Annotated in this window: 55 protein-coding genes (2 of these 55 only partly in view); 24 read left to right on the top strand and 31 right to left on the bottom strand. The window is 72.9% G+C overall.

Translation table 11 applies throughout. The features are described 5' to 3' along the window. Positions 1 to 674 carry the 5' portion of a PTS mannitol transporter subunit IICB gene (gene mtlA / locus G011_RS0107070; protein ID WP_013155223.1) on the bottom strand. It extends 433 nt beyond the left edge of the window, so 674 of the gene's 1,107 nt are visible here — the first part of the coding sequence; its start codon is at positions 672 to 674; its stop codon lies off the left edge, out of view. 152 nt (positions 675 to 826) lie between these two features. Beyond that, on the bottom strand, positions 827 to 1,588 hold the full coding sequence (locus G011_RS0107065) for a DeoR/GlpR family DNA-binding transcription regulator (protein ID WP_017563623.1): 762 nt from the start codon (positions 1,586 to 1,588) through the stop codon (positions 827 to 829). A 331-nt stretch (positions 1,589 to 1,919) separates the two neighbouring features. Here G011_RS0107065 and pfkB point away from each other — a divergent pair, with 331 nt between their 5' ends. From pfkB to G011_RS0107050, 3 genes are all read left to right on the top strand, one after another. Next, positions 1,920 to 2,861, top strand: coding sequence for a 1-phosphofructokinase (gene pfkB / locus G011_RS0107060; RefSeq protein WP_019607865.1), 942 nt, complete (start codon positions 1,920 to 1,922; stop codon positions 2,859 to 2,861). A gap of 54 nt (positions 2,862 to 2,915) precedes the next feature. Next, on the top strand, positions 2,916 to 3,185 hold the full coding sequence (locus G011_RS0107055) for an HPr family phosphocarrier protein (RefSeq protein ID WP_013155226.1): 270 nt from the start codon (positions 2,916 to 2,918) through the stop codon (positions 3,183 to 3,185). Between the two features lie 120 nt (positions 3,186 to 3,305). Beyond that, a complete protein-coding gene (locus G011_RS0107050; protein WP_019607864.1) occupies positions 3,306 to 3,485 on the top strand; it encodes a hypothetical protein in 180 nt (59 codons plus the stop codon). A 312-nt stretch (positions 3,486 to 3,797) separates the two neighbouring features. On the opposite strand, the gene G011_RS0107045 is transcribed toward G011_RS0107050, so the two are convergent. After that, positions 3,798 to 4,562 (bottom strand): SDR family NAD(P)-dependent oxidoreductase, encoded by a 765-nt coding sequence (locus G011_RS0107045; protein WP_019607863.1) that lies wholly within the window; start codon positions 4,560 to 4,562, stop codon positions 3,798 to 3,800. A 303-nt stretch (positions 4,563 to 4,865) separates the two neighbouring features. Between G011_RS0107045 and G011_RS0107040 the strand changes: the two genes are divergently transcribed. Continuing rightward, positions 4,866 to 5,783, top strand: a complete 918-nt coding sequence (locus G011_RS0107040) for a LysR family transcriptional regulator (RefSeq protein ID WP_026338100.1) — start codon at positions 4,866 to 4,868, stop codon at positions 5,781 to 5,783. A 63-nt stretch (positions 5,784 to 5,846) separates the two neighbouring features. Here the strand turns inward: G011_RS0107040 and G011_RS0107035 are convergent, their stop codons facing one another. The 4 genes from G011_RS0107035 to G011_RS0107020 form a co-directional block, all read right to left on the bottom strand. Next, positions 5,847 to 6,839 (bottom strand): YihY/virulence factor BrkB family protein, encoded by a 993-nt coding sequence (locus tag G011_RS0107035; RefSeq protein WP_019607861.1) that lies wholly within the window; start codon positions 6,837 to 6,839, stop codon positions 5,847 to 5,849. 146 nt (positions 6,840 to 6,985) lie between these two features. After that, on the bottom strand, positions 6,986 to 7,558 hold the full coding sequence (locus tag G011_RS0107030; RefSeq protein ID WP_019607860.1) for a DUF3618 domain-containing protein: 573 nt from the start codon (positions 7,556 to 7,558) through the stop codon (positions 6,986 to 6,988). Then, positions 7,534 to 7,971, bottom strand: coding sequence for a phage holin family protein (locus G011_RS0107025; protein ID WP_019607859.1), 438 nt, complete (start codon positions 7,969 to 7,971; stop codon positions 7,534 to 7,536). Before G011_RS0107025 ends, G011_RS0107030 begins: the two co-directional genes overlap by 25 nt. A gap of 10 nt (positions 7,972 to 7,981) precedes the next feature. After that, a complete protein-coding gene (locus G011_RS0107020; RefSeq protein WP_019607858.1) occupies positions 7,982 to 8,644 on the bottom strand; it encodes a hypothetical protein in 663 nt (220 codons plus the stop codon). A 523-nt stretch (positions 8,645 to 9,167) separates the two neighbouring features. On the opposite strand from G011_RS0107020, the gene G011_RS0107015 reads away from it, so the two are divergent. Beyond that, the gene (locus G011_RS0107015) at positions 9,168 to 10,421 is read left to right on the top strand and encodes an MFS transporter (protein WP_026338099.1); all 1,254 of its coding nucleotides are present in this window, start codon (positions 9,168 to 9,170) and stop codon (positions 10,419 to 10,421) included. 388 nt (positions 10,422 to 10,809) lie between these two features. Beyond that, entirely contained in the window at positions 10,810 to 11,844 is a 1,035-nt protein-coding gene (locus G011_RS0107010) for a nitronate monooxygenase (protein ID WP_019607856.1), read from the top strand. A 282-nt stretch (positions 11,845 to 12,126) separates the two neighbouring features. On the opposite strand, the gene G011_RS0107005 is transcribed toward G011_RS0107010, so the two are convergent. The 3 genes from G011_RS0107005 to G011_RS0106990 form a co-directional block, all read right to left on the bottom strand. Next, entirely contained in the window at positions 12,127 to 12,411 is a 285-nt protein-coding gene (locus tag G011_RS0107005) for a DUF1540 domain-containing protein (protein ID WP_013155235.1), read from the bottom strand. Between the two features lie 479 nt (positions 12,412 to 12,890). Continuing rightward, positions 12,891 to 14,228 carry an enterochelin esterase gene (gene fes / locus G011_RS0107000; RefSeq protein ID WP_231391401.1) on the bottom strand — a complete coding sequence of 446 codons (1,338 nt, stop codon included), beginning with the start codon at positions 14,226 to 14,228 and terminating at the stop codon, positions 12,891 to 12,893. A gap of 190 nt (positions 14,229 to 14,418) precedes the next feature. Continuing rightward, positions 14,419 to 14,892 (bottom strand): MarR family winged helix-turn-helix transcriptional regulator, encoded by a 474-nt coding sequence (locus G011_RS0106990; protein ID WP_019607854.1) that lies wholly within the window; start codon positions 14,890 to 14,892, stop codon positions 14,419 to 14,421. A gap of 56 nt (positions 14,893 to 14,948) precedes the next feature. Here G011_RS0106990 and fepB point away from each other — a divergent pair, with 56 nt between their 5' ends. Both fepB and G011_RS31005 read left to right on the top strand, forming a co-directional pair. Next, entirely contained in the window at positions 14,949 to 15,944 is a 996-nt protein-coding gene (gene fepB / locus G011_RS0106985; RefSeq protein ID WP_026338097.1) for a Fe2+-enterobactin ABC transporter substrate-binding protein, read from the top strand. Positions 15,945 to 16,171: 227 nt separating this feature from the next. After that, complete coding sequence (locus G011_RS31005) at positions 16,172 to 16,924, top strand: NgoMIV family type II restriction endonuclease (protein WP_081642934.1); 753 nt, start codon at positions 16,172 to 16,174, stop codon at positions 16,922 to 16,924. A 293-nt stretch (positions 16,925 to 17,217) separates the two neighbouring features. Here G011_RS31005 and G011_RS0106975 read toward each other — a convergent pair whose 3' ends face one another. The 3 genes from G011_RS0106975 to G011_RS0106965 all read right to left on the bottom strand — a co-directional run bounded on the left by G011_RS0106975 (position 17,218) and on the right by G011_RS0106965 (position 19,798). Continuing rightward, the gene (locus G011_RS0106975; RefSeq protein ID WP_019607852.1) at positions 17,218 to 18,324 is read right to left on the bottom strand and encodes a DNA cytosine methyltransferase; all 1,107 of its coding nucleotides are present in this window, start codon (positions 18,322 to 18,324) and stop codon (positions 17,218 to 17,220) included. Between the two features lie 413 nt (positions 18,325 to 18,737). After that, on the bottom strand, positions 18,738 to 18,959 hold the full coding sequence (locus G011_RS0106970; protein WP_019607851.1) for a DUF397 domain-containing protein: 222 nt from the start codon (positions 18,957 to 18,959) through the stop codon (positions 18,738 to 18,740). Next, a complete protein-coding gene (locus G011_RS0106965) occupies positions 18,956 to 19,798 on the bottom strand; it encodes a Scr1 family TA system antitoxin-like transcriptional regulator (protein WP_019607850.1) in 843 nt (280 codons plus the stop codon). Before G011_RS0106965 ends, G011_RS0106970 begins: the two co-directional genes overlap by 4 nt. Before the next feature lie 346 nt (positions 19,799 to 20,144). On the opposite strand from G011_RS0106965, the gene G011_RS0106960 reads away from it, so the two are divergent. The 3 genes from G011_RS0106960 to G011_RS0106950 all read left to right on the top strand — a co-directional run bounded on the left by G011_RS0106960 (position 20,145) and on the right by G011_RS0106950 (position 24,026). Continuing rightward, entirely contained in the window at positions 20,145 to 20,582 is a 438-nt protein-coding gene (locus G011_RS0106960) for an ATP-binding protein (RefSeq protein WP_019607849.1), read from the top strand. Between the two features lie 147 nt (positions 20,583 to 20,729). Then, positions 20,730 to 21,194 (top strand): hypothetical protein, encoded by a 465-nt coding sequence (locus G011_RS0106955; protein WP_051104331.1) that lies wholly within the window; start codon positions 20,730 to 20,732, stop codon positions 21,192 to 21,194. A 264-nt stretch (positions 21,195 to 21,458) separates the two neighbouring features. Then, positions 21,459 to 24,026: a penicillin acylase family protein gene (locus G011_RS0106950; RefSeq protein WP_196808497.1), complete on the top strand. Its 2,568-nt coding sequence runs from the start codon at positions 21,459 to 21,461 to the stop codon at positions 24,024 to 24,026. A 434-nt stretch (positions 24,027 to 24,460) separates the two neighbouring features. Here G011_RS0106950 and G011_RS0106945 read toward each other — a convergent pair whose 3' ends face one another. Beyond that, complete coding sequence (locus G011_RS0106945) at positions 24,461 to 25,354, bottom strand: oxidoreductase (protein ID WP_019607846.1); 894 nt, start codon at positions 25,352 to 25,354, stop codon at positions 24,461 to 24,463. Positions 25,355 to 25,622: 268 nt separating this feature from the next. On the opposite strand from G011_RS0106945, the gene G011_RS0106940 reads away from it, so the two are divergent. Both G011_RS0106940 and G011_RS0106935 read left to right on the top strand, forming a co-directional pair. Beyond that, the gene (locus tag G011_RS0106940; protein ID WP_019607845.1) at positions 25,623 to 26,207 is read left to right on the top strand and encodes a TetR/AcrR family transcriptional regulator; all 585 of its coding nucleotides are present in this window, start codon (positions 25,623 to 25,625) and stop codon (positions 26,205 to 26,207) included. Positions 26,208 to 26,299: 92 nt separating this feature from the next. Continuing rightward, entirely contained in the window at positions 26,300 to 27,913 is a 1,614-nt protein-coding gene (locus G011_RS0106935) for a nucleotidyl transferase AbiEii/AbiGii toxin family protein (RefSeq protein WP_019607844.1), read from the top strand. Positions 27,914 to 28,285: 372 nt separating this feature from the next. On the opposite strand, the gene G011_RS0106930 is transcribed toward G011_RS0106935, so the two are convergent. Beyond that, a complete protein-coding gene (locus G011_RS0106930) occupies positions 28,286 to 29,542 on the bottom strand; it encodes a hypothetical protein (protein WP_019607843.1) in 1,257 nt (418 codons plus the stop codon). 151 nt (positions 29,543 to 29,693) lie between these two features. Here G011_RS0106930 and G011_RS0106925 point away from each other — a divergent pair, with 151 nt between their 5' ends. The 3 genes from G011_RS0106925 to G011_RS0106915 all read left to right on the top strand — a co-directional run bounded on the left by G011_RS0106925 (position 29,694) and on the right by G011_RS0106915 (position 33,887). Beyond that, the gene (locus G011_RS0106925; RefSeq protein ID WP_026338092.1) at positions 29,694 to 31,436 is read left to right on the top strand and encodes a sensor histidine kinase; all 1,743 of its coding nucleotides are present in this window, start codon (positions 29,694 to 29,696) and stop codon (positions 31,434 to 31,436) included. A 65-nt stretch (positions 31,437 to 31,501) separates the two neighbouring features. Then, positions 31,502 to 32,155, top strand: coding sequence for a response regulator transcription factor (locus G011_RS0106920; RefSeq protein WP_019607841.1), 654 nt, complete (start codon positions 31,502 to 31,504; stop codon positions 32,153 to 32,155). A gap of 400 nt (positions 32,156 to 32,555) precedes the next feature. Further along, a complete protein-coding gene (locus G011_RS0106915; RefSeq protein WP_036552344.1) occupies positions 32,556 to 33,887 on the top strand; it encodes an acetylhydrolase in 1,332 nt (443 codons plus the stop codon). Between the two features lie 127 nt (positions 33,888 to 34,014). Here the strand turns inward: G011_RS0106915 and G011_RS0106910 are convergent, their stop codons facing one another. Both G011_RS0106910 and G011_RS29615 read right to left on the bottom strand, forming a co-directional pair. Continuing rightward, complete coding sequence (locus tag G011_RS0106910) at positions 34,015 to 34,932, bottom strand: ABC transporter permease (RefSeq protein ID WP_019607839.1); 918 nt, start codon at positions 34,930 to 34,932, stop codon at positions 34,015 to 34,017. Positions 34,933 to 35,006: 74 nt separating this feature from the next. After that, positions 35,007 to 36,374, bottom strand: coding sequence for an ABC transporter ATP-binding protein (locus G011_RS29615; protein WP_019607838.1), 1,368 nt, complete (start codon positions 36,372 to 36,374; stop codon positions 35,007 to 35,009). Positions 36,375 to 36,579: 205 nt separating this feature from the next. Between G011_RS29615 and G011_RS0106900 the strand changes: the two genes are divergently transcribed. After that, entirely contained in the window at positions 36,580 to 36,774 is a 195-nt protein-coding gene (locus tag G011_RS0106900; RefSeq protein WP_013155254.1) for a DUF1918 domain-containing protein, read from the top strand. A 321-nt stretch (positions 36,775 to 37,095) separates the two neighbouring features. Here G011_RS0106900 and G011_RS0106895 read toward each other — a convergent pair whose 3' ends face one another. From G011_RS0106895 to G011_RS0106880, 4 genes are all read right to left on the bottom strand, one after another. Further along, entirely contained in the window at positions 37,096 to 37,587 is a 492-nt protein-coding gene (locus G011_RS0106895; protein ID WP_013155255.1) for an FBP domain-containing protein, read from the bottom strand. A gap of 225 nt (positions 37,588 to 37,812) precedes the next feature. Further along, a complete protein-coding gene (locus tag G011_RS0106890) occupies positions 37,813 to 38,292 on the bottom strand; it encodes a GNAT family N-acetyltransferase (protein ID WP_174546308.1) in 480 nt (159 codons plus the stop codon). A gap of 408 nt (positions 38,293 to 38,700) precedes the next feature. Continuing rightward, a complete protein-coding gene (locus tag G011_RS0106885; RefSeq protein WP_019607835.1) occupies positions 38,701 to 38,904 on the bottom strand; it encodes a hypothetical protein in 204 nt (67 codons plus the stop codon). 62 nt (positions 38,905 to 38,966) lie between these two features. Then, positions 38,967 to 39,362 carry a multidrug efflux SMR transporter gene (locus G011_RS0106880; RefSeq protein WP_231391399.1) on the bottom strand — a complete coding sequence of 132 codons (396 nt, stop codon included), beginning with the start codon at positions 39,360 to 39,362 and terminating at the stop codon, positions 38,967 to 38,969. Positions 39,363 to 39,506: 144 nt separating this feature from the next. Here G011_RS0106880 and G011_RS0106875 point away from each other — a divergent pair, with 144 nt between their 5' ends. The 4 genes from G011_RS0106875 (at position 39,507) to G011_RS0106860 (ending at position 42,045) form a co-directional block, all read left to right on the top strand. Next, positions 39,507 to 39,833 (top strand): multidrug efflux SMR transporter, encoded by a 327-nt coding sequence (locus G011_RS0106875; RefSeq protein WP_019607833.1) that lies wholly within the window; start codon positions 39,507 to 39,509, stop codon positions 39,831 to 39,833. Between the two features lie 81 nt (positions 39,834 to 39,914). Further along, the gene (locus G011_RS0106870; RefSeq protein WP_019607832.1) at positions 39,915 to 40,484 is read left to right on the top strand and encodes a TetR/AcrR family transcriptional regulator; all 570 of its coding nucleotides are present in this window, start codon (positions 39,915 to 39,917) and stop codon (positions 40,482 to 40,484) included. Positions 40,485 to 40,738: 254 nt separating this feature from the next. Further along, positions 40,739 to 41,605: an LLM class F420-dependent oxidoreductase gene (locus G011_RS0106865; RefSeq protein WP_019607831.1), complete on the top strand. Its 867-nt coding sequence runs from the start codon at positions 40,739 to 40,741 to the stop codon at positions 41,603 to 41,605. 92 nt (positions 41,606 to 41,697) lie between these two features. Next, entirely contained in the window at positions 41,698 to 42,045 is a 348-nt protein-coding gene (locus tag G011_RS0106860) for a hypothetical protein (RefSeq protein WP_026338091.1), read from the top strand. A 94-nt stretch (positions 42,046 to 42,139) separates the two neighbouring features. Here G011_RS0106860 and G011_RS0106855 read toward each other — a convergent pair whose 3' ends face one another. The 8 genes from G011_RS0106855 to G011_RS0106815 all read right to left on the bottom strand — a co-directional run bounded on the left by G011_RS0106855 (position 42,140) and on the right by G011_RS0106815 (position 48,535). After that, complete coding sequence (locus G011_RS0106855; RefSeq protein WP_019607830.1) at positions 42,140 to 42,544, bottom strand: four-helix bundle copper-binding protein; 405 nt, start codon at positions 42,542 to 42,544, stop codon at positions 42,140 to 42,142. Positions 42,545 to 42,695: 151 nt separating this feature from the next. Next, positions 42,696 to 43,334, bottom strand: a complete 639-nt coding sequence (locus G011_RS0106850) for a DUF305 domain-containing protein (RefSeq protein WP_019607829.1) — start codon at positions 43,332 to 43,334, stop codon at positions 42,696 to 42,698. A gap of 117 nt (positions 43,335 to 43,451) precedes the next feature. Continuing rightward, entirely contained in the window at positions 43,452 to 43,949 is a 498-nt protein-coding gene (locus G011_RS0106845) for a DUF6153 family protein (protein WP_019607828.1), read from the bottom strand. A 289-nt stretch (positions 43,950 to 44,238) separates the two neighbouring features. Then, on the bottom strand, positions 44,239 to 44,712 hold the full coding sequence (locus G011_RS0106840; RefSeq protein WP_013155266.1) for an SRPBCC family protein: 474 nt from the start codon (positions 44,710 to 44,712) through the stop codon (positions 44,239 to 44,241). 4 nt (positions 44,713 to 44,716) lie between these two features. Then, on the bottom strand, positions 44,717 to 44,977 hold the full coding sequence (locus G011_RS0106835; RefSeq protein WP_019607827.1) for an acyl carrier protein: 261 nt from the start codon (positions 44,975 to 44,977) through the stop codon (positions 44,717 to 44,719). A 105-nt stretch (positions 44,978 to 45,082) separates the two neighbouring features. After that, on the bottom strand, positions 45,083 to 46,294 hold the full coding sequence (locus G011_RS0106830; protein WP_019607826.1) for a beta-ketoacyl synthase N-terminal-like domain-containing protein: 1,212 nt from the start codon (positions 46,292 to 46,294) through the stop codon (positions 45,083 to 45,085). After that, on the bottom strand, positions 46,291 to 47,559 hold the full coding sequence (locus G011_RS0106825) for a beta-ketoacyl synthase (RefSeq protein ID WP_013155269.1): 1,269 nt from the start codon (positions 47,557 to 47,559) through the stop codon (positions 46,291 to 46,293). Before G011_RS0106825 ends, G011_RS0106830 begins: the two co-directional genes overlap by 4 nt. A gap of 316 nt (positions 47,560 to 47,875) precedes the next feature. Continuing rightward, a complete protein-coding gene (locus tag G011_RS0106815; protein ID WP_019607825.1) occupies positions 47,876 to 48,535 on the bottom strand; it encodes an HNH endonuclease family protein in 660 nt (219 codons plus the stop codon). A 496-nt stretch (positions 48,536 to 49,031) separates the two neighbouring features. On the opposite strand from G011_RS0106815, the gene G011_RS0106810 reads away from it, so the two are divergent. Genes G011_RS0106810 through G011_RS0106800 form a run of 3 tightly spaced genes read left to right on the top strand, consistent with a single transcriptional unit; the run spans position 49,032 to position 51,942 of the window. Continuing rightward, entirely contained in the window at positions 49,032 to 50,138 is a 1,107-nt protein-coding gene (locus G011_RS0106810; RefSeq protein WP_019607824.1) for an iron ABC transporter permease, read from the top strand. Continuing rightward, complete coding sequence (locus G011_RS0106805) at positions 50,138 to 50,926, top strand: ABC transporter ATP-binding protein (protein ID WP_019607823.1); 789 nt, start codon at positions 50,138 to 50,140, stop codon at positions 50,924 to 50,926. Before G011_RS0106810 ends, G011_RS0106805 begins: the two co-directional genes overlap by 1 nt. Beyond that, positions 50,923 to 51,942, top strand: a complete 1,020-nt coding sequence (locus G011_RS0106800; RefSeq protein ID WP_019607822.1) for an ABC transporter substrate-binding protein — start codon at positions 50,923 to 50,925, stop codon at positions 51,940 to 51,942. Before G011_RS0106805 ends, G011_RS0106800 begins: the two co-directional genes overlap by 4 nt. Positions 51,943 to 52,062: 120 nt before the next feature. On the opposite strand, the gene G011_RS0106795 is transcribed toward G011_RS0106800, so the two are convergent. Further along, on the bottom strand, positions 52,063 to 54,273 hold the full coding sequence (locus G011_RS0106795; RefSeq protein WP_019607821.1) for a discoidin domain-containing protein: 2,211 nt from the start codon (positions 54,271 to 54,273) through the stop codon (positions 52,063 to 52,065). A 299-nt stretch (positions 54,274 to 54,572) separates the two neighbouring features. Then, positions 54,573 to 55,279, bottom strand: the end of a protein-coding gene (gene betT / locus G011_RS0106790; protein WP_019607820.1) for a choline BCCT transporter BetT. 1,456 nt of this gene lie beyond the right edge of the window; the window shows 707 of its 2,163 coding nt (coding positions 1,457-2,163); the start codon falls outside the window, past its right edge — the gene reads right to left on this strand; it ends in the stop codon at positions 54,573 to 54,575.

Here is a 55,279-nt window from a genome sequence, read left to right as displayed (position 1 = left end):
ATGAGGAACTCGATGGCCCTGCCGTCGGCGACCGCGCGGGCCGTGCCCAGCGGGGTGAAGACGCCGTGGTTGATGGCGTTGTTGAGGAACAGCACCTTGGCGGGCTCGACGATGACCGAGACCAGCGGCAGCAGGCTCAGGTCGATGAGGAACTGCACGCCCTTGCCCAGGCCGGTGGCGATGCCCTCCACCACCGGTCCGACCGCGTAGACGCCCAGGGCGGCCAGGATCGCGGCGAGGATGCCGGCGCTGAAGTTGTTGACCAGCATCTCGAAGCCGGCCTTGATGCGCGGCTGGACGACCCGGTCGAAGTGCTTCATGAGGTAGGCCGCGAACGGACCCATGAACATCGCGCCCAGGAACATGGGGATGTCCGCGGAGACGATCACGCCCATGGTCGCGGCCGCGCCGACCACGCCGCCGCGCCTGTCGTGCACCAGCGCGCCGCCGGTGTAGGCGATCAGCAGCGGCAGCAGGTACTTGATCATCGGGTCGACGAGCCCGGCCATCTGCTCGTTGGGCCACCACCCGTCGGGGATGAACAGGGCGGTGATCAGTCCCCAGGCGATGAACGCGCCGATGTTGGGCATCACCATGCTCGACAGGAACCCTCCGAAGCGCTGTACTCCGGAGCGCACCGAGGCGAGTCTGTCCGTGCTCTGCTGTGTGGTCATGGGGGCCCTCCTGGGGGGTGGGGGGGGCGGATCGCCCGCCGATGAGGTGGGGAGGGGCAGTGGGTGTCGGTGTTGGTGTGGGTGGGCGCGGGGCGTTCCGGCGCGGGGCGGTCCCGGACGGTGGAACCGCCCCGCTCGGTGTCCCGCCGTGGTCAGACCACCTGGACTCGGGGTCCGGCGGCCTCCAGTTCGTCGGCGAGACCGCTGGCGAGACCGGTGTCGGTGATGACCAGATCGAGGTCCTCGACCGCCGCGAAGCGGGCGAAGTGGTCGTTGCCGACCTTGGTGTGGTCGGCGAGCAGGACGCAGCGGCGGGCCGAGGCGATCATGGTCCGCTTGACCTCCGCCTCCGCGGGATCGGGTGTGGTGAGCCCGCGTTCGGTGGAGATCCCGTTCGCCGCCATGAAGGCGACGTCGACGTAGGACTCGGCGAGGGAGCGCAGCGCCCAGGCGTCGACGGTGGCCTGGGTGCGGGTGCGCAGGCGCCCGCCGAGCAGCATGAGGTTGATGTGGGTACGCGGAGCGAGCGTGAGGGCGATGGACAGGGAGTTGGTGACGACGGTGAGTTCGCGGTCGGCGGGCAGCTGCTCGGCGAGGCGTCCGGTGGTGGACCCGGCGTCGAGCAGGATGGCGCCCTCCTCCGGGAGTTCGGCGAGAGCCGCCTTGGCGATGCGCTCCTTCTCCTGCGTCATGACGGAGTCGCGCACATTGAGGGCGGGCTCGAAGCCCAGCCGCTCGACGGGGATCGCGCCACCGTGGACCCTGCGCAGGACCCCGTGGCGTTCGAGTGCCGTGAGGTCGCGTCGGATGGTCTCGTACGTGACGTCGAACTCCGCGGCGAGCCCCGTCACGTCGACCCGGCCGTCCCGCCGGGCGCGTTCGAGGATCGCCTTCTGGCGCTCTTCCGCGTACATGTTGGATCACCTGTGTTTCGGTGTGGTTTTCTGTGAGTTTAATGGTGTTGCCTGGGACACACAAGAGGTACCTTGAACCAATATCCCAGCAACACTGCTCGTCGCGAAGCCCCTACGGTCCGCCCGAACCCACCAGGAGCGTTTCCCCTCGCTCCGACTGCGCCCGCACACCGGGACCCCGGTGACACGAGCCCCACGCGCCCGTGACCGACAGTGGCCAAAACCGGAAACCAGGGCACAACAGCATTGACACACGCAGGCAAACACACATAATCAAAGGTAGTCCCACATCCGGACCGGGCCGGGCGCAGCCACCTCGAAAAGAGCACCCATGATCCTGACCCTCACCCCCAACCCGAGCGTGGACCACACCCTGGAGGTCAGTCACCTGACCCGCGGTGAGGTCCTGCGCGTGGGCTCCACCCGCGCGCAGGCGGGCGGCAAGGGCGTCAACGTCTCCCGCGCGCTGCGCCGTGCCGACGTGCCCACACGGGCGGTACTGCCCGTGGGCGGCGGCGGAGGCGCCGAGCTGACCACCCTGCTCGGAGACCTGCCCTGCGTCGCCGTCCCCATCGAGGGCGAGACCAGGGGCAACATCGCCGTCACCGAGGACGACGGCACCACCACCAAGCTCAACGCACCCGGCCCCGTGCTCTCCCCCGAGGAGACCGACGCCCTGCTCTCCGCCCTGGAGAGCGAGCTGGGCCGGGGGCCCGCGTGGGTGGTGGCCAGCGGCAGCCTTCCCTCCGGCACCCCCGACGACCTGTACGTGCGCGTGGCCGAGCTGGCCGCCTCCTACGGTGTCCCGCTGGCCCTGGACACCTCCGGCAAGCCCCTGGAGGCCGCGGCCCGCGCGGGGTCGGTGGCCCTGCTCAAGCCCAACCAGGAGGAGCTGGCCGAGCTGATCGGCCGGGAACTGACCACCGTGGGCGCGGTCACCGAGGCCGCCCGCGAGGTCCTGGGGTGGGGCAACGGCTCCGCCCTGGTGACACTGGGGGGCCACGGTGCGATACTCGTGGACCCCGAGCACACCTGGTGGGCGCGCGGGCCCCGGGTCCGCACGCGCAGCACGGTGGGCGCGGGCGACTGCGCCCTGGCCGGGTTCCTGGGCGCGGACGGCTCCCCCGAGGACCGGCTGCGGCACGCCGTGGCGTGGGGGACCGCCGCGGTCTCCCTGCCCGGAACCACCGTCCCCTCCCCCGACGACGTGGCCGCCGACGCGATCACCGCGGTGGCCGACCCCGACCCGCAGTGGCCGGTCGACACGCTCTGACCCGGGCCTCCCCGCCCAACCGACGATCTCCCGACGACTTCTCCTAGGACTGACATGCCCCAGCGCACCGTGGCCATCGCCTCCCAGCTCGGCCTGCACGCCCGCCCCGCCAGCCTGTTCGTCCAGGCCGTCAACGGCACCGGCCTGCCCGTCAAGATCGCCCGCGAGGGCCAGGACCCCGTGGACGCCCGCAGCGTGCTCGCGGTGATGGCGCTGGGCGTCAAGCACGGCGAGACGGTCACCCTGTCCTGCGAGGAGCAGGAGAACGCGGACAAGGTCCTGGACGAGCTCGTGGAGATGCTGTCCCGGGAACTGGACGCCTGACCCACGGGCTCCGCGCGACCCCCGCCCGGACACGGGCCGTCCCCCCGCAGGGGCGGCCCCTCCGGGGCGCGGCCCCGCCCGGCCCTGGTCTTCGGGGTCGGCCGGGACTACCTTGCTGCCATGGACACCTCACCTGACGACACCGTCATCGGCCCCTCGGGGATCTGCAGGCGGGGGCAGCACGACTGGAAGCACGATCCCCCCGGAGCGAAGCGGCAGATCTGCACCCGCTGCCGGTCCATGTCCACGACGAACTACTGCGACTGCGCCGAGTGCGCGTCCGGCGGCGCGCAGGCCTGAGCCCCTCGGGGCCGGACGGCGACCGCGGCCCGCACCCGCCTCCCGGGCCGGTGCCGTGACCCCGGGAGAGGGTCCGCCGGGCCCCTCCCCCCGGGACGCCCCTCGTACCCGTGACGCGTCTCGGCCGCGTGGAACCGGGCGGTCGCCGCGGCACGGAGCCGGTCGGGGCCCCGGCCGGGGCGGCCCGCCCGGGCACTGACGGAGCGGCCGTCGAACCCGGCGGCCACCCCGCCCGCCCCCGCTGGGACGCGGGTCGGAAAACCCCCGTGCCACACCGGTGACGGTTCCGGCCAGCCCGCTGGGCGGCGTTTCTTAGGACTCCCCCCGCCGCACGCGGTGGACCTTGTGCTGGGCGGCCTGCGCGCGCGGGCGCACCACGAGCAGGTCGATGTTCACGTGCGGGGGCCGCGTGACCGCCCACACGATGGTGTCGGCGACGTCCTCGGCGCTCAGCGGGTCGGGCACACCGGCGTAGACGGCGTCGGCGGCCCCGGAGTCACCGCGCATCCGGTTGAGGGCGAACTCCTCGGTCCTGACCATGCCCGGCGCGATCTCCAGCACGCGCACCGGTTCGCCGCACAGCTCCAGGCGCAGCGTGGCGGCGAGGCTGTGCGCGCCGTGCTTGGCGGCCACGTACCCGCCGCCGCCCTCGTAGGCCACGTGCCCCGCCGTGGAGGAGACGACCAGCACGGTGCCGTCCCCGCTGGCGATCAGCTTGGGCAGCAGGGCCTGGGTCATGTTGAGCACACCGATGACGTTGACCTCGTACATGGCGCGCCAGTCGGCGGGGTCGCCCTCGGCGACGGTCTCGGTCCCGATCGCGCCGCCCGCGTTGTTGACCAGGACCTCGCACGAGGCCAGGGAGTCGGCGAAGGCTTCGACGGCGGCCCTGTCGGTGACGTCGAGGGCGTGGGCGCGGGCGCTGCGGCCCTCCTCGGCCAGTTCCTTCGCCAGCGCCTCGATCCGGTCGGCGCGGCGGGCGACCAGGACCACGTCGTAGCCCTCCTCGGCGAGGCCGCGCGCGGTGGCGGTCCCGATCCCGCTGCTGGCTCCGGTGACGACGGCGGTCGCTGACATGGTGGTTCCTCCCGGAAGTCGCTGTCGCGCCGAGCGTATCCGGTGACCGTGCCCGGCCCGCCGGGAGGAGGGGCCCGTCCGGTCTCCCGGGTTCCGGCGGCGACCGCGACGCCCCGGGCCGAGGGGGCGCCGTCGTCCACGCGCGGACCTGGGGGGTGCCGCCCGCGCGCGGACCGGACCCGGCGGGGCCCTCCCTCCGCCGCGCCTTCCGCCATACGAGAGCCGGTCAACCGCGCGGTACGCGTCCCGTGCTTCCATGAGGGGTGCTCGCCGACCCGACGCGTTTCGGGGGCGGCACGGGCCATGTCGGCGAAGGCGAGGGGGACCGTCCAGTTGCGGGGTATCGAGATCCGGGAGCTGGAGTGCTTCCTCGTCCTGGCCGAGGAGCCGCACCCCGGACACGCCGCGGTGAGGCTGGGCGTACCCGCGGAGACCGTGGACCTGATGCTGCGCGCCCTGGAGGACCGGATCGGCGCCCCTCTCCTGGACCGCACGGGCCCGCGCCCGTGCCTCACCCCGTTCGGCGAGGAGTTCCTCGACGCCCTGCGGCCCGCCTACCAGAACCTGGCCGCGGTGGTGGACGGCGCGCGCGACCGCGCCCACGGCGGGCCGTCCACGGTCCGCCTCGGGTTCCGGGGGAAGGTGCACGGCCCGGTGGCCGAGGCGGTGCGCGCCTTCGAGGAGCGCGAGCCCGGCACGCGGGTGCGGATCGTGGAGACGGCGCACTCGGACCCGTTCGGTCCGCTGCGCGAGGGCGAGGTCGACGCCGCCGTCGTCCTGCTGCCGGTGCGCGAACTCGACCTGGTCGTGGGCGCGGTCTTCTCCCGGCAGCCGCAGCGGCTCGCGCTGCCCGCCGACCACCCCCTCGCCGCGCGGACGGGCGTCGGGATCGAGGACATGGCCCGGGTCTCGCTCATCCCGGTCCGGCGGACCCCCGACCACTGGCTGCGCGTCCACGCCCCCACCGTCACCCCCCTGGGCAGGACCATCCGCCACGAGAGCGGTGTGGACACCCTGCGGGAGGGGTTCTCCCAGGTCGCGGCCGGGAGGGGGGCCATGCTGCTGAGCGGGGACGTCACGGACCACGCCGACCGGGACGGACTCGTCCTCGTCCCGGTCCACGGCCTGCCGGAGTCGTCCCTCGGCCTGGTGTGGCCGCGCGGGGACCGGCATCCGAGCGTGCCGGTCCTGGCCGCCGCCCTCGCCGACGCCCTGGGCTGAGGAGCGGGCCGAATCCGTTGCGGGTGCGACGCACGGGACGCCCGTGGTCCGCGGCCCTGCCCCTCACCCCTGCTGGTGGTGGGCCCGGTGTTTCTTCTTGGGCACGTCGCGCATGTCCACGTAGGGCTCCTCGTCCACCGGCTGGCCGCCGGAGATGGCGCGTCCGCGTTCGATCTCGGCGTTGAACTCCTCGCCGAGCAGGATCGCGATGTTGGTGATCCACAGCCACACCAGGAAGACGACCACCGTCGCCATGGTCCCGTAGGTCCTACCGTAGGACGCGAAGTTGGCCACGTAGAAGGCGAAGGCGGCCGAGGCGAGCAGCCAGAGCACGACCGCCAGCACGCTCCCCGGACTGACCCAGCGGAACCCGCGTCTGGCGTTGGGCGAGGCCCAGTACAGGAGCGCGATCATGAACACCACGATCAGCAGCAGCACCGGCCACTTCGCGATGTTCCACACCGTCACCACGGTCGAGCCCAGGCCCAGCAGCTGTCCGACCCAGGCCGCGGCGCTGCCGGTGAGGGCGACGCCGACCACCGTCAGGGACAGCAGGACGACCATCAGCAGGGTGACGCCGACGCGGATCGGCAGCGTCTTCCAGATGGGGCGCCCCTCGGGCACGTCGTAGACGACGTTGGAGGCGCGCATGAAGGCCGCGATGTAGCCGGAGGCCGACCACAGGGCGATCGCCAGGCTGACCAGGCCGAACACGCCCGCGGCCGTCTGGTTGCCCTGGAGGTTCTCGATGGCCGTCGTCACCAGCCGCGCGGCGTCGGCGGGCATGGTGGCGGAGATGTTGTCGGTCAGGGTCTGTGTCGCGGAGGGCCCGGCGAGGCCGAGCAGTGACACCAGCACGAGCAGCGCCGGGAAGAGCGACAGGATCGCGTAGTAGGTGAGCCCGGCGGCGAGGTCGGCCAGCGCGTCCTCCTTGAACTCGCCGACGGTCCGGCGCAGCGACGCCCACCACGACGACGCCGACATGTCGGTCGGTTTCTCGGCCTCCTCCGGGGAGGAACGGCCGTCGTAGGCGTCCGAGGAGTCGCCTCCCACCATCTTCCCGCTCCTTCCCTCACCGGTTCCCGGGGGCCGGGCCCCGCAGGAGACGGGGCGAGGGGCCTTCCGGCCCCTCGCCCGCGCCGTCGCGGACACCCGCCCACGGGTGCCCGGCCCGGAGGCGTTCCCCCGGGCCGGGGTGGGACTCAGGAACCGCGCATCTCGTCCTTGGCGGTCCTCGCCTCCTGGCGGGCCTGCTCGCCCGTGGCCTGCGCGGCCTCCGAGGCGCTGCCCTTGAGGTGCTCCCCGGCGGTCCGCGCGGACTCCACCGCCTGCTCCTTCACGTGGGCGGCCGACTCCGCGACCGCCTGGCGTGCCGGTTCGATCGCGTCGGCGTGCTCGCCCACCCGCCGGGCCGCGCGCTGTTCCGCACGGCTCTCGGAGAGGACGGAGGCGGCCAGGAGACCGGCCCCGAAGGCGATCAGCCCCGCGGCGATGGGGTTGCCCTGGGTCTGGTGCACGGCCCGCTCCGGCAGCGACCTCGCCATGCCGACCGCCTGGCCGGTGGTGTGCCGGATCCCCTCGGCCGCCTCACCGGTCGAGGGGGCGGAACCCATGATCCGGTCCTTCAGGTCCCGTGTCCCGTGCCGGACCCTGCGGGTACGCCGGTGCACGACGTTGCGCGGGTTGGCGTGGTCCACCAGACGGTCGGTGTCATGGGTCAGCTCCGAGCGGGTCCGCTCGATGTCCTGTCTTATCTGGTCGGGTGTTTCGCCCATTGCGCGTCCTCCTTGAGGGTCTCGATGGTGCGTTCCGGTTTCGGAGAGACCTCGCGCATGCGGTCGCGGCCCATGACGGCCAGGACCGCGCCGACGATCGCCCACACCACCGCGACGACCAGCGCGGCCCAGCCCAGGCCGATCAGTTCCGCCAGTCCGAACATGGCCGCGAGGCTGAGCAGCAGCAGGGCCAGGTACCCGGCCACCGCGGCCCCGCTCAGCAGGCCGGCGGCCTTGCCGGTCTTGACCGCCTCCTCGCGCATCTCGGCCTTGGCCAGCGCGAGTTCCTGACGGAACAGCTTCTGCAGGTCTCCGGTCACCGCGCCGAGGAGTTCGGAGAAGGACTGCTCCTCCTCGCCCGGCTCCCGCCGTTCCCCGCCGGTCTCCCGCCGTGCTCCGGGAATGGTCGCCATGTCAGCCCCCTCAGAACGTGCGTCCACGCGGCCCCGGATCGGGCGGTGGCGGACCGATGTCCTCCGGCCGGGGCGTGACGGGCGGGCGGGGGGACGCGGCCCCCTCGTCCTGGTCGGTCTCGCTCAGACGCGGTGCGGGCGGACGGACCCGCTCACCGGCGGGGAGCGCCTCGGGGCGGCTGTCGCCGACCCCTTCCCGGCCCGCGGAGATGTCGGACGAGGCCTTGAGGACGCGTCCGAGCGCGAATCCGGCGATGGCCGCACCGGCCAGGAAGGCGACCGGCCTGCGTCGCGCGAAGCTCCTGGCCTCCTCCACCAGGCCCTCCATGCCGCGTTCGTCCAGGAAGTCGGCGGCTCCGCGGCCGCTGTGGGCGATCTGGCGCACGGCACCGCTCACCGGGGAGCCCTGCTCCCCGCTGTCCGCCATGGACGACAGCTCCTCGGACCACTGGCGCAGGTTCTGCGACGTGCGCCGGGTCTGTTCGTGGACTTCCTCACGCAGACGGGTCTGGACGTCGTCGGCGACGTGCCGGGCCTCGGTCCGGGCCTCGTCGGCCAGGGAGCGCACCTGGTCCCCCGCGGTGGAGGCGACCTCGCCCGCCGCCCCGCGGGCGGTGTCGGTCAGGCGGCCGCCCGTGCCCCCGGGCCCGTCTCTTCCCTCGTGTGAGTGCATCGCCAAGCCTCCTTGGAGTCGGCCTGTTGCTCGGTTGGCACCGCGACTACCCCGGCTCCACCCGGTCATGCACACCGGAACGCCGCACTTCACACGGGTCGTCGCGCCCGGGCCCGGGTGCGCGGAGGGCACCCGGACGACCGTGTCGTCGTCTTCCGGTCCGCGCCCCCGGCCGCGGGGGCGCGGACCGGCCTTCGCGGAACACCTCGCGCGGAGACCGGTCGCCGTGTCCCCGTGGACCACGGGAGAACCGGGCGATCACCGTGTCCTCGCGGGGCCAGGGGGAGCCGGTCGGGCACGGCGTCGCGCGCCGTCACCGGGCTCGGGGAAGCCGGTCGGCCGCGGCGCTGTCGCGGGGTGGGGGTGAACCGGTCCGCCGCCGCGTCACGCGGGGCCCGGGAAAAGCCGTGGCCGCACCGGAACCCGCGTGCTAGCTTGGGCGGAATTTCCCTCCGGAACCGCTAATGCCACCACCATCAGGGGCTGGTCGGAGCCGCGACGTCCCTCGACCAGGAAAACGCCCATGCCCGTGGAGAGAACCGCCGAATCGTCATTGTTCCTGCGCTACACCTCGTTCGCTCTCCTCTGCGCTTCGGCCGATTTCCTTTTCGGCGCGGTTTTCGTCACCATCCTCCTGGAACGCGGGGCGGACCCGTGGCTGCTGGGACTGATGCTCGGTTCCACGAACCTGGTGGCCCTGGTGGTGGAGGCGCCCAGCGGTGCGCTCGGCGACCGCTACGGCCACCGCAGGCTGCTGACGGTGGGGTTCGCCGTGTGGGGCACGGGCTTCGTGCTGACGGGGTACGCGGACGGGCTCGCGCTGACGCTCGCGTCCATGTACCTGTGGGCGGTCGGCTTCCACCTCCAGTCCGGGACTCTGGTCGCGCTCGTGGTCAACCGGATCGGCGACCGCGACCGCCCCGCGCGGATCGCGCGGACGGTGCGGTTCGTCCAGGTGGCGGGCAACAGCGGCGCGGTGCTGGGTGCCGCCTCGGTGATGGTGGCGGGCACCTGGCTGTCCGCGGACGCCCTGGTGCTGGTGAGTGGCGTGGTGCTGGTGGCACTGGCGGCGCTGGCTCCGGTGTGCTTCCCCCACTCCCCCGGCCAGCCGGGGCGCCCGCTCACCGCGATCGTCCGGGAGTCGGGCGTACTGGTGGCGAGCAGGCGTTTCGCGCCGCTGGTGGCCCTGTCGGCGGCGTCGGTGTCGGGGCTGACCGCCCTCGTGCTCTCCTGGCAGCCGATGCTCGCGGCCGAGCACGGCGCGGACGTGCGGCTCAACGGCCTGGTGCTGCTGCTGATGATGGCGGCCATGGCGGCGGGTTCGGCGTGCTCGCGGTTCGTGGGGCGCGGTCGGCCGCACGTGTGGGGACCCGTCTTCGCGGCCTCCTCGGGCCTGCCCCTGGGACTGGCGGCGCACGGGGCCGTGCCGCTGGTGGCGGGGCTGATGGCGGCGGAGTTCCTGCTGGGACTGGCCGTGGTGCTGTCGCACGTGTGGCAGCAGACGATGTTCTCCGACGCCAACCGCAACACCATGTCCGCGATGCTGGGGATGGTGGGCAACGCGGCGAGGATGCTGACCGTGTTGGCGTTCGGGTGGCTGTGGGAGCTGTTCGGGCTGGACTGGACGGTGACGGCGGTGGTCGGGTTCGGGGTGGCCGCGGCGCTGGCGACCGTTCTGCTGTCCCGGCGGTTCCCGGAGTCGACGCGGTTGGTCGAGGGCCCGGACGAGGGCGAAGGGTCCCCGGACGAACCGGAACTGGACGGGACGGGCGGATAGCAAGAGGGAAAGGCGGGTGGTGGACGGGAGGGGCGGACAGCGGGCGGAAAGGGCAGGCGGCGGACGCGCTTTCCGGGTGGAGGCGCCGTTCTCCCGCCTTTCCCAGTGGAAGGGGACCGGGAAAGTCCCTCTTCCTTCGGCGCACCCCAGGGAATTCTCGTGCCCCACGTCACAGAAAGAGTCGGGTGAACCGCGCTATCGCATTTCGGGGCGGGTGCGGTCGAACCCCGGAAAACGTGCGTCGGTAGCATTCCCTGGACATGGGAGGCGTGGTCCGCGCAGCGCTCCGCTCGCGGGTTCCACGGGGGAGCCGGACCCCGCACGGAGCCGTCGGGGCGGGGACGCCGCCGCGCCTTCGCCGTACCGGCCGAGGACGAGGAGAGGGACCATGAGCCTGGCGGAACTGCTGCGGGAGCGCCCGATCGTACAGGCGCCCATGGCGGGCGGGGCCGCCACGCCCGCGCTGGTGGCGGCCGTGGCGGGAGCGGGCGGAACGGGTTTCCTCGCCGCCGGGTACCTGGCCCCCGAGGTCCTCGCCGACCAGCTCGGGGCGGTGCGCGACGCCGGGGTCGGCGCGTTCGGGGTGAACGTGTTCGTGCCGGGCCCGCCCTCCGACCCCGACGTGGCGGCGTCCTACCGTTGCGACCTGGAGTCCGAGGCCGAGCGGTACGGAACGCCGGTCGGCGCCCCGGTGCACGACGACGACGCGTGGGCGGCCAAGATCGACCTGCTCGCGGAGGCGTCCGTGCCGGTGGTGAGCTTCACCTTCGGCTGCCCGGAGGCCGCCGTGTTGGAGCGGCTGCGCGCGGCGGGCAGTGCCACGGTGGTCACCGTGACCACGGTCGGGGAGGCGCGCGAGGCCGTGGCCCGCGGAGCCGACGGGGTGTGCGCGCAGGGTACGGAGGCCGGGGGCCACCGCGGCGCGTTCGACCCGGTCGGGAACGGAGGTCTGCCGCTGCGGGAGCTGCTGGCGGACGTGGTCGGCGCGGTGGAGGTACCGGTGATCGCCGCCGGGGGGATCATGACCGGGGCCGACGTGGCCGGGGCCCTGGACGCGGGTGCCGCCGCCGCGCAGCTGGGCACGGCGTTCCTGCGCTGTCCCGAGAGCGGCGCCAACCCGGTCCACAAGGCCGCGCTGGCCGATCCCGCGTACACCGGGACGGCCGTGACGTGGGCTTTCACCGGCCGTCCGGCGCGGGGCCTGGCCAACAGGTTCATCGCCGAGCACCCGCGGAGGCCCTTCGCCTACCCCGAGATCCACCACATGACGAAGCCGCTGCGCGCGGCCGCCGCCCGGGCCGGAGACCCCGGCGGCATGGCGCTGTGGGCGGGAGAGGGGTTCCGGGCGGCCAGCGACGATCCCGCGGCGCTGGTCGTGGAGCGGCTGCGCCGCGAGGCCGCGGAGGCGGGCCGGAAGGTCTGAGGGACGAGGGGTTCGAGGGGCGCGGGGCTGGCCGGAAGGCCCGAGGATCGCGGGGACGGAGCCGGGTTCGCCGTTCAGTGTCAGCGCCGATCGGCTGGCGCGAGCGTTGGGAGGGCCGCGGCGACGGCCCCGAACGGTGGACCCGAACACGGAACCGGCCCCGGGCGTGGTGCCCGGGGCCGCGGAGTGAGCCGGTGCGCGGCGCCGTTCAGGCGGGCGCGCGACGTCCCTCGCGCGGACCTCCGCCCGCGCGGGGCTTCCGGTCGCGTCGCCCAGCCCTCGTCAGGCGGGCGCGTAGGTGAGGCAGTCGGCCTGCTGGTGCACGTACCCGACGGAGATGGCCGGGGCCTGGCACTCCAGCTGAACGTTGTGCGCGCAGTTCGACATCTTGCAGGCGCCGACCTGGCCCGTGGCGACGGGGTCGCCGCCCCGGTCATCGGCGCCGAAGAAGGTGTCGCACTGGGCGTGGGAGGAGTTCCCCACGGTGATGGCCAGTGCGTGGCAGGAGTGGTCGGTGTTGTAGGCGCAGGCGTCCACCTGGCACGAGTTCACCACGGGCATGTCCATCGCGTTTCCCCCCAGAGCATCGACGGCGCGTTCGAGGCTGCCAGACGGGACGTCCGGCTTCCAGGACACCGCCTCGTGTCACCGCGAGCAGGACGGAGTGTTGACGAAGGCTTGGCGCGGAAGCGACCCGGAGCACGGCGCGGAGGCGACCCGGAGCACGGCGCGGAGGCGACCCGGAGCACGGCGCGGAAGCGACCCGGAGCACGGCGCGGAAGCGACCCGGAGCACGGTCCGGCCAGGCTGGAGCGGGGTTGTCCACAGGCGGCAGGAGGGGGCGGCGGCGCCGACCGTCCGCGTCCTAATCTGGAAACAGGGGGGTCCCCGGGCCCGTCCGTCTCGTGCTGCCCGCGCCGCGCTCCGTCAACGCCCCCACCCCCTTCCCGCCGAGCCCCTCCCCGACTGCGCCCCTGGTCCGTGCCCCAGCCCTGGCCAGCCGTTCTCACCCGGCTCCGCCGGATCCCTCCGCAGGCCCTCCCCCGTCAGCGCTCCCAGTCGGCGGTCGCGAACGCCAGCCCGCCCGGCAGCCCGGCCCGCCAGCAGGCCCGGTCGTGGCCGCCGTTGTACTCCTCGAACACCGCGAACCCGGGATCGCGGCCGAGCGCCGCGCCGCGTTCGAGCAGGGCCGCGTGCAGACGGCGGTTGGCGTCCAGCAGCGACCACTCGTTGGTCCCCGCCGTGAGGTGCACCCGGTCCGGGACCGCGTCCGCGGCGGCCACCAGCTTCGTCATCCGCTCGCTCTCCCCGCCGGTCACCGCGACGTTGGGCCACCAGAACGACCCCGACTGCGACACCGCCCGCCCGAACCGCTCCGGCGCCCGGTGGGCCGCGTACACGGCGGTGAGCCCGCCCAGGCTCTGCCCGGCCACCGCCGTGCGCCCGGGGTCGTCGCTCACCCGGTGGTCGCGGCCGAGCCAGGGCAGCAGTTCCCCGCCCAGGAAGGCGACGAAGTCGTCCGAGCACGCCAGCTCCGCGACACGGGTGGGCATGTCGAGGGAGTCGACCATGACGGTCAGCGCCGGGGGCAGCGTTCCGTCGGCGACGAGGCCGTCCAGCAGCGGCGCCAGGGGCAGGCCGTGCCAGTCGCGGCCGTCCAGCAGGACGACGACCGGCCAGGGCAGCCCGTTCGGCGGGCGCCGGGCGGGCTCGTGGACCCACACGGTGCGGGTGTTTCCCAGCAGGTCGCTGGTGATCTCGGCCGCGGTGACCCGCCCGGCCGGGGTCGTCGGGTCGGGCGTGCGCCACAGCTCGGGCGGTGCCCCGGGCAAGGAGACCACGGACAGGGAGTCGTCCAGCCGCTCGCGGGCGAGCGGATCGGGAACCGCCCGGGACAGGGCGTCGAACCAGCGGGCGACGGCGGGCCGTTCCTCCGGCTCGGAGACGGCGAGGGCGCGCTCGCGGCGGACGCGCACCGACTCCGGCCACGCCTCGGGCGGCAGGGGCTCGCCGTGCGCGGGGACCGGGGCGACGGAGTAGGAGGCCCGCCAGTCCCCGCGCATCCGGTAGGTCAGGTGCCACACGTCCGTGCCGGGGATCCGCTCCATGCGGTTGGCGTCGTAGGAGGAGGCGTCGGCGACCTTGTTGGCCACGAGCAGGACGTCCGCGAACTCGTCGCCGCCGCGCCACAGGAAGGTGACCGCGCGGTGTCCGCCCGCGTCGGGCTCCCCCACCAGGGGCGTTCCCTCCCCGGCGACGCGGCGCCAGAACCCCTCCGGGTCGCGGGCCGCCTCGGCTGCGCACGGAGTGGCGACGCGTTCGGGGCGCACGTTCGGCTTGAGGCGCGGGGGGACGGTGTGGAAAGCGGGTGTCGGTATGGACACGGGGCGGCCTTTCTGTGCGGTCGGATGTGGGGCCCCACCGCTCGCGGGAACGGGCTCCCCGCCCGGACCGGCGGTGCGGCGCGCGTCGGCGAGGCCCCGCACGCGGGACCTACCGGTAGGTCCCACCAGCGGGTCCCGTCGATGGGACCTCCCACCGGCGGACCCCACCAGCGGGCCCGCCGACGAGGCCTCAGCGGTCGGGAACGGACTCCAACGCGCGCAGGAGGCGGAACAGGTCCTCGACCTGCCGGTCGTCGAGGGCGTGTTCCAGCGGCGACCGGGACGTGAGCCCCGCGCCGATCGCCTCGACGGCCCGGCCGCCCTCCTCGGTGAGCCGTGTCACACGCATGCGCCGGTCACTCCTGGAGGGGACCCTGCGGACGAGCCCCCGTTCCTCCAGTTCGCCGGTGACGATCGACACGCGGGAGGCCGTGCAGCCGAGCTGGCGCGCCAGCGCCGCCTGGGAGGGGTCGTCGCGCAGCGCGCGCAGGGTCCGGGCCTGGAAGGCGGAGAGCCCGTGCTCGGCGGCCAGTTCGGTGAGGAGTCCGTCCAGGCGCTGGGCCACGCGCAGGAGGGCCTCGCCCACGTCACGGAGCGTGGGCCGGGTCTCCCGCTCCGGTGCGGCGGGCGCCCCGGCGCGGTCGGACGGGGGCTGAGCGGACACGCTTCGCTCCACTCCACGAGTTGACATGAGGGTAGGCATACCTAACTATACTTTTCATGAAGCAAGCAAATTCCTTCCACAGCCTAGCGACCTGCGGTGTCGTCGCCGCCCTCGTGTTCCCCCTCGCCGCGTGCGGCGCCCCGAGTGCTGGGGAGGAGGCCCCGGCGGAGACCGGGGAGACCCGGACGGTCACCCACATGTACGGCGAGACCGAGATCCCCGCCGACCCCCGGAACGTGGTCTCGGTGAGCGTCACCGCCACCTCGGCCCTGCTGAGCCTGGACGTCCCGGTCACCGCCTCCGCCACCACCGCCCCGAGCGCGCTGACCGACGACAACGGCTTCTTCGCCCAGTGGGCCGAGGCCGCCGACGAGCGCGGCGTGCAGCCGCTGGCCGGTCCGGAGGTGGACATCGAGGAGGTCGCCTCCGCCCAGCCCGACCTCATCGTGGGCAACGGGTTCGGGGCCGACGCCGTGGACGAGGCCGTCTACGAGCAGCTGTCCCAGGTCGCGCCCACCGTGGTCTACGGCGAGTCCGACATGGCGTGGCTGGACGTCACCGACCAGTACGCCGAGGCGTTCGGCCGCCAGGACCGGGCCGCGGAGATCGCGGAGGAGTACGAGCGGTTGGTCGCGGACACCTCCGGGCGGCTGTCGGCCGAGCACGACGTGGTGATCCTGACCGGGACGCCCAGCGGGTTCAACGTGTTCACCGAGGAGTCCGCCCAGGGAAGGCTGGCCACCGACCTGGGCCTGACCCTGCACGAGCTTCCCGACGACCTGGCCGCCCCCTCGGCCCAGGGCGGCAGCGGACGCGGCGACATCGTGCAGGTGACCACCGAGCGGGCCTCGGACTTCGGCGACAGCACGCTGCTGTTCGTCAACACCCAGGGCCAGGAGCCCGAGGACTACCTGGAGACGGCCCCGGTCCTGGAGAACCTGCCGGCGTGGGAGGACGGCCGCGTGCTCACGCTGGGCGCGACCTCGTTCCGGATGGACTACTACAGCGTGCCGCTCGCGGCCGAGCGCCTGGCCGAGGTCCTGGGTTCCTGAACGCGCGGGGGCGGGCGACGCCGCCCGTCCCCATCCCGAGAGAGCATCACACCGCTCTCGAACTGTTCGTAAACAGGAAAACGGATCGACCGTATTCTGTCTTCAGGTCGCAAGGCCATCAATTAACATCCGAACACCGAAAGCAACAAACCAATTACCCACGGCAAACAAGCCTGACATGGGCTTCTCGGCCGACCACGGCGCCCCATGCTGGATAGAGTGGACCTGTGACCTCTCCCTTCGCACACAAGCTCCTGGGCTGGCGAAAGCCGTCCGAGAAGAGTCAGTACGTACCCAACTGTGCAGATTCAGACAACGCCCAGTCGATCCAAATATCAAACGGCATGCTGTATGCACTAGGCCTTTCTCCGGAGAACCACAGCAAACCTCCCAAAAACCCAGGATCAGACCTCGAAGACTTCGTAAGAGATAACATCAGCACCTCCCTCGCCGAGGATAAGGTAAAAAGAACCTGGGTTGTCGAAAAGGGAAGGATAGTTACGGAGTTTGCCCAATATGCACATTTGAAGCGTGTTAATGAGCTGGTCAAAAACAACCCTGAACTGCGGGTAACAATCGGCCAGGATTACTTGATCAAACCGGACGTCACCGTCGGAATCACTGATCTTGACACCATGGGGGAGCACCCCTTCCTGCACGCAGCAATCTCCTGCAAGTGGACCATCCGCTCAGACCGAGTCCAGAACATCAGACACGAGTTCAATCAGATGATCCGACACCGCCGAGGGAGGCAACCCCACCTGGTCACTGTCACGGCAGAGCCACTACCCAGTCGACTTGCCTCCATTACCAGGGGGACCGGCGAAGTGGATGCAGTTTATCATGTAGCTTTCGATGCCCTCAAAGAGTCAGTCGACAAGTACGCAAATTCGCCACAAAAAGAAGCCTGGGAAGAATGCGTTGAACAAAAGAGATTGCTGAGTTACGAGTCACTCGCAAAGACGCTTGCAAAGTGGTGAATCCCAGTTGAACCAACCATGCTGCTAGATCTTTTCACGAAAGAAATAGCTTTCATGCAGAGCGGCCACGGGGCCCTATATTAATCATGGACACACCCGGCCATCCATCTGCGCAGCATGAACGCCAACCGCCGCGTAGACATCAAGCCCGAGAAATCCCCGCAATCTGATGCGCACCATCAGGTTGCGATCGCAATGCGGGCATTTAACACAAAGAGGCCAGGTGACTGGTGCTGCACTTCTGTAAGCACCAGCCCCCTGGCGAATACGTTGAAGCTGCGTTCCTGGTAATTTCAGCCTGTAAGGGTCAGCTGCAGCGGGCCCGTGTGCTCCATTAGTCCCTCGGGCTGCTCGGCAGGCGCTGTCGCGCCCGCGTCGGCGTCCCGCAGAGCGGCGATGACGGACTCCCCCACCGCTTGGGCCACCGGCGGCGGGAAGGCGTTGCCGACCTGCCGGTAGGCGGCCGTCTTGCGCCCCTTGAACTCCCAGTCCGCCGGGAAACCCTGGATGAGCGCAGCCTGGGCCACGGTCAGCTTCGGTCCCCGATCCCCGAACAGGTCGCGGTTCTCATCCTTGGTCTCCCCCAGGGTGTCGGCGACGCCGTGGGCGTCCACGCCCAGCTCGGCCCAGGCCCGCTTGGCCCGGGTGGGGCCCAGGTCGGCTCCGCCGTGCTTCTTGGACCCGCCGACCAGGGTGGGGGCGACAGTGCCCCGCTCCTCTGCCCTGTTCTTCCACTTCAGGTAGTAGTCCATGGCGTCGGGCCTCCTCGAGGCCAGGAAGCGCTGCCGCATGGAGGAGTCCAGGGCCTCGGCCACCGTGACCTCGTGCTTGACTCCCCGGGGCGGCCTGAAGTGGGAGGCGTCCGGTTCGCGCATGGCGACCAGGATGGAGCGGGGCCGCAGCTGCGGTACCCCGTAGTCGCGGGCCTCGAGCACCTCCCAGCCCAGGATCCGGTACCCCATGGCCTCCAGGCGCGCCCTGATCCTGTTCCGGTACGGCGCGAACTTCTCGCGCGGCTCGAGCAGGCCGCGCACGTTCTCGATCATCACCGCGCGGGGGCTCAGCTCCTCCGCCATGTCGAGCATGACGGGGAACAGGTCGCGCTCGTCGTCTTCTCCGAGCTGCTTGCCGGCGACGGAGAAGGGCGGGCAGGGCACTCCACCGGCCAGCAGGTCCAGGGGTTCGGGGCCCAGGACCCGCTTGAGGTCGCCCATGTCGAAGTCGTTCAGGTCCCAGGGCAGGACCGCGCAGCCCTTCCACCCGTGTCTGCGGGTGTTGTGCTCCAGGGTCTGTACGGCGTGGGGGTCGACCTCGATGAGCGCCCGGTGCCGGAAGCCGGCGTTGTGCAGGCCGACGGCCTGCCCTCCCGCTCCCGCGCAGATCTCCAGGGACGTATACACGCCCGCCCTACCCGACATCCTGTACCTTCCTGTCCGCTCCCAGCAGTCGGAGAGACCACTGTCGACACGACATGCGTCGAACACCCGATCGAAGATCGCATCCAACCACGATGGTGTCATGGGGGGCGCAGGGTGGTACCAGCGCGTCGGTGAAGGTTCTCGTCGCAGGATCCGGGGTGCCTACGAAGTGTGATTCTACGTGCGCTAACCGACTCCGCGGTCGGACTGTGCATAACGCAGCACCGAGGATTGATTGCGCGGTTGCACGGCATCACCCATCGGAGAACGCGCCATGACGAACTAAACGCTACCGGTCGCCCCTCGGACGAGCGCCCCGTGTTCTCGGGTACACGACACCCGGCTCAGCTGCACAAACCCTTGGCACCCCAGGCGACATGAGCCGACCGATGCGGCTACGGTCGAAGCGTCTTGAGGGTGTTGAGGAGCCCGAACCACTCGGGGGTGGTGAAGGCGAGGTGGCCGAGCCCGCGGTTCTGGGTGTCGCGCACAGCCGTTGCACCGGGAAGGTCCGCGACCTCGACGCACTGGGGGCCGTCAGGGTTGCTGTGGCTGGACTTGCGCCACCGTGCGGTGTTCATGTCCATGCGGGACCTCGTCTCCGGTTCGTGCTTCATGCGCTCAAGTGTTCCAGAAGGGCGGTGGAGTCCGGAACGGAGAGCGCGCTGCCCTGGGTACGGCTGAACACCAGCCTATGGCGGTTGATCTCGGCCTCGGATTCCAGGTAGAAGCCGTCACCGCGTGATTCGAGGAAGACCACGCTGTCCGCGTTGTTGCCATCGCTGAAGCTCAGGATGGTGAAGGGAAGGCCGCCCGCGGCATGTGCCCCGGAGGAGAAGGGGAGCACCTGGATCTCCACGTTGGGGCGCTGGCCGACGTCCAGCAGGTGGCGGGTCTGTTCACGCATCACCTCGGGTCCGCCGATCTGACGCCGCAGGGCCGCTTCGTCGATGACGGCGAAGATCAATGGAGGCTCCTGGCGTTCCAGGATGTTGCGCTGTCGTTCGAGCCTGCTCTTCAACCTCTGTTCGGCCTGGTCGCTGGTGTTTCCGACGGCGGAGGCCAACAGAGCGGAGATGTAGGCGGGGGTCTGTAGTAGGCCGGGTACCAGGCCGATGTTGAACTCCTGGATCATCGTGGCCTCCGCTTCCAGACCGACGAAGGCGCCGGGGAGGACGTCCTCGTACTGGAGCCACCAGGGTTTGTGGGTCCGCGAATCCCGTGCGATCTGGATGAGCTCCTCCGCGACATCGCTCGGCGCGCTGTAGAGCTGGCACAGCGCCATGATGTCTCCCGCTTTCAGGCGCTGGAAGCTGCCGGCTTCCAGGCGTTGGATCTTGGCGCGGCTCCAGCCCAGGTTCTTCCAGACCTCGTCCTGTGTCAGCTTCGCCGCGTTGCGCAGGCGTCGGAGTTGGATGGCCAGGTAACGCCGTCGGACAGGCACGCCGGTTGCCACGGGTTTCTCCTCTGCTGTGACTGCTGACACCTGGCTGACAGTCTTCCAGGCCTAGAGTGAACTATTGCGACTTTGATGTAGATACTAGACGCTGCCCTTGTCAATTGAGGCGGCCTCATTTAGCTTGTGTTGCATTGAGCCTATACATCGCTGGACAGCAGCGTAGGAGCCTCCACCCGTGGGGAAGCCGCGTGCTCTCGTCAGCGTCTCTCTTCGCTCACCCCATGCACTTCTGACACTTGGAGGAAGCACGATGGACGGTTTTGGCGTACTGCGGCCGAGGCGGGTGGTGGAGGGAAAACCGAACGAGGGTGGACTGCCGCGTCGAGGGAGGGGCGGCACCGGGGTGCGCACGGCGTTCTTCGGGTCGGAGGTGACCCAGGCGCCGCAGATCCGTAGCTGGTGTCAGCGGGGCGCGCGAGTCCAGGCGCACCTGGCCTTCCCCTTGGTGCTGGCGGTCAGTGAACTGGTCACCAACGCCTGGACGCACACCGCCTCCGGCGCACCCGGTGGCCGGGTGAAGGTCCAGATGCAGCACTTGCCCCGCCGACTCGTCCGTATCGCGGTCACCGATGACGGACCGCGCCCGGGGCACACCGTCTGCCTTCCGCGCCTGTCACTGGAGGTCGACGCTCTGACGGCGTGCGGACGGGGCCTTCGCCTCGTAGACCGTCTGTCCGTGGAGTGGGGCTGGAACGGCGAGCCCGGTACGCCCCTGACGGTGTGGGCGCACATCGACCCCTACGCGCCCGTCCCCGACCCCGACGACGCCGTCGCGGCCTGAGAAAACACTGCCACCGGAGCGGGAGGCACAGCCTCGCCGGGACCGAGGACACCCGTCCCAAAGCAGCAGGAAGCAAGGTGCCCCGACCGGTGCTCCAACACCGGACCGGGGCTCGATCAACCACCTGAACCAACCAGGAGGAAGACCGTGGAAAACCCTACCGGCCGACACCGCAGGCCCCGCCAGAGCCTGGCCGGACGCGTGTGGGCGCTGACCGCCGCCGTGCTGGCCGTAGCCCTGGCCTACGTGTTCGTCCCCCAGCGCCCCCGCCGCGAGAGGGTCGCGCTCACGCCGCCGCCCCGGCGCCGGGAGCTACCGCCCACGCCCCTGACCAGCGAGCGACGTGCCCACGCGCAGCGCGGCTCCCAGCTCACACGAGCGCTCGCCCCTCACACCGATGGGATCCGCGTCCCCCTTCCCCGTCCCCGTGACGACGAGGCCCCCGGCGCGCTCGTCCGCCCCTACATGCCCCCGCTCCCCAGCGTGCTGGGCGGCGACCTGCTGGCCGATCCCATCCAACCGGTCCAGCTCGCCCAGACCGCCCATGAGCCGACCGACGACCTCGCGGACCTGGCCGCCGTCATACGCGTCTACCTCGACACGGTGGGCTGAGTCGCGCGGGGGCATGCCACGGGCGGTGTCCCCACGGGCACCGCCCGGTGCCGCGCGGCGGGCACGACCTGTGCCACGCGGCGGACGCGCCCAGTTGCGGACAGCACGGATCCCACCGGGCAGCTGTCCGCTTCTGACCAGGTGGTTCGTGTCAGCCACCGTTCGACTCCCCGTCACCTACCAGTTGGTAACAATTGGGTCCGTGCGGCGCTCCGGCCCTGGAGACTGTGACCGCGGACACCCTAGGGTTCCGCCATGGGTGTAATGCGTAAGCGTGTCCTTGTTCGCGTACTTCTGGGCTTCCTCGCCGCGGTCGTGGTGCTGGCCCTGGTCGGCGCGCTCCTGGGGATATGGACCGTCCGGAGGTCGTTCCCGGAGACATCAGGAGAACTCCCGCTCCCGGGGCTGGAGTCCTCCGTCACCGTGCTGCGCGACGAGCACGGCGTCCCCCACGTCTACGCGGACAACACCCACGACCTGTTCATGGCGCAGGGCTTCACGCACGCCCAGGACCGCTTCTGGGAGATGGACTTCCGCCGCCACGTCACGGCCGGGCGCACCGCCGAACTGTTCGGCCCCGACCAGGTGGACACCGACGTCTACCTGCGCACCATGGGCTGGCGGCACGTGGCCGAGCAGGAGTACGAGCTGCTCGCCCCGGAGACGCAGGCCCACCTCGACTCCTACGCGGCCGGGGTCAACGCCTGGCTGGCCGAGAACGACGGCACCGGGGCCAGCCTGGAGTACGGGCTGCTCTCCGTGCTCAACGGCGGCCACGAGATCGAGGAGTGGACGCCGGTCGACAGCCTCGCCTGGCTCAAGGCCATGGCCTGGGACCTGGGCGGCAACATGACGGAGGAGACCGAGCGCGCCCAGCTGCTCGACGCCGGGATGACCCGCGAGCAGATCGAGGAGCTGTACCCGGCCTACCCCCACGAGGAGCACCTGCCCATCACCGACACCGACGAGCACGGTCAGGCCGGGGCCGGCGGGGAGTCCGGGGGTTCCGAGGACTCCGACGAGGCTGACCTGCGGGAGGCCGACGAACGGCGCCCCCCCGAGCTGCCGGAGGAGGCCGTCACCGCGCTGACCGGGGTGGCCGCCACCGCGGCGTCACTGCCCTCGATGCTCGGTCCCAGCACCAGCCCCGACCTGGGGTCCAACTCGTGGGTGGTCGGAGGCGAGCACACCGAGAGCGGGCTGCCCCTCCTCGCCAACGACCCCCACCTGGGCGCGTCGATGCCCTCCACCTGGTACCAGATCGGCCTGCACTGCACCGAGCTCACCGAGGCGTGCCCCTACGACGTCAGCGGCTTCAGCTTCTCCGGCCTGCCCGGCGTGATCATCGGGCAGAACGAGTCGATCGCGTGGGGGTTCACCAACCTCAACCCCGACGTCATGGACCTGTACGTGGAACGGATCGAGGGCGACGGCTACGTGGTCGACGGCCGGACCAGGCCGCTGGAGACCCGTGAGGAGACCGTCCGGGTCGCGGGCGGCGAGGACGTCGACATCGTCGTGCGCTCCACCCACCACGGGCCGCTGCTGTCCGACACCGCCGCGGGAGCGAACCTGGAGGCGCTGGCGGAGGAACCGGAGCTGGAGGGCGCGGAGGAGGGCGAGTACGCCGTCGCCCTGCGCTGGACCGCGCTCCAGCCGGGCAGGACCGCGGACTCGATCTTCGCGCTGAACCGGGCCCGGGACTGGGACGACTTCCGTGAGGCGGCCAGCCAGTTCGAGGTCCCCGCGCAGAACCTCGTCTACGCGGACGAGGAGGGCAACATCGGCTACCAGGCCCCCGGCCTGGTGCCGGTGCGCGGCGAGGGCGACGGCCGCTACCCGGCGCCCGGCTGGGACTCCGCCTACGACTGGGAGGAGGAGTACCTCCCCTTCGAGGAGCTGCCGAGCGTGTACAACCCCGAGTCGGGCTTCATCGTCACCGCCAACCAGTCGGTCGTGGACGCCGACTACGAGCACATGCTCACGAGTGACTGGGACTACGGGTACCGGTCCCAGCGGATCAACGACCTGCTCACCGAGGCGATCGGCGCGGGGCCGGTGACCGGTGAGGACATGTCGCGCATCCACATGGACTCCTTCCACGGCGGCGCGGTCGAGGTCGTGCCGCACCTGTTGGAGGCGGACGTCGACGGAGTCACGGCCCGGGCCCAGGAACAGCTGCGGGAGTGGGACCTGTTCACCGGGACCGACTCCGCCGGGGCCGCGTTCTACCAGGCCACCTGGCGTCACCTGCTGCCGCTGCTGTTCGACGAGCTGGAGCCGCTGACCATGAGCGGCAGCTCGCGCGGGATGTACGTGGTGGGCCGGCTGCTGGAGGACCCCGATTCGGACTGGTGGCGGGGCGCCGAGGCCAGCGGGCGCGAGGAGGTGCTGGCCGCGGCGATGGACGCCGCCGCCCAGGAGCTGACCGAGCTGCTGGGAGAGGATCCCGCCGACTGGCGCTGGGGGGACCTGCACACCCTGACCGCGACCCACGAGTCGTTCGGAACGTCGGGCATCGGTCCGGTCGAGTGGCTGTTCAACCGGGGCCCGGTGGAGAGCTCGGGCGGGGCCAGCATCGTCAACGCCACGGGCTGGGACCCGACCGCGGGGTACGCGATCACGGCGGTGCCGTCGATGCGGATGGTGGTGGACCTGGCCGACCGCGACGCGTCGACGTGGGCCCACCTGACCGGCAACTCCGGACACGCCTTCCACCCCAACTACGACGACCAGCTGGAGCCGTGGAGCCGGGGTGAGACCCTGCCGTTCGCGGTCACCGAGGAGGCCGTGCGCGCGGCCGCCACGGACGAACTGGTCCTCAACCCCTAGGGACGATCGACCGGAACCGGCGCGGGTGGGGACCACGGGGTTCCACCCGCGCCGGTCTCGTGCTCACGGTGCTCGTCGGCGGGTACCGGGTCCGGACTGAACGCACGCCCTGCCGGTGTGACGCGGGTGAGTGGGGCGGACGGGGCCGGCGGTACCGGCGCGCACCCCGGGACGGGTGTGCCCTTCCGGTCGAAAGCCGAGCGGTACGGGCGCGCGTCCCGGGGCAGGCGTGCCGTTCCAGGCCGAAGCCGAGCGGTACCGTCGCACGCCCCGGGGCAGACGTGCCGCTCCAGATCGAGGCCGAGCGGTACGGGCGCGCGTCCCGGGGCAGGCGTGCCGCTCCAGATCGAGGCCGAGCGGTACGGGCGCGCGTCCCGGGGCAGGCGTGCCGTTCCAGGCCGAAGCCGAGCAGGACCGGCGCGCACCACCGCCGGTCAGACCGGGTCGGACGACCGCAGCGGGAAGCCCACCCCGGTCATCTCCTCCGACAGCGCCCACAGGCGCTTGGCGGCGCGGCCATCCCAGGCGGCCTCGCTCCGGCTGGACAGGGCGGGGGCACCGCGCGTGCCGCCCATGGCCTTGGGTCCGGCGAAGGCCGCGCCGGGCACGTCCTGGGTGGCGGCGAAGATCGTGGGGAGGGCGCCGTTGGCGGCGCTCTGGGCGAAGACCCTGTTGCCGAGCATGAGGGCCGCCCTGGAGATCGGGTTGGCCCCGTGGCTCTGGAGGTTGGTGGCCGCGTAGCCGGGGTGGGCGGCGGTGGAGAGCACGGGTGAGCCCACCGCGTCCAGGCGGCGCTGGAGCTCCAGTGTGAACAGCAGGTTGGCGAGCTTGGACTGGTTGTAGGCCCGGTAGGGCGTGTAGCCGCGGTCCAGGTTGACGTCGTCGAAGTCGATGCCCCGGGCCATGCGGTGCATTCCGGAGGAGAGGGTGACCACCCGTCCGGTGACGTGTTCCAGGAGCAGGTTGGTCAGGGCGAAGTGGCCGAGGTGGTTGACGCCGAACTGCGTCTCGAACCCGTCCTTGGTCACGCCCTTGGCGACCGCCATGACGCCCGCGTTGTTGATGAGCAGGTGGAGGTCGCCGTTCCATGCCTCGGCGAAGGCGCGCACGGACGCCAGGTCCGCCAGGTCCAGGTGGCGCACCTCGATGTCGCCCCGCACTCCTGCGGCCTCGGCGCGCCCCTTGGCCACGTCGCGCACGGCCATCACGACGCGCGCGCCCGCACGGGCCAGGACGCGTGTGGTCTCGATGCCCAGGCCGCTGTTGGCTCCGGTGACGACCGCCGTACGGCCGCTCAGGTCGGGGATGCTGACCGCTGTGGTGTCCATTGCGCCACGGTAGGCGAGCGCACCCGGGCTGTCCACGGCGGCCACGGAGACCGTGTCACCCCGAGCTGTCCGCAGTACTCACAGCAGCCACAGACACCACGGCGGCCACAACACCCCGGACTGTCCCTGGTGCCCCGGACCGTCCCTGGCGCCCCGGCTCCCCCGGGCTGTTCCCGGCTTCCCGGCTCCCCCGGGCCGCCCCCAGCCCGCCCGGGCTGTCCACGGCGGCCACGAGGACCGCGGGGGGCGTCGGTCTATCCTGGTTTCCATGGCCGACCGCCCCTACCACCACGGAGACCTGCGCGCCGTCCTGCTCGCCAACGCCGAACGCGCCCTGGCCGAACGGGGGCAGGCCGCGTTGTCCCTGCGCGAGATCGCCCGCGAGGCGGGGGTCAGCCACGCCGCGCCGGGCCGCCACTTCCGGGACAAGCAGGCGCTGCTGGACGCGCTCGCGCTCAGCGGTTTCGAGCGCCTGACCGAGCGGTTGGAGGCGGCGGAACCCGAGGCGGGTGACGCGCGGACCCGTGTTCTCGCCCTGGCCAGGGCCTACGTGGGGTTCGCTGGGGAGCACGCCGCGCTGCTCGACCTCATGTACGCGCGCAAGCACGACCCCGACGTCTCCGAGCAGCTGTACGCCGCCGTGGGGCGGCTGCTCGAACGGGTGATGCGCCCCATCCGCGACGCCCAGGCCGCAGGGGAGATCGCGGGCGGCACCCCGGAGGCCGTCACGATGACCGTGTCCGCCGCGATGCACGGCCTGGTCGCGCTCACGGCCACGTCCTCCCCCGAGGAGATCGACGCCAAGCTCGCGGACATGGTCGGGGTGCTCTTCGAGGGCCTCGGGCCGCGCTGACACCCGGGTCCCGAACCGGACGGCCGCCCCATACGTCCCACGGGCGAGGTACCCCCGGGGCGCAAGGCCCCCGAGACAGAAGAAGGCCCCCGATGGAGTTCTCCGGTGACTTCGAGACCCACCTGACCCTGGACGCGACCGCCCCCGGGCGCGTCGCGGAGGCGTCGGAGTGGGCGCGCGAGCACGGGCTCAAGTTCACCCACATCGAGCTGGACCGGGGTGAGTCCCCGTCACAGCCGATGGTCACCTACCACTCCGACGGGAGCACCCTGGCGCGGGAGCTGGCCGTGGCGGAGCGCTGGGCGGCCCTGCTGGCAGGGGCCGGGTTCGCGGTCACCCGCACCAAGCTGGAGGTGTCCCGCCGGGGAGCCGGGGTGCCCTGGGACCGGGAGGAGGCCGAGCTGTTGCCGGAGTCGTGCTACTTCGAGACGCACGTCAAACTCCTGCTCCCCGCGTCGGCCCACCTGGCTGCGCTGTCCGCGATCGTGGAACCCCACCGCGCCCGGCTGTCGCGCAACGCGCGCAGGGTCCGCGACGACGGCTTCCAGGAGCGGTTCGTCACCCAGCGGTGCTCACGTGTGGGCCACAGGGAGGCCGCCCGGTTCGAGCACGCGCTGTTGAAGGCCCTGGAGAGGGCCGGGGTGACCTTCGAGGACAAGGAGGGGTGGCAGCCCAGGGTCCTGTCCGTCGAGCGGGAGTTCGTCGTCCACGACACCGCCCTGTCCGTGGACGCGGGGTGGATGGACGCCGCCCCGGTCCGCGACGCCGACGAGGTTCCGCCGAGCGTGTACGCGCCGGACGGCTACCGGCAGCGCCCGCCCGGCACCTACGTGCCCAACACCGACGGCCCCGAGGCGAGTCAGGGCAAGGTGTTCGACCCCGCGCTCAAGCACCTGGACGACGCCTACCGGGCGGGTGAGCCGGTGTTCACCGACCCCGACCTGGGCTCCCGCTGGTGGGAGGCCAACCGGCGGGCGATGGAGCTGGCCCTGCGCGCGATCGCGGGTACACCGTGGCGGGACAGCCTCATGCTGCGCGGCAGCATGCTCATGCCGGTGTGGGTGGGTGACGCCGCCCGGCGCCCCCGGGACCTGGACTTCGTGGTGGTCCCGGCCGAGACCGCCCCGTTCGGGGACCCGGCCGACCGCATGTTCGCGGACGTGGTCGGGGCCGTCACGGACGCTTCCGCACAGGGGATCTCCTTCGACGCCGAGGGCGTGCGGCTGGAGAGCATCTGGACCTACGAGCGGGCGCCGGGCCGCCGCGTGGTCATCCCGTGGCGGGCCGGGGGTCTGCCCCCGGGCACCGTGCAGATCGACGTGGTGTTCAACGAGTCGCTGCCCGAGCCGCCGGTGGCGGTGTCGGTGGCGGGGGCGGACGTGCTGGCGGCCGGGGCGGAGCTGTCCCTGGCCTGGAAGGTGCTGTGGCTGTACACGGACACCTACCCGCAGGGCAAGGACCTCTACGACGCGGTCCTGCTGGCCGAGAGCGCGCGGCCCTCGCGTGAGCTGCTGGTCGGTGTGCTGCGCCCCGAACTGGGCGACCGGGCCGAGACCGTGGACGAGCGCTTCCTGCGGGAGGAGGGCAGCCTCGACTCCGACGAGTGGGACGACTTCGTCAGCGACTGCCCGTGGGTGGAGGGCGACGCCGGGGAGTGGGTGGACCGCTTCGAAGCGGCGATGGCCCCCGTGTTCCGGGGGGAGTGAGCGGGCTCCGGAATGGAGTGCGCGGACGCCGGAATGGAGTGCGCGGACGCCGGAAGGGGTGCGGGGACCCCGGAAGGAGCGCGAGGACCGCCCCCGTTTTTCCGGGGGCGGTCCCCGTGTCCGCGGGCAGGGCTTGGGGTGAGACGGTGTGCGGGCACGTCGAGGTGGGCGGGCCCGGGGGACCCCCCGCTTTCCAGCAAACCGCGATCGGCCCTCACTCCGCCAGCCCTGTTCCGTGCCTGTGCACAACCTCCGGCCGGGGTGGAACGCGTGCCGTGCCCGGGGGCGCGGACCGACCAGGCACAGACCGATCGGACCCAGACCGACCAGGCACGGGCCAGTCAGGCACGGACCAACCGGTTAACGGACCGGTCAGGCCGGACGGACGAACGGGTCGGCGGGCGGGTCGTAGGCGGTCTCCTCGTCCAGCAGCCACACCCACTCCGGGCGCCACTCGGGGGTACGGCCGGCCATCTCCGCGGCGAGGTCCCCGACCCACACACCGACGCCGAGGGCGGACTCCGTCGACCACTCCGGCCGGTGGTCGTAGGCCCGGTCGACCTCCACCGCGTCGGGGGTCGCCCGGGCGCGCAGGAAGAACCACATGCCGTGCTCGGGGTGGCCTTCGACCCGGCGCAGTTCGTAGTCGTGGTGGCCCCGCGGTTCCTGCTGGATCCGGTTGCCCTCGGCGTCCACCAGCGTGGACTGGCTCTGGCTGTTCCCGCCGGTGATCGTGTAGGTCACTTCGCCTCCGTGCTCGGCGGCCAGACCGCGCAGGAGGTCGCCCAGCTCGCGCAGTGGTCCGGTTTCCCGGGGCGCGGGTCGCGGCCTCTCCGCGGACGTCCGCATCACGGACTCCACCAGGACCGACCACTCCTGGTCGCTGAGTACGCGGGTCCGGCCGCGTTCGGCCGGTTTCTCCCTCCCGGCGGGAAGCGGGGCGGCGGGGCGGCCGTCCCCGGAGACCCCGGCGGCGCGGAGGACGCTGGTGGCCGCGGCGGTGTCGAAGGGCATCGGGTCCAGGAAGCCGAAGTCGACCGCTCCTCCCTCGACGGTGTGCTTCACCCGGGTGTAGAGCCGCTCCCCCAGGTCGTCGAAGGGGTCGTCACCCTCGTCGGGACGCGGGCCCCCGGTCACCGACACCACCTCGTTGACGAGGGCCAGGAGGTGGTGGGTGGCCTCCTCCGGGCCGACGAAGGAGGACAGGCGCATCCCCAAACCGTCCTCGTCCACCTGGTCGTGGTAGGTCGAGCGCGCCCACGTCCCGTCCTCCCACCAGTACACGAAGCCGACGGGGACGCCGCCCTCCAGCCGGGAGATCCACTCCCAGGGGAGCCACTCCGGGGCGTCCGCGTACGGATTGACCGGGGGCCGGAAGGCACTGTCGGTCCTCCCCGCCCGGTCCCAGCCGATGATCAGGTACCGACCGCCCTCGACACGGGCCATCCGCCACCAGTTGCCGTCGCCGTCCTGGAGGAGCAGGACACCGTCGTCCTCGACCCGGTGCCCCTCCGACCAGACGGGGCCGAAGCCGGTGGACAGCGCGATCCTCAGCGCGCCGAGCGTCCAGAGCACCTCGGGGCGCGGCAGGTCATCGGGGCGACCGGGGCTGTGGAATCCGGATGGCACGGGCTCTCTCCTGGGGTCGGGGGTGATCAGGACTTTGTCGCATGTACCTCCGACACTCCGCGCGGCGGGGAGGTTCGGCGCGGCTCCGGAGACACCGCCCGACGGGAGCGCTGGCAGGGGTACTGACGGCAGGGCTGACTAACCTGTGGCCATGCGGGAGATCCGGAGAGAACCGCGCGGGTGGGCCCGTCCGGCCTTCGAGGCCGCGCTGTGGGCCCTTCTGGGCGCGCTGATCGTGATCGAGCTCTCCGGGGTCCGCGACCGGCCGCCGGTCCTCGAAGCGTGCCTCCTGCTGGCCGCCCTGGCCGTCGCGGCGGCCCTGTCCCGTCCCCTGCCGTTCGTCTCCCTGGGCGTCATGCTCAGCGGGGCGGTCCTGCAGACGTCCGCCTCGGGGTTCCTGGTGGTGGAGACCACCGTGATCGCGCCCTGGCTGGCGGTGGCTGTGCTGGCGCTGCTCACCGGCCTGCGCTCGGAACGGGTGCGCCCGGTGGTGGCGATGGTGGTCGTGGCGTGCTCGTTCACCCTCGTCCTGCACCTGTCGGCGGGGCTGGTGTTCGGTGCGGGCGTCCGCGCGTTCCTGTCCGACTCCGTGGACTGGCTGGGCGTCGTCCTCGTCATCGCGCTGAGCACACTCGCCCCCTGGCTGTTCGGCCGCTACCAGCGTCTGCGCCGCCGGGTGTGGCGGGGCGGCTGGGAGATCGCCGAGCGCATGGAGCGGACCCGCGCGGCCGAGGCCGACCGCGCCCGCCTGCGGGAGCGCGCCCGGATCGCGACCCGGATGCACGACTCCCTCGGCCACGACCTCGCGCTGATCGCGGTGCGCGCGGCGGCCCTGGAGATGACCGCTCTTGAGGACTCCGAGCAGGGCCGGGCAGCTGGTGAGCTGCGCACGGCGGCGCACGAGGCCAACCTGCGGCTGCGGGAGATCATCGGGGTGCTGCGCGAGGACGACGACGGTGGCGACGGCTACGGTGAAGCCGCTTCCGGACCGGGCGCGGGCGGTCCGAAGGCAGGCACGCCGAACACGGGCGCACCGAACGCGGGCGGATTCGACGCGGGCCCGCTGACCACAGGCGAGCCGAACGCGGGCGAGTCGGTGGCGGACCTGGTGCAGCGCGCCGCGGACGCCGGTATGCGGGTCCGGCTGCTGCGGGAGGGCCCCGATCCGGACCCGTCCGCACCGGGTGGCGGCGCCGTGCACCGGGTGGTCCAGGAGGCGCTGACCAACGCGGCCAAGTACGCGCCGGAGGCGGAGGTGACCGTGCGGGTGGTCCGCGAGTCCGACCGGACCCGGGTGTCGGTCAGCGACACCGGACCGCCCGGGGCCGTGCGGACGGTCCTGCCCGCGCGGAGCGGGGGCGGGTCCGGCCTGGCCGGGCTGCGCTCCCTGGTGGAAGGGCTCGGCGGGAGCTTCGCCGTGGGCCGGGAGGAGGGCGCGGGGTTCACCGTCCGGGCGACCGTGCCCGACCCCGGCGCCGAGGGCGGGGCGGAGGAGCTCGGGGAGTCGGAGACGCGTCGCGCTCACAGCGAGGCCCGCGCCCGCGCGCGGCGTCGGCTGGTGACCGCGGTCGCCGTTCCGGCCGCGCTGGGCCTGGGGCTGGCGGCGGTCGGCCTGGGCCTGCTGTCCTGGGTGGGCGTCAACACCGTCCTGCCTCCGGAGCGGTACGAGCGGTTGACCGTGGGGGACGACCGGGAGCGGGTGGAGGAGGTGCTCCCCCGGTTCTCCTATCCCGAGGGTTCGGTGTCGGCCCGGGCCTCCGAGCCGTCCGCGCCGCCCGGTGCCCGGTGCCTCTTCTACCTGTCCCGGTACGAGAACGGGCTGCCGCCGGTGTACCGACTGTGCTTCGAGGACGGTGTCCTGGTCGCCAAGGACGAGCTCCAGCGGACCGACTGACCGGGCGGCGCACTGACCGGGCGTCCCAGTAGGGTGTCGGCGTGAACGCGACAGACGGTGCCGGGGTGCTTCGCCTCGTTCTCGCCGACGACGAGGCCATGATGCGCGCCGGGCTGCGCGCGATCCTGTCGGCGGCGCCGGGGATCGAGGTGGTGGGCGAGGCCGGGGACGGTGCCGCCGCCGTGGCCCTGGTCGCCGAGCACCGTCCCGACATCGCGCTGCTGGACGTGCAGATGCCCGGCACGGACGGCCTGGCCGCGACGGAGGTCATCGCCCGGGAGCACCCGGGGACGGCGGTGGTCATCCTCACCACGTTCTCCGAGGACGCCTACATCGCGCGGGCCCTGTCCGGGGGCGCCAGCGGGTTCGTGCTCAAGAGCGGGGACCCCCGGCAGCTGGTGGAGGGGCTGCGCGCGGTCTCGGAGGGCGGGGCGTACCTGTCGCCGGAGGTGGCGCGCCGGGTGATCGACGAGCTGGACGCCTCCGGGGGGCGGCTGTCCCGCGCGTCGGCGGCACGCGAACGCGTCGGGCGGCTCACCGAACGCGAACGCGGGGTTCTGGCGCTGGTCGGCCAGGGGTGCTCCAACGACGAGATCGCCCGCCGCCTGTCCATCGCCCCGGGCACGGTCAAGGTGCACGTGGGGTCGATCCTCACCCGGCTCGACGTGCGCAACCGGGTGCAGGCCGCCGTCGTGGCCTACGAGGCCGGACTGGTCTGAGCCGGACCGGCCTGAGGCCGCGGTCCGGTCCGCTCCCGGACCCAGCCCGCTCCTGATCCGGTCCCGGCCCGGTCCGCTCCCGTTCCAGTCCCGGTCCGGTCCCGGCGCGCTGGACGAGGGGCCCGCCGGTGGAAGCCGTCCGCGGGCGCCGGCCGGCCCGGAGGGTGCGGGTCCATGGACACGGGTCCACAGGTTGTCCACAGGCGGGGATCGGGGCTGGCGGCGGGGGTCTTCGCTGCGGTTCGATGGAATCGGGGGGTCCCCAGGGCTCTCTCCGTCGGCATGCCCTCACCCCGTCCCCACGCCCCGCTCCCACCGCCCGCCCTACCCCTTTGTGCCTACCCGGCCGCTGCCGTCCAGGCGATGTGCGCCGGGCACCCCGGCCCCGAGCATGGTCGGCATGAACACCACCAACTCCGTCCGCGCCAGGCGCGCGACCGCCTACGGGTCGGCCGCCCTCGTCCTCGCCGCGGCGTTCTCGATCCCCACCGCCCTCAACGCGGCCACCGACTCCGGGAGCGTGGTCCTCACCCCGCCCGAGCCCACAGGTCCGCACGCCGTCGGCCGGACCGAGCTGCACCTGGTCGACCCCGACCGCGGCCACCCCTGGGTGGAGGAGGCCACCGAACGGGACGTCATGGTCAGCGTCTGGTACCCGGCCGGAGAAGGCACCGGCGCAGGCGGGGAGGGCGGCACCTCCGCCGGGGACGGCACGGGCACCGGCGAACCCGCGCCCTACGTCACGCCCTCCGTCTCCGGGGTGCTCAGGAGCGAACTGGAGCAGGGAGGACTCCACCGCGACAGCGTCGACTTCGACGCCTTCCGGGTCAACGCCCTCCAGGACGTCCCGGCCGCCGACACCGGCCCGTTCCCCGTGGTCCTCTACTCCCCGGGGATGGAGCAGTCCCGGTTCCTCAACGCCCTGCACCTGGAGGAACTCGCCTCCCACGGGTACGTGGTGGCCGCCATGGACCACCCCTACGAGACACTCGCCGTGGACATGCCCGACGGCCGGGTACTGCGCACGAGCGCCCCCTCCTTCAGCACCGAGGCCCTCAAGGAGGCCGTCGCGGTCCGGCGCGCGGACACCCGCCTGGTCCTGGACGGGCTGACCGCGCTCGCGGAGGGCGGCAGCCCCGACGCGGGCGGCCAGGAGCCCCCCGAGGGCCTGGGCGGGGCGCTGGACCTGGAGGCGGTGGGCATGTTCGGCCACTCCGCCGGAGGGCTCACCACCGCCGAGGTGATGCTGGAGGACGACCGCGTCGACGCGGGGCTGGACCTGGACGGCACCATCGGCTACCACGTCGGCGACGAGGTGTGGTCGGAGGCCAACCTGCGGGGCGCCGACCGCCCCTTCGCACTCCTGACCGCGGGAAGGGCCGGGGTCGAACTCGAACCGCACCACAGCGGGTACAGCGCCGGGTTCCGGACCTTCGTGGACGCCTCCTCGGTCGACGTCCTGGAGCTGTACATGGCCGATGGCGAGCACTTCAGCTACACCGACCACCAGTGGGTCCTGCCCGGCGTCGACGAGGCCCTCCAGCCGGGCAACCGCGCTTGGCCCGACCTGGTGGAGGGGGCGATCGGCACCGTCGACCCCGAGGAGTCCGTCCGGGCGCAGCGCGCCTACGTCACGGCCTTCTTCGACGCCCATCTGCGCGGTGAGCGGGACCCGATCCTGGACGGCCCCTCGCCGGACCTGCCCGCGATGGAGTTCGTCGGCGGGGACTAGTCCCCGGGCGGGCGCCGGGAGGGCTCGGGCTAGGTACCCGCACCCGGCACCGCGGAGGCCCGGGACGCGCAAGGCGCGTTCCGGGCCTCCGGCCACCGGTAGGGCCCCGTCAGGTTCCTCCGGTCCTTTACACGTCGCGCACGCGCAGTTCGGTGTGGGCCACGATCTGCGCGGCCAGGGCCCAGCCCACGACCGCGGCGATGTTCACCGGACCGTCGTGCGGAGCCGTGTAGAAGCCCACGTCACCGCCCGCGTAGAACTCGATCCCGGCCGTTCCCGGCATCAGCGCCGCGAAGTCGCTGATCATCTGCACCTGGGAGAGCTGCATGACCATCGGCAGCCCCATGAGCAGCAGGAACCCCACGATGAACGTGCCCGGCATGCTCCGCGTCGCCGTGCCGATCCCGACGAACAGCACCGCGAACAGCGCCATGCACACGCCCGCGTTCAGCGACGTCGCCAGGGTCTCGGCGACGTCGGCGGAGGCGTACCGGCCGACGAACACGCTCAGCACCGCGACCGCCGTCACCGTGGCGAGCGCGCCCGCCGCGAAGGCCAGTCCGGCGGACACCAGCGTGCGCGCGACCAGCACGGTCCCCCGGGCCGGCCGCCACAGCAGCGTGCTGGTGACGCTGCGGTTGCCGAACTCCCCGGTCGCGGTCAGCGCGGTCATCACCAGCACGGCGATCTGCACCAGGTAGAAGTGCCCCTGCGAGGTGAGCCGCATGAACGCGGCGCCGTCCGCCTCGTCCGGGTTCTCCATGATCCGGGTCCACTCGGTGTAGCCCATGAGCGCGGCGAACACGGCCATGCCCGCCAGCGCGGCGCCGAACGCCCACCACGTGGACCGCAGGGACGACTGCCGGATCCACTCGGCGGCGACCTCCCGGAACAGGTCCGTCCGGGGGCGGCCCCCGGAGCGGTCGGTCCCCGCCCCGGCCGTCTTCGCCGTCCCCGGGGCCCGCCGCGTTCCCTCGGCGCTTGCGGAGGTTTCGGAACCCTCCTTCACACCCGTGGCATCGGACACCCTCGACACACCCGTCATGCTCTCCTCACCCCTGTCGTCCCGCCCGCTTCGGCTCCCGCCACGGGCTCGCGCCCCTTCCTCCCGCCACCGGTTCACCGGGACCTCCTGAGTCCCACGCGGCGCAGTAGCCCGGCCGATCCCACGGTGCTCCCGGAAGACGCCGGGTTCCCGGCGGCGGGTCCCGTGTCCCCCGGCGCGTTCCCGAACGCGGGCGCCGCGTTCCCCGAAGCGTCCCGGCCGGAGGCGGCGGGTCCGGAACGGGCGCCGTACTCGACGGAATCCCCGGTCAGTTCCAGGTAGGCCTCCTCCAGCGAGGCCTCCTCCAGTCGGAGCCCGTGGATCCGCGCTCCCACGGCGTGCGCGTGGTCGCCGACCTCCGCCACGCCCAGCCCGAACACCCTCAGGCCGGTGCCCCGGTCGTCACCCCGGTTCCAGCTGTCACCCCGGTCCCGGCTGCCGTCTCGGTCCCGTCCGCCACCGGCACCCCGTGCTGATCGTTCGGCACCGGTCTCCCCGGCACCACGAACACCTCTTCCGCTTCCGGGTTCCCCGCTGTCCCGGGCACCACCGCCGTCACGGGTATCACTGGCCTCCTCAGCACCAAGGGCGCCTCTTGCGTCTCCTGATTCCCCAACGTCCCGGACACCACTGCCATCACGGGCGTAACCGGCCTCCCCAACACCCCGGACACCCCTGTCGTCCCAGGTGTCCTCCTCGGCCTCGACCCGCACCGACGGCCCCAGCCGCTCCAGCCCCTCCCGCAGCCTCGCGGCGTCCGGGCTGCGCACCAGCACGTGCGTGCGCGACCAGGCCGCGATCACGTCGGAGATCGGCGCGTCCGCGATCAGCCGCCCCCGCCCCACCACGACCAGGTGGTCGGCCACCATCTCCATCTCGCTCATCAGGTGGCTGGAGACGAACACGGTGCGCCCCTCGTCGGCGAGCCGCCGCGTCAGGTCGCGCATCCACCGCACGCCGTCCAGGTCGAGCCCGTTCACCGGCTCGTCGAACAGCAGCACCCCCGGATCCCCCAGCAGCGCGTCCGCGACGCCCAACCTCTGGCGCATGCCCAGGGAGTACCCGTGGACCCGCTGGCGGGCGACGCCGGTCAGACCGACCTCCTCCAGCACCTCGTCCACCCGGCTCCTCGGGATACCGCCGCCCGCGGCCTTCGCGGTCAGGTGGGCGCGGGCGCTGCGCCCGGGATGGGCGGCGTCCGGAGACAGCAGGGCGCCGACCCGCCGCGTCGGCCGGTCCAGCCGCCCGTACTCCCGGCCGTTGATCAGCGCCTCTCCCGACGTGGGCCGGGCCAGGCCCAGCATCATCCGCATGGTCGTGGACTTCCCCGCGCCGTTGGGCCCCAGGAAGCCCGTCACCCGCCCGGGTTCGACGGTGAAGGTGAGTCCGTCCACCGCCGTCCTCCCCCCGTAGCGTTTGGTCAGTTCGCGCACCGTGAGCACGGTTTCCCCTCTCTTCCGCTCTCGTGGTGCACCACGCTAGGAAGAGGGGCCCCGGGCCCACATCTGTGGTTCGTCGGGGACCGGATACGCACTTGTGCCTACTCGGCGCCGCCGGGAGCCGTCTCGCCGGGGGCCGTTTCGCCGGACCGGCGTTTCGGGTAGGTCCCGTGGGTGACGGCCAACCGATCGAACGGGGGGAGAGGTCATGCGGGCGTCCATCGGCGACTACGTGCGTACGCACGGGGTCGTGAGCACCGAGGGTCAGCACGTCGGGGAGATCGTGGAGGTACGCGGCGCCGACGACGGGCCGCCGTACGTGGTGCGGTTCCCCGACGGGGAGGAACGGCTCGTCTACCCCGGGCCGGAGACGGTGGTGGAGCCCCGGCACCCGGTGGACTGAGGGGCACCGGAGTGTCGGTCGGGTCACCCGGAACGGACGAGCCGCGGGGGAAGCACGCCGGGCTGAGGGGCACCGGAGGAGCCGACCGGACCACCAGGGACGCCCCGGGCATCCGGCCGGGCGGGACGGCCCGCCCGTCGGACCCCCGGAAGCGACCGGGGCGGACGGGGCGGTCAGGGCCGCCGGGACAGCACAGACACCCCGGTTCTCGGGGCCGAACCCGGTGACGGCCCGCGACACGGCAGGCACACAGGACGGCGGCGGGCGTGACGCCCGCCGCCGTGGTGTCCGTGGCCGTGGTGTCCGGGTCCTACGTGCTGGTCAGGCCGACAACCGGTCCAGGAAGCCGCCCAGGTTGGTCGAGGCGCGGGCGATCTGCTCGTCCACGGTGAGGGACTCCTCGAACCGCCCGCCCGGTTCCGGCTGCTTCTTCCCGCGGATGTACAGCGAGCAGGCGAAGTCGGTGCACATGTACAGCCCCACCGTGCTGCCGTCCTGACCGGCGCGCCTGGCCTTGGGCGCGGCCAGCAGGGCCACGCCCCGCCCGGGGTGGGTGGTCAGGCACACCGAGCACACGCTCCGGCGCAGCCCGACGCGGGCGTTCGACAGCCGGAAGGCCACGCCCACGAGCCGGTCGCCGCGCTCGGTGACCAGGTAGGCGCGTTCGTGCGCGGTGTGGTCGCGCCAGCCGAGGAAGTCCAGGTCCTCCCACGGACGCCGGTCCAGGTCGCGCGGCAGCGAGAGCCGCTGTGCCTCCCCCTTCGAGCAGTTCACGAACGACGTGCGGATGTCCCGCTCAGTCAAAGCTCTCATGAGGGGGACGCTAACGCCGCAGGTCGGACCCGGGCAACGTTTTTACGGCGCGGCGTACCGCCCCCGCGCGGACCGGAACTCCCGCGCCGCCGGGCGTCCGGCACGCTCCGCCCCGACCGCACCGTGCTCCGCGTGACCCGTCCCACCCCCACCGACCGCTCCCCGGCGCGGTTCGGCCGTCCCGTGCCCACGGCCAGTGGGCTGGCACCTCGCGCACCCGCCGTCTCAGGGGCGTCTGATCAGGTAGAGCGCGAAGGGCTCTCCCCCGTGGCGGATCTCGCGCGCGTAGCCGAAACCGAGCCGTTCCATGACCGCGCGGGAACGGAGGTTGTGCACCTCGGTGAAGGAGACCACCTCGTCCGCGCCGAGGTGGTCGAAGGCGAACTCCAGCCCCGCGCGGCCGATCTCGCTGGCGTAGCCGAGCCCCCAGAAGCACTCGCGGACCGCCCAGCCGACCTCCAGGCACCACAGGGAGTCCACCACGGCGCGGGACAGGCCGCCGCGCCCCACCAGCTCGCCGGTCCACCGGTCGTGCGCGATCCACTTGTGGACGCCGTCGGTCTCCCAGGCGCGTTCCATGTGCAGGGCGCTCTCCCAGGCCTCCCCCCGCGTCCACCTGCCGCCGTACCAGCGGGCGACGCCGGGGTCCCGGTGCAGCCGCCACAGCTCGCGGGCGTGCTCGGGGCCGATGGGGTCCAGGCGCAACCTCCGCGTGAGGCGGACTCCGGACGGGCCCCGCGGTCCGGCCGGGCCGTCCGGGGTCCCCGGCGGAGCGCCGCGGCGGTGTCCGCGGTCGGAGCCGGTCACGGGTGCTCCAGCCGGGTGTGGGCGCCGGACGGGGCGGCGGGGTTTCGGTCTCCGGGTCGGTCGCCGGGCGCGTGGAGGAGGCCCCCGTGCGCACCGGGCGTCCTCCCCGCCGTACCGCGTGCGTCCCGGTGCACGTCGCAGGGGCTGTCCGCCGCACCGCGCACGTCCCCGTGCGCCCTCTCCGCTGCCACACGAGAAAGTCTAGGTTCCGACCCTCCCGTACGGCCGTCACCGCCGTGTACTGGGACTTTCCCGTTATCCGCGGGCACTCGGCGCGTGATGTCCCCTTCCGGCGCCGACCGGGCGTCAGTCCCGCTGGAAGAGGCGCGCCGTGTACAGGACCGCGCCGGAGGCCAGCCCGGCCAGGGCCAGCGAGGCCGTGAACGAGGCGGCTTCGAGCACGAAGCCGGAGAGCTCGACCGTCTCGGCCAGGAAGCGGCGCGAGGCCTGGCGCGAGAGGACGAACACGGCCACGAAGACGACGAAGGAGACGACCGAGGAGACCTTCACCGGAGTGTTCCGGGGCGTTGGAGAGGAGGCATGCGGGCCATCCTAGGACGCGCCGCCCCCTGTCATTCCCCGGGTCCGGGGGTCGGCCCCGCGGCGGCCCGCTCCCCCTCCTCCCGCCCGCCCATCTGGAGGAACGCCGTGCCGACGGTCACCAGCAGCAGACCGCCCGCCCGCGGCCAGGTGAGCGCCTCCCCGAGCAGGGCGACGCCCAGGGCCGCCACGGCGGCCACTCCCAGCGCCGTCCACAGGCCGTAGGCCACCCCGACGGGCATCCCGTGCCGCAGCGCGAGGGAGAAGAGGTAGTAGGCCGCCACCACGCTGACGACCGCCAGCACCGTGGGGACCGGGGCGGTGAAGCCGTCCGAGGCACGGGTCGCGAACGCCCCGAGTACCTCGGTCACGACGGTCGCGACCAGGAAGAACCAGGCCATGGCGTACCCCTCCGCATCACGGGACACATACGCCCCGAATCTATATGAACGATAGTTCAACTTATATCCCATGGACCAGAACTGGATCAATGATGCCTTGGCAAGAACTAGTTGAACTATCGTTCGTTTTGTGTGAGGCTCTGCTCCGACGCGAAACATCTGGGAGGAAGCATGCTGCTCGCCTACGCCCTCCTCGCCGGGACCGTGGCCCTGGAGGTGGTCGGAGCCCTCGCCACGCGCTACTCCGACGGGTTCACCCGGCTGCTGCCGACGGCGCTGACGGTCGCCTCTGTCCTGGGCGCCTACTACCTGTTCTCACTGGCCCTCCTCGAAGGGCTCGACCTCGGGTTCGCCTACGCCGTCTGGGCCGCCGCGGGCGTCGTCGCCGTCACGCTGGCCGGCTCCCTCCTCCTCGGCGACCGGCTGACGCGCACCCAGTCCGCGGGCATCGGACTCGCGACCCTCGGGGTGGTGTTGTTGCAGCTCGGAGCGGCCTGAGGCCCGTCGCCCGCCCGCACGCCGGGAGCGCGCGCTGCTAGACTCCAGCGAGCCGAGCAGCACGCGGCCCTGGAGGCGGAGATGACGCGAACGACCGGTGCGCGGGTCGACGGACGCCGCGCCCGGGGCGAACGCAAGCGGGAGGCGATCATCGCCGCGACCCTGCGCGTCATCGAACGCGACGGGGTCTCGGGGGCCACCCACCGCACGGTCGCCGGGGAGGCCGGGGTGCCCGCGAGTTCGGTGGCCTACTACTTCGCCACCCTGGACGACCTGCTCGTGGCCGCCCTGACCGTGGCCTCGGACTCCTACATCGCCCAGCTGCGCCGGGTCATGGACGCCGACGGCGACGACCTCGCGACCCTGGCACAGCTCATCGCCGAGGCCGCCGGGCCCGACCGCCGCCGCGCCCTGGCCGAACGGGAGCTGACGCTGCTCGCGGCGCGCCGCCCCGCGCTGCGCCCCATGGCCCTGCGCTGGCGGCAGACCCTCACCGAGATCGCTCAGCGCCACACCGACGATCCGGTCGCGGTGGAGGCCTTCCCCTCGGTGTCGGACGGGTTGTGCGCGCGCGTGCTGCTAGGAGGGGACACCCCCACCGTGGGCGAGATCGAGGCCGTCCTGCGCCACACCCTGGGCGTCCGGCGCTGACCGCGCGCCCCGAACACCACGCGCGCCCCGCTCCCCCCCCCTCGAACACCACGCGCATCCGGCGCCACACTCCCGCTTTGGGCACCACACGCGCCCGAAACCGCCCGCCCGCCTCGGGTACCGCGCCTCGGCGCCGTCCGGGCGCCGTTCCGGGAGACCCCGGTCCCGGGCCGTGTCACACGCTGGCACGCGCGGGGCACAGGCAGCAGACTGGGCCCGTCCGGGACCCTCCGGGCACGCGTCGAGGAGGACACATGGAACTCGGTATGCACGTCGCCGACTTCACCTGGGACGGCGGAACGCCCGCCATCGGCCCCACGCTCGCCGACACCGCCCGCGCCGCCGAGGCCGCGGGCGTCTCGCGGCTCACGGTGATGGACCACTTCTGGCAGATGGGCGGGGACATCGGTCCCCAGGAGAACGCCATGCTGGAGGCGTACACCGCTCTGGGCTTCCTGGCCGCACACACCGACCGGGTCCTCCTGCACACCCTGGTCACGGGGGCCGTGTACCGCGAGCCGGGTGTGCTGGCCAAGCAGATCAGCACCCTGGACACGCTGTCCGGCGGACGCGCCGGGCTGGGCATCGGGGCCGCCTGGTACGCCGACGAGGCGCACGGCCTGGGTATCCCGTTCCCGTCCACGAAGGAGCGGTTCGAGCGCCTGGAGGAGACGGTCCAGATCTGCCTCCAGATGTGGGGCGGGGACGAGGGCCCCTACCGGGGCAGGCACCACACGCTGGAGCGCACCCTCAACTCGCCGCAGAACATCTCCACCCCGCACCCGTACCTGATGATCGGCGGCGGCGGGGAACGCAAGACGCTGCGCATGGTCGCCCAGTACGCGGACGCGTGCAACATCTTCGGCGGCCCGGACGCCGCGCACAAGCTCGACGTGCTCCGTCGGCACTGCGAGGACCTGGGGCGCGACTACGACCGGATCGAGAGGACCACGACCTTCTCCGTCACCCCCGACACCACGCGGGACGCGCTGGTCCGGCAGCTGCTGGAGCTGGCCGCGACCGGGTTCTCGGTCGCCTACGTGTACGGACAGGGATTCTCCGACCCCCGCCGCGCGGTCGAGCTGCTCGGCTCCGTCCTGCCGGAGGTCGCGGAGGCCTGAACCGGGCGGTTCCGGCGCCCGTGCCGGAAACCCGCGTGCGGCGCGGGGCCGCGGCGCGTACCGTCGGGGGCTCGACCACAGGGGGGTGGCACATGGCGGACGGACCGCGCGTCTTCGAGGTCCTCGTGCCCGGATACGACAGCCTCGACGAGGTGCTCGCGCTCCAGGAGCCGGTGGCGCGGCTCCTGTGCCCCGACCCGTCGCACGCGGGCCCGTGCGAGGTGCCCTGGAGCCTGGGCGCGCGTACGGAAGAGGAAGAGGACGACCCCGTGGGAACCGGCCACACGGTCGTCGCGGCCCTCTACGCCACCCGGGCCGGGGCGGAGGAGGTCGCGGCGCGGATCGGGGCGGAGCTGGACCGCACAGCCCGTCTGGTCGAGGCCGGACCGGGCGACCACGAGGAACTCGTCGAGCAGTACCGGGCCCAGGGCCGCCGGTGAGCGCAAGGGCCGCGACGGCCCCGGCGGCGCGCCCTGTCCCGAAGGCCGCGACGCGCCCCCCACAGGCGGCCCGGAACCGCCTTCCGGGCAGGGGTCAGAGCGTGTCGATCAGCTCACGGCACGCCCGCTCGCAGCGTCGGCACGCCTCCGCGCACACCCGGCAGTGGTCGTGCATGGAGGCGTGCTGTTCGCACTCGTCGGCGCACGTCTTGCAGGCCTGCGCGCAGGCCTCCAGGACCGCGCGGGTCAGATTGGCGTCGTAACCGGTGTGGCGCGAGAGCACCCGGCCGGTGGTCTCGCACTGGTCGGCGCAGTCGAGGTCGGTGCGGACGCACTTGACGAGGTCGGCGACCCCGTCCTCGCTCAGACAGGCGTCCGCGCAGGCGGTACAGGCCTGGGCGCACTCGAAGCACGCCTCGATGCAGGCCCGCAGCCTCTCGCGGTCCACCCCGCCCAGGTCCTTGGGATAGGTCTCCAGCATCCGGCTCACCACGCTCATGGCGTTCCCCCTCGGCGTCGTGCCGCGCCGGGGGCGGGCGCCCCCGGCCCTGGTCCGCACTCCCACTAACCGGCGGGCGTCAGGGCAAACCCGGGGGGAGGGCCGGTGCGGGCGCCGGGCGGTCCCGGCGCCCGCCGCGGGTCGGGCCGGGTCAGTGACCGCCGTGGTCCCCCTCGGCTTCCTGTCCGGAACCGTTCTGTCCGGCGCCGCCACCTCGGCCGAGCATCGCCTCCATCTCCCCGATCTCGGCCTCCTGGGCGTCGACGACCTCCCGGGCCAGCTCACCGGCCTCGGGATCGACGCCGTTCTCCAGCTGGTCCTCCGCCATCTGGACCGCGCCCCGGTGGTGGGCGATCATCAGCTCCAGGAACAGCGTGTCGAAGGCCTCCCCCTCGGCCCGCTCCAGCTCCGCCATCTGCTCCTCGGTCATCATCCCGGACATGCCGTGGTGCTCCCCGTCGCCCTCGGGCTCGACCCCCCAGGCGTCCAGCATCCCCCGGAGCTGTTCGATCTCGGGCCCCTGGGCGGCCTCGATCTCGGCCGCGAGGGCCGCGACCTCCTCCCCCGCCCGGTCCTCGGCGAGCCGGGACATCTCCACGGCCTGCTCGTGGTGGGGGATCATCATCCGGGCGAACATGACGTCGGCGTCGTTGAACTGGGCCGTCGACTGCTCGGCGGACCCGGGCGCGGGGTCGGGGGCCTCCCCGCCGCCGCAGGAGGCGAGGAACAGGGCGGCGGCCAGTGCCGCCGGAGCCGCCGGGAACGCGCGGGTACGGAACTGCGTGGTCATCGTCGGTCCTTCTTCATGGCTTCTTCGCGCATGGCGCGGGGCGCCACGGCGAGGTGAACAGGGCTCGGGACCGGGTGTCGGGGCACGTGGGGCCACCGCACCACCCGGGAGGGGCATCTACACCCTCAGCACCTGTAACTTCGCCAGACACGGGGGTTCGGGCGGCGCGACGCGCACCGCCCGCCGGAGCGGCGAGGACGGCGGCCTCGGCAGCGCTCCCGGCCAGGGGAGGAAGACTACGGCGGCCAGCCCGACGAGGGAGGCCACCAGGGCGGCCACCGCCAGGCACATCGTCGTCGGGTCGGTGACGGGGGAGGCGGCGTGCGCGTCCGGGTCGGAGTACCCGCCCGCGGCGGCGTGCTCCTCCGGAACGGGGGCGGCGTGCGCACCGGCCGCGGACGCGGCGTGGGCCGCAGGAGCGACCTGCGCCTCCGGAACGGGATCGGCGTGCGCGACGACCGAGGCGGTGGAGACGGGAGAGGCGTGCTCCGTGTCCGTGGACGCGTGCCCCAGGGTGTGCATTCCCGCCACACCGAGCAGCACGGACACCAGGAGCAGCATCCGTACCCAGGCCAGGCCGGGGTGCGCGGAGCGCCCGCGCGCGGCCCTGCCCACGGCTCCCACCGTGGGCGCCGCGCCACGCGGAAGGAGCGGTGGGACAGGGGCGTACGTGCTCGCCACCAGCGCCTCCTCCCCCTCGCACTCCGCCGCGCACGGCGGGTTCCGTCCGGGGTCCGGGATCCCGTCCGGACCGACTCCACCAGGGTAGGGCCGCCCTCCGGAGGTCCCCGACCGCCCCCGTCTTACCCCCTACCCCTAACGGGTAAAGGCGGCCGCGGCCGTCCCCGCGCACTGCGCACGGGGGCGGCCGCGGTCACGGCGGGCACCGGTCAGCGGGCGCCGCTCAGGTGGTGACCTCCTCCATCCGGGCCCGCGCCGCCGCCTCGACGTTCCTCTTGATGTGCTCCATCTCGGTCGGAACGTTCTGGTTGTACTTGACGGTCATCTGCTCGTCGTCGAAGGGCGCGTCGGGCCTCATGGCGAACTGGTAGCTCCAGGTCAGCCGCACGCCCTCCGGAACCTGCTCGTAGTTCCAGTGGATCCGCACGTACTCGAAGCCCTCGGTCTGGACGCGGTGGGACCACGCCTCCCCCGCCTCGCGGTCCACGGTGCGCTCGGACACCCAGCTCCACACGCGCCCCTGCTTGTCGGGTTGCTTGGTGACGCGGAAGCGCGTGGTGTCGCCGTCCTGCTCCAGGATCTCCACCGAGGAGTGCCAGGTGAAGATCTGGGGCCAGGAGGCGACGTCGTTGGTCAGCTCCCAGACGAAGTCGTAGGGCGCGTCGATGACGACGCTGTGCTCGATGCTTCCGGGCACGGGATCACATTCCTTTCGCGGGGGCCGCGACGCCCCCGTTGACGAGGGTGGACAGCGCTACCGGGGAGGGTGACGCCTCGGCGTCCGCCCCGAGCTTGCGGCCGACACGGCGCTCGATCTCGGCGACGATGCCCATGACGCCCAGGGAGTCGATCCCCAGTTCGTCGAAGGTGCTCGCGGAGGCGGTGGCGGCGTCGGTCCGGACACCGGCGCAGGCGGACATGAGTTCCACCAGCTCCTCCATCTCGATGTGTCTGTCGGACATGGGTCTCCTCGGAATCTCGTGTGTCGGTTGGGGTCCCGGCGCGCGTGCCGCGTCAGATGTCGGTCCGCGTGCCGGGTGCGGGTCTGCTCGTCGGCCTGACGCGGGTCAGACCGGGTCGGGGCGGGTCAGGACGACGGCGGAGTTGCCGCCGCCCAGGCCGCGCGACAGGACCAGCGCGGTGCGCAGGCGTGCGGCGCGCGGCACCCGCACGACCAGGTCGAGGCCGCTGGGCGCGTCGGGGACGTTGGGTGTGGGCGGCACGACCTGGTGTTCCAGGCTCAGGACGGCGGCGGCCACGTCCAGCGCGCCCGCCCCGGCGTAGGCGCGTCCGAAGCCGGTCTTGGGCGCGGTGACGGCCACCCCGCCGGGGAACAGCTCGCGCAGCACGGCGGCCTCGTCGGCGTCGGCCTTGGGCGTGCCCACCGCGTCGGCGAAGACCACGTCCACGTCCTCGGGGGCGACGGCGGCCCGGCGCATCGCCTCCCGGGCCGCGTGCAGGAGTCCGGCACCTCCCGGGTCGAACGATCCGACCCCGCCGAAGGTGCTCGCGTGCCCCGCGACCCGGGCCCGGATCCTGGCGCCGCGCGCCCGCGCGGCGGCCTCGTCCTCCACCACGGCGACGGCCGCGCCCTCGGCCGGGACGTGGCCGACCGCCCCCTCGGTGAAGGGGAGGTAGGCCGTGCGGGGGTCCTCGCCGCGGCTGAGGACCTCGGCGCCCGCGTGGCAGGCCAGTGCGAACGGGGAGCCGATCGGGGCCTCGCTGCCGCCGACCAGCATCGCGGAGGTCCCGCGCCGCAGGGCCCGTTCGCTCTGGCCCAGGGCGTCGAGCATGCCCGGCTCGTCGGTGACCAGCACCCCGCACATGCCCTTGAGGCCGTTGCTGATGGAGATCTGTCCGGTGCTCGCCGCGTAGAACCAGGCGATGGACTGGTAGGGGCCGACGTGGTCGGGGCCCCTGCTCCACAGGGCCTCGATCTCGCGCTGGCCGAACTCGACGCCGCCCGTGCAGCTGCAGATCAGCACGCCGACCGCGTAGGGGTCGGCGGCGGGGTCCAGCCCCGAGTCGCGCAGGGCCTCGCCGGCCGCGACCATCGCGAACCAGCTGAAGGCGTCGGTCTGGACGACGTAGCGGCCGTCGAGGTGGTCGTGCGGGTCGAAGCCGGGGATCTTCCCGCCCACGCGCACGTGGAAGCCGTCGGTGTCGAAGTCGGGGATCGGCGCGAGGAGCGAGCGCCCCTCCCGGACCGCCTCCCAGTACTCCGGGACGCCCACCCCGGCGGGTGAGACCGTGCCGAGTCCGGTGATGACCGTGCTCATACGCGCACCTCGCTGCCCCGGTCGAGGACGACGGCGGACTGGAAGCCGCCGAAGCCGCTGCCCACGGAGAGCACCACGTCGGTGCGCCGCTCGCGCGCGGTCACCGGCACGTAGTCCAGGTCGCACTCGGGGTCGGGCGTGCTCAGGTTGGCGGTCGGCGGCACGACGCCGGTGTCCATGGCCAGCACGCAGGCGGCCAGTTCGATGGAGCCGATCGCGCCCAGCGAGTGCCCCACCATCGACTTGATGGAGGACATGGTCACCCGCCGCGCGTGCTCGCCCAGGGAGCGCTTGACGGCGTCGGTCTCGTGGCGGTCGTTCTGCACGGTGCCCGATCCGTGGGCGTTGACGTAGTCCACGTCGGTGGCCGGGCGCCGCGCCTGGTCCAGGGCGGTGGTGATGGCCCGCGCCATCTCCTGCCCCTCGCGGCGCAGGCCGGTCATGTGGAAGGCGTTGCCGTGGTTGGCGAAGCCCGCCACCCGGCAGCGGATCCGCGCGCCCCGGCGGCGGGCGATCGAGGCCTCCTCCAGGATGAGGACGGCCGCGCCCTCGCCCATGACGAAGCCGTTGCGCTCGCGGTCGAAGGGCCGGGAGGCGCGCGCGGGGTCGTCGTTGCTGTCCGAGGTCGCCCTGATGGCGTCGAAGCAGGCCATGGCGATGGGCGAGATCGGCGACTCGGCCGCTCCCGCGACGACCACGTCGGCGAGGTCGTCCTCGATGGCCTGGGCGGCGTAGCCGACGGCGTCCAGGCCGGACGTGCAGCCGGTGGAGACCGTGCGCACCGGTCCGCGCGCGCCGACCAGTTCGGCGATCTCCCCGGACAGGGCGCTGGGCGTCACCGCCCGGTACAAGTGGGGCGAGGCGGCCTCGGGGTCGACGACCCAGTCGGCGCCGCCCCGGCTCATCTGGACGTAGTCCCTCTCCAGGCGGGTGGTGCCGCCGACCGCCGTTCCCATGCTCACGCCCACGCGCCAGGGCGAGACCTCGGACAGGGGCGGGGCGCTGTCGGCCAGCGCCTCGGCGGTGGCGACGGCGGCGAACTGCACGTACCTGTCCATGCGTTCGGCCTGGTGCTCGTCCAGTCCGTGCGCGGCGGGGTCGAAGTCGACCTCGGCGGCGATCCGGGAGCGGAAGTCGGACGCGTCGAACAGGGTGACGTGGCGGGTGGCTGTGCGTCCCGCGGTGAGCATCTCCCAGAACGCGGACGCGCCGATCGCTCCGGGCGCCACCACGCCGATGCCGGTGACGACGGCCTCGCGTCTCACTGCGCCTCCCCGGGGAGGTCGCGGGCCCGGCTCAGGTCCAGGGCGGAGGCCGCTCGCGCGGCCGCCGCGGGGTTGTGACAGGGCAGGGTCATGCGGTGTTTCCTCCACATGGTCTGAGGGATGCAGAGAACGCGGCTTTCCTTTTCACGTTCGGTAGCGTGTGTATCACGCTGGGCCAAACCTCTCGGCGATGAACGCGCTCCCACGCGCCACCTGGCCAGCCAGCTTCCGTCTCCCGGGCGCGTCCCCGGCCCGGGCGCGCTCCGCCGGGCCCCGCGCGGGCCGCCCCCGGGCGGGTCCGGCTGCCCCGGGCCGGTCAGGCCGCCTCGGTCTCGACCACGGCGTCGGGGCACTCCGCGGCGAGGGCGACGAGCGCCTCGTGCTCGGCCGGGTCCACCGTCAGGGCCCAGCGGACCTTGACCGTGGTCCACTCGGTGACGTAGCGGCAGTGCGCCTCCGCCGAGGCGGGCAGCCACTGCGCGGGGTCCTTGTCGGCCTTGGAGCGGTTCTGCGCCGCGGTGACCGCCACCAGGGCGACCGGTTCGCCCATGTCGTTGGCGTAGTCGCGGCGGCGGTCGGTGGTCCACTCCGAGGCGCCCGAGTCCCAGGCCTCGGCCAGGGGCACCATGTGGTCGATGTCCAGGGCGCGGGCCTCGGTGTGCGCGCGCCCGTCGTAGTAGGACTCCCACTGTCCGCCGCTCAGGCGGCACCGCTCATCCACCTCGGGCATGACGACGGCCTCCTCGATCAGGACCTCGGCGCGGGTGTTGCAGCCGTCGCGGTCGGTGTCGGCCCAGTGCGGGAACAGGGAGCGGTCGTACCCCTGCCGGTTCTCGTCGGTGACGGGCAGACCGGCGACGGCGACGGCGAGCGGGACCGCCTCGGCGGCGTGCGCGGCGGCGGGCGCCAGTGCGGTGACGGGTGCCAGCACGGCGGCGGACAGGACGGCGGCGGTGATGCCCACGGTGGCGCGCACGCGAGCCTCCTTCGGATTCGGCTACGGATCGTCGCTGGTCTTTTCCGGAGAGTGCACACGGGTAACCCGCGGGCGGCCCGTCCCGCCGCTGGCCGCGGGGCGCACCAGGGCGATACGGGAGAGTCCGGCACATCGGCGCACCGGAATCGGCCCTGCCGTCCACAGCCTTTCGGTCAGGCGCTATCGGCCGAGCCCGAGGCGGGGGCCGCTGCCGCCCGTTTCGGCCCGTGACCGGCGGCGGGACGGCCCCCGCCCACGTCGGAGCCCCACGATCCCGCGGAGACTTCCGCAGCGCGTACCCGTCCCGGAGGACGGCCCCGCGCGCACGCCCGAGCCGGTTTCGGACAAAGGGGTCGCCGTGTGCACACATCCGCCCCCGGCCGTTCCGACGGAACCGACTTTGCCCTAATATGAAAACCATTATCGTTTTTGCTGACCCAGCGGGAGGAGAAACCAGGTGAGGCACGTGTCCCTCCCGCCTGGCAGGACGCGCCCGGTGCCCGACGACGCGGCATCCGACAGCGCGGCGTCCGGGCGGACAGGCCCGGCCGGGGTCAGATGGCTGGCCACACGGGCGGGCACGGCCACCGCCGCGGTCGTCCTCGGCGTCCTCCTCGCGGTCTCCGCGGTGCTGGCCATCGGCCTGGGATCGGCGGTGGTCCCCCCTGCCGAGACGGTGCGCTACCTGTGGGCGGCCCTGAGCGGGGGCGTGATCCAGGCCGACGAGGTGGTCCGCTACCAGATCATCTGGCAGATCCGCACCCCCCGGGTCCTGCTCGCCGCCGTCGTCGGGGCCGGTCTGGGGGTCGTGGGCGTGGCCGTCCAGGCCATGGTCCGCAACGCCCTCGCCGACCCCTACATCCTGGGGGTCTCCTCCGGCGCCTCCGTCGGCGCGGTACTGGTCAGCGTGCTGGGCGCACTGTCCGCGCTCGGTATCCACGCGGTCTCCGCCGGGGCCTTCCTGGGCGCGCTGGGCGCGACGCTGCTCGTCCACCTCGTCGCCCGCTCCCCCACGGGGGTCACCCCCCTGCGCCTGGTGCTCACCGGGGTGGCGCTCTCCTTCGGCTTCCAGGCCGTGATGAGCGTGATCGTCTACCTGGCGCCGAGCAGCGAGGCCACCGCCACCGTGCTCTTCTGGACCATGGGGAGCTTCGGCGCGGCCACCTGGAGCTCCCTGCCCGTGGTGGCCGTCGTGGTGGTCCTGGGCATCCTCGTGCTGCGCGGCCTCGCGCGCCCGCTCGACGTGCTGGCCCTGGGCGACGAGACCTCGGCGAGCCTGGGAGTGGACGCGGCACGGCAGCGCAAGGTCCTGTTCGCGGTGACCGCGGTCATGACCGGGGCCATGGTCGCCGTCAGCGGCGCGATCGGCTTCGTCGGCCTGGTCATCCCCCACATCGTGCGGATCGCGGTGGGCGCCGACCACCGGCGCGTGCTCACCGTCGCCCCGCTGCTGGGCGCGCTCCTCATGGTCTGGGTGGACCTCTTCTCCCGCGTGGTGGTGGCCCCGCGCGAACTACCCCTGGGCGTCATCACCGCCCTGATCGGCGTACCGGTGTTCCTCGGTCTCATGCGCCGCCGCGGCTACCTGTTCGGAGGACGATGATGGACCTGCGCCTGGACGGGCTGTCCGTCGAACTCGGCGGCGCCCGGATCGTGGAGAGCCTCTCCCTGGACGTGCCCGCGGGACAGGTCGTGGGACTGGTGGGCCCCAACGGCTCGGGCAAGTCCACGGCCCTGCGCTGCGTCTACCGGGCGCTGCGCCCCAGCGGCGGGACCGTGTGGGTCGGGGACGAGGACCTGTCCTCCCTGAGCCTGCGCCAGAACGCGCAGCGGGTGGCCGCCCTGACCCAGGAGAGCGGCACCGACCTCGACTTCACGGTGGAGGAGGTCGTCGCCCTGGGGCGCGCCCCGCACCTGCGCGGCAACCAGCCGCTCGACGCGCGCGAGCGCGACCTGTGCCGCCGGGCCATGGAGCGCCTGGAGGTGGCCCACCTGGCCCACAGGGGCGTCATGGAGCTGTCCGGGGGCGAGCGCCAGCGGGTGCTGGTGGCCCGCGCCCTGGTCCAGGAGCCCAGCGTGCTGGTCCTGGACGAGCCCACCAACCACCTGGACATCCGCCACCAGATCGCGCTGCTGTCCCTGCTGCGGGACTCGGGGCTCACCGTCCTGGTGGTCCTGCACGACCTCAACCTGGCCGCGGCGGCCTGCGACCGGATCGGCGTGCTCCAGGAGGGCAGGCTGGTGGCCGCGGGCGCTCCCGACCAGGTCCTGACCCCCGCCCTGCTCATGGAGGTCTTCGGCATCGAGGCCTCCGTCGTCCCCCATCCCCTGACCGGGGATCCCCAGCTGCTGTACCGGCTGCTCCCCGCCGTCGAGAAAGGCCTCCAGTGACACACCGGACACCCCTCGGGACCCGCGCGTCCCACCGTTCCCTGCTCCCCCTGACCGCCGTGGCCGTCCTGGTCGCCGGGTGCGGAGCCCAGGTCGAGGAAGGGCAGGAGGCCTCGGCCGCGGGCACGGTCACCGTGCAGCGGTGCGGCGAGGAGGTGGAGTACACCACCCCGCAGCGCGTCGTGGCCTACGAGGCCGGGAGCGCCGACAAGCTGTTCGCCCTCGGCCTCACCGACCACGTGCACGGGTACGTGATGCCCCCCGCCAACCCGCCGGTGGAGGAGTCGCCCTGGGCCGAGGAGTACGCCCGGGTGGAGTTCCTCAGCGACGACCTGCTCAACCGGGAGCTCGTCGTGGACGCCGGGGCCGACCTCGTCGTCGCTGGGTGGAACTCCGGGTTCAGCGAGGAGCGGGGCATCACCCCCGAGATCCTGGACGGACTCGGCATCCAGAGCTTCATGCACACCGAGTCCTGCTTCAACTACCCGGGGCACTCCGAGGAGGTCACCCCCTTCGAGGGCCTGTACACCGACCTGGAGCGGCTGGGCCGGATCTTCGGGGTCGAGGACCGCGCCGGGGAACTCGTCACCGACTACCGGGCGCGGGTGGCCGCCGTGGAGGAGCAGGCCCCCGCCGGCGACCCGGTCCCCGTGTTCCTCTACGACTCGGGCACCGACCAGCCCTTCACCGCGGGCAGCCAGGTCCCGCCCAACGACATCATCAGCCACGCGGGCGGGGAGAACATCTTCGCCGACCTCGACGAGCGCTGGACCCAGGTCGGCTGGGAGGCGGTGGTGGAGGCCGAGCCGGAGGTCATCATCATCCTCGACTACGGCGACCAGCCCGCGCAGGAGAAGATCGACTTCCTGACCTCGTTCCCCGCGATGGCCGAGGTCCCGGCGGTGGTCGAGGAGAACTTCTTCGTCCTGGACTACAACGAGGGCATCTCCGGTCCGCGCAACATCGACGGCCTGGAGAAGTTCGCCGAGTACCTGCGCGGCCTGGAACAGGGCTGATCCGCGCCCGCCCGCGCCGCTCCCCCTGTCCCGGGACGGCGCGGGCGGGCACGCATCGGTCCACGGGGACCGTCTGGAGGACCTCCGCGCCTGGGGACGGCGCGGGCGGGCACGGGTCGCTCAGCGGAGGCCGCGGCGGGCCGGGGCCCGGCCGGAATCCCCGGACGCGGCGGGTCCGTCCGCGCTCTGGGTCCGGCGCACCGCCTCCCCGGCGGCGGACGTGAGGCCGCGCGGGGTGAACACCGCCTCCCGGGCGCGGGCCGGGGTGACCACCTCGCGCAGCGCGGGGTCGGTGAGCAGGACCACCGGGGCGATCCGGTTCGGCTCCAGGGGGTACCACCCGGGCAGGGCCCCCTCGATGGCGGCCCAGGCCTCGTCGGTGGCGCCGCGGGCGGCCAGCTCGCGGGCCGTGTCGAGGGCGCGCTCGAAGGCGGGCGGCTCCGGCAGCCGGCGGGAGGCCAGCCACTCCCGCCGCTCGGTCCCGCCGGAGGGGATGTCGAGGCCGGGCACGACCCCGGCCAGGGCGCGTTCGGCGTAGGCCGCGCCGCCGGGGGTGTCCAGACCGGCGCTGTGCAGGTAGAGCGGCACCGCCTCGGCCTCGATCCGCCCGGTGCCGACCTCGGCGACCACGTGGGGGCGGTGCAGCAGGCCGCGCAGCCTGTGGTGCGCCCCCCGCACGTCGAGGAAGGCCGCGAGGACGACTTCGAGGTAGGCGGCGGCGCCCGACCCCTTCTCCTTGGCCCGGCGCAGGGCGTTCAGCGCCTCCTCCACCCGGCCCTCCAGCGCGGCGCGGCGGCCCCGGGCCAGGAGTTCGAGCGCTCCCTCCGGGTGCACCGGACGCCCCTCCGCGCCGAGCAGCTCCTCGAACGAGGCGCGTTCGGCGGCCACGAGGTCGGCGAAGGAGCGGTGGCGCTCCCCCGGGCCGGGGTACCAGCTCGACCAGGTGTAGGCGGCCCACTCCCCGTCGGGGGAGACGTCGCCCGCGTCCAGCACCCAGTCCTGGGCGTCCCCTTCGGCCGAGACCAGCAGCAGCGGTCCGACGGGCCCGTCCTCCCCCGTCACGAGGGACTCGTCCACACCGCACTCGTCCTCCAGGTCGGCCGCCCAGCCGACGGTGGCGGTGGAGCGCAGGCCGTACACGAACGTGCTCGCGGGCCCCCAGCCGTCGGAGGCCTCCAGGAAGGCGCGGTAACCGGGCGGCAGCCGCCTGCCGAGCCGCTCCTCCAGCTCCGCGATCCGCTCCTCGGGTGCGCCGTCGCAGCCCAGCCAGGAGGCGGCGCGCTGCTCCGCGGTGGTCCCGGGGAGTTCGTCCTCGGTCAGGACCCGCAGCATGTCCGCGCTGTACCCGGCCAGGTAGTCCCGCCACTGCCCGGCGGTGGCCGGGACGCGGGCCGGCAGGTCCTGAGCGATCCCCCCGTAGGGGGAGGGCGCTCCGCCCGCCGTGTAGCGGTGTCCGTCGAACGCCTCGTAGGTGCGGCCCTCGGAGAAGAAACGCACCCGGTTGAGCTGGATCTCGGAGCCGCCGCAGTTGCCGGTGATCTCCAGCCGCAGGTGCCGGTAGGGGGTGTCGGCGGCCGGGTCGGTGACGTGGAAGTCGCGGGCGTGGTGGCGGCCGGGGAAGAACTCGTCGGAGCGGGTGTCGAGCGTGACCCAGGTCCGGCCGTCCGCCGACCCCTTGAGCGTCCAGTTCCGGGGGTCGCGGTCGGCGAAGTCGTTGGCGGAGACCAAGACGTAGTGCCGGACGCTGACGGGTTCGGCCATGGTGAACTCCAGCCAGTCGGCGTCGCGCCAGCTCAGCCACTTGGAGGAGGTGTCGTCGAGGAGGTTGGCGGCGACCTCGCCCGCCCGCGTGTGCTCGTTGCCCGCCCGCACCTCGCGCACCCCGCCGGTGACCTCCTCCCCGCTACCGGCCTCCTCCAGGGCGATGGTGCGCAGGGCGACCGCACCGCCGCCGCCCTCGCGGTCGGCCCAGGTGACCCGCGCGGCCGGGGAGCCGCCGTCCTCGATGAGCAGCCGCAGTTCCTCCTCCCCGTCCGCGCCCTCGACGCCGAACCTGTGGACGGGGTGGTCGGTGAGCCGCTCCACCAGCCGTCCCCGCCAGGCGTGGGACGCGCCGTCCGCGGTGGTCCGCGTGCCGGTGAACGCGGTCATGCCGGGTTCGAACCCGACCACCGCCTCCGCGCCGTCGAGGTCGCGCCAGCCGAGCTGGGCCAACGGCACGGCCCCGCCGGGTTCGAACCCGACCACCAGCCGGTGGTCGGCCAGCCACTCCCCCGTCCGGGCCCGCTGCCGTTCGGTGCGGAAGACGCGGACGGTCGGGTGCTCGTGCATGAAGGCTCCTACGGTGAGGGGGTTCGGGGAGGGCGGCCGGGGGCACCGCCCGCGGATCCGCGAAGAGGCTACGCGCGCGGCCCGACATTTCGGATGTCACTCGGACGCCTCCCGGATACCGCTCCCAGCCGTGCGGCCCGCCCCGTCCGTCGTGGTCTCGCGCCCGTGGCGGGGTCCGACCGCCCGGACTCGCTACAGGCACAGGATCACCGCAGGACAAAACCCTTGCGTCACACCAGCTGTGCCACACCGGCAACGCTTCCGGCCGGACCGGATCCGTTACCCGTCGGCGAACGCTCTCAGCGCTCCTCGGTGTCCTGGACGTCGGCGGTGCCCGGCCCGTGGTCGGGAAGCGCGGAGCCCGAGGTCGCCTCCCGGTGCAGCCGCAGGAACTCCAGGTGCCGCTCGTACTCGTCGAGGATGTTGCCGATGAGCTGCTCCTTGGTGTAGCCCATCACGTCGTAGCCCTGGCTGCCCTCGGTGAGGTAGACCTCGAAGCGCACGTAGGTGTCGTGCTCGGCGAGCGAGCGCATGGCGAACGCGGGGGTGGGCACCTCCATCGGCCACACCCGGTAGCTGAACTCCTCCTCCTCGCCCATCGGCGCCCGCAGCTCCAGGTAGGCGATACCGACGGCCTCGTCCACCCCCTCGCTCACCGACGCCTCCGCGCCGTGTTCGCGCAGCTCCTCGGCGACGTCCCGGAACGCCGGGCGGCACACGTCGCGGACGAACCGCTCGGCCGCCCGCCTGCCGGGGAAGCTCACCGCCCGCTTGATCCGCTGCCGCCAGTTGCGTTCGGGCCCCCGCCGGTCGGCCGCGGTCCGGTCCGACAGCGACGAGGACAGGGTGGTCCGGAAGGCGTCCTTGCGGAACTTCTCGACCCGCAGCGCCTTGAACAGGCCCCACATGATCACGAACATCACGAACGAGAACGGCAGGCCCATGATGATGGTCGCGCTGGTCAGCGTGTCCACCCCGCCGACCAGGAGCATGGCGAGGGTGAGCA

The sequence above is a fragment of the Nocardiopsis sp. CNS-639 genome (genome assembly GCF_000381685.1).
GTDB classification, from domain to species: domain Bacteria; phylum Actinomycetota; class Actinomycetes; order Streptosporangiales; family Streptosporangiaceae; genus Nocardiopsis; species Nocardiopsis dassonvillei.
This window is presented reverse-complemented; position numbering and strand designations above follow the sequence as displayed.

What these genes read in the sequence shown, in the direction of transcription:
- G011_RS0107065 (WP_017563623.1), bottom strand. Translation starts at nt 1,588, where the DNA reads ATGTACGCGGAAGAGCGCCAGAAGGCGATCCTCGAACGCGCCCGGCGG.
- pfkB (WP_019607865.1), top strand. Translation starts at nt 1,920, where the DNA reads ATGATCCTGACCCTCACCCCCAACCCGAGCGTGGACCACACCCTGGAG.
- G011_RS0107055 (WP_013155226.1), top strand. Translation starts at nt 2,916, where the DNA reads ATGCCCCAGCGCACCGTGGCCATCGCCTCCCAGCTCGGCCTGCACGCC.
- G011_RS0107050 (WP_019607864.1), top strand. Translation starts at nt 3,306, where the DNA reads ATGGACACCTCACCTGACGACACCGTCATCGGCCCCTCGGGGATCTGC.
- G011_RS0107045 (WP_019607863.1), bottom strand. Translation starts at nt 4,562, where the DNA reads ATGTCAGCGACCGCCGTCGTCACCGGAGCCAGCAGCGGGATCGGGACC.
- G011_RS0107040 (WP_026338100.1), top strand. Translation starts at nt 4,866, where the DNA reads ATGTCGGCGAAGGCGAGGGGGACCGTCCAGTTGCGGGGTATCGAGATC.
- G011_RS0107035 (WP_019607861.1), bottom strand. Translation starts at nt 6,839, where the DNA reads ATGGTGGGAGGCGACTCCTCGGACGCCTACGACGGCCGTTCCTCCCCG.
- G011_RS0107030 (WP_019607860.1), bottom strand. Translation starts at nt 7,558, where the DNA reads ATGGGCGAAACACCCGACCAGATAAGACAGGACATCGAGCGGACCCGC.
- G011_RS0107025 (WP_019607859.1), bottom strand. Translation starts at nt 7,971, where the DNA reads ATGGCGACCATTCCCGGAGCACGGCGGGAGACCGGCGGGGAACGGCGG.
- G011_RS0107020 (WP_019607858.1), bottom strand. Translation starts at nt 8,644, where the DNA reads ATGCACTCACACGAGGGAAGAGACGGGCCCGGGGGCACGGGCGGCCGC.
- G011_RS0107015 (WP_026338099.1), top strand. Translation starts at nt 9,168, where the DNA reads ATGCCCGTGGAGAGAACCGCCGAATCGTCATTGTTCCTGCGCTACACC.
- G011_RS0107010 (WP_019607856.1), top strand. Translation starts at nt 10,810, where the DNA reads ATGAGCCTGGCGGAACTGCTGCGGGAGCGCCCGATCGTACAGGCGCCC.
- G011_RS0107005 (WP_013155235.1), bottom strand. Translation starts at nt 12,411, where the DNA reads ATGGACATGCCCGTGGTGAACTCGTGCCAGGTGGACGCCTGCGCCTAC.
- fepB (WP_026338097.1), top strand. Translation starts at nt 14,949, where the DNA reads ATGAAGCAAGCAAATTCCTTCCACAGCCTAGCGACCTGCGGTGTCGTC.
- G011_RS0106970 (WP_019607851.1), bottom strand. Translation starts at nt 18,959, where the DNA reads ATGAAGCACGAACCGGAGACGAGGTCCCGCATGGACATGAACACCGCA.
- G011_RS0106950 (WP_196808497.1), top strand. Translation starts at nt 21,459, where the DNA reads ATGCGTAAGCGTGTCCTTGTTCGCGTACTTCTGGGCTTCCTCGCCGCG.
- G011_RS0106945 (WP_019607846.1), bottom strand. Translation starts at nt 25,354, where the DNA reads ATGGACACCACAGCGGTCAGCATCCCCGACCTGAGCGGCCGTACGGCG.
- G011_RS0106940 (WP_019607845.1), top strand. Translation starts at nt 25,623, where the DNA reads ATGGCCGACCGCCCCTACCACCACGGAGACCTGCGCGCCGTCCTGCTC.
- G011_RS0106935 (WP_019607844.1), top strand. Translation starts at nt 26,300, where the DNA reads ATGGAGTTCTCCGGTGACTTCGAGACCCACCTGACCCTGGACGCGACC.
- G011_RS0106925 (WP_026338092.1), top strand. Translation starts at nt 29,694, where the DNA reads ATGCGGGAGATCCGGAGAGAACCGCGCGGGTGGGCCCGTCCGGCCTTC.
- G011_RS0106915 (WP_036552344.1), top strand. Translation starts at nt 32,556, where the DNA reads ATGAACACCACCAACTCCGTCCGCGCCAGGCGCGCGACCGCCTACGGG.
- G011_RS0106910 (WP_019607839.1), bottom strand. Translation starts at nt 34,932, where the DNA reads ATGACGGGTGTGTCGAGGGTGTCCGATGCCACGGGTGTGAAGGAGGGT.
- G011_RS0106900 (WP_013155254.1), top strand. Translation starts at nt 36,580, where the DNA reads ATGCGGGCGTCCATCGGCGACTACGTGCGTACGCACGGGGTCGTGAGC.
- G011_RS0106895 (WP_013155255.1), bottom strand. Translation starts at nt 37,587, where the DNA reads ATGAGAGCTTTGACTGAGCGGGACATCCGCACGTCGTTCGTGAACTGC.
- G011_RS0106875 (WP_019607833.1), top strand. Translation starts at nt 39,507, where the DNA reads ATGCTGCTCGCCTACGCCCTCCTCGCCGGGACCGTGGCCCTGGAGGTG.
- G011_RS0106870 (WP_019607832.1), top strand. Translation starts at nt 39,915, where the DNA reads ATGACGCGAACGACCGGTGCGCGGGTCGACGGACGCCGCGCCCGGGGC.
- G011_RS0106865 (WP_019607831.1), top strand. Translation starts at nt 40,739, where the DNA reads ATGGAACTCGGTATGCACGTCGCCGACTTCACCTGGGACGGCGGAACG.
- G011_RS0106860 (WP_026338091.1), top strand. Translation starts at nt 41,698, where the DNA reads ATGGCGGACGGACCGCGCGTCTTCGAGGTCCTCGTGCCCGGATACGAC.
- G011_RS0106855 (WP_019607830.1), bottom strand. Translation starts at nt 42,544, where the DNA reads ATGAGCGTGGTGAGCCGGATGCTGGAGACCTATCCCAAGGACCTGGGC.
- G011_RS0106850 (WP_019607829.1), bottom strand. Translation starts at nt 43,334, where the DNA reads ATGACCACGCAGTTCCGTACCCGCGCGTTCCCGGCGGCTCCGGCGGCA.
- G011_RS0106835 (WP_019607827.1), bottom strand. Translation starts at nt 44,977, where the DNA reads ATGTCCGACAGACACATCGAGATGGAGGAGCTGGTGGAACTCATGTCC.
- G011_RS0106830 (WP_019607826.1), bottom strand. Translation starts at nt 46,294, where the DNA reads ATGAGCACGGTCATCACCGGACTCGGCACGGTCTCACCCGCCGGGGTG.
- G011_RS0106805 (WP_019607823.1), top strand. Translation starts at nt 50,138, where the DNA reads ATGGACCTGCGCCTGGACGGGCTGTCCGTCGAACTCGGCGGCGCCCGG.
- G011_RS0106795 (WP_019607821.1), bottom strand. Translation starts at nt 54,273, where the DNA reads ATGCACGAGCACCCGACCGTCCGCGTCTTCCGCACCGAACGGCAGCGG.